The following is a 57,285-nucleotide window of genomic DNA, read 5'->3' on the forward strand; positions in this document are numbered from 1 at the left end:
ATCTTTGCTAAATTCGCTGTTCATATTCGCCTGAGCGGTCTTCAGAGCGTCTTCGTCTATGTCCATCAGTACGATATTAGCGCCTTCTTTGGCGAGACGTTTTGCTGTCGCAAGGCCAATACCGCCCGCTGCACCAGTCACCAAAGCGATATGACCCGCTAAGGATTTGGGTTTTGGCATACGTTGCAGTTTGGCTTCTTCTAATAGCCAGTATTCAATGTCGAAGGCTTCTTGTTCTGGCAAGCCAACGTATTCGCTCACACTGTCTGCGCCGCGCATCACATTAATGGCATTAACGTAGAACTCGCCTGCAATACGAGCTGTGGCTTTGTCTTTGGCGAAAGACAACATGCCAACGCCAGGGATCAAGTAAATGACGGGATTTGGATCGCGCATTGCTGGGCTGTTATCGCGTTTGCAGCGGTTGTAGTAACCCGCGTAATCTTCACGGTAGTCAGCAAGACTCTGGTCTAGTGACTCGATCACTTCATCAAGGTTGTCAGTTTCTGGATTGTAATTGACCACAAATGGACGAATTTTTGTGCGTAAGAAATGGTCTGGGCAAGAGGTGCCAAGCTTGGCAAGACGGTCTAAGTCTTTCGAATTGACGAACTGTAAAACTTCGTCGGAGGCATTAAAGTGACCGATTTGACGTTGTTTTTCGCTGGTTTTGCCACGAATCAATGGCATTAAGCTAGACACCACTTGTTGGCGTTTTTCATCAGGCAAGGTTTTAAATAACTCGCCACCAAAGGCCGCTTTGCCTGCGCTTTGTTGTTCCAGCCATGTTTGCGCTTTGTTAATAATGTTCAGTGAGTTGAGGTAACAATCTTTGTTGCCATTTGACCAAGTAAATAGGCCATGGCTTTCTAGTACAACGCCTTTTAGGTGTGGGTTTTCGGTTGCGATTTTGTGTAAATCCATGCCTAACTGAAAACCTGGACGACGCCATGGAAGCCAGCCAATTTCACCGTTAAAAATTTCTTCTGTGAGTTGTTTGCTGTTTTTGCTTGCCGCAATAGCAATCACGGCGTCTGGGTGAAGGTGATCCAGATGAAGGTAAGGTAAATACGCATGAAGCGGCGTATCGATACTGGCGGCGCGGGAGTTTAGGTTGTAAGTACAATGCGGAAGGTAAGCGACCATCTCATCTTCAAACTCAAGTCCGCGATAAAGCGGCAAAAGCTGATTCAGTTTGTCTATATATAGAGTGGAAAAGCCATCCAATCCCATGGAGCCAATATCGCCGCCAGAACCTTTTACCCATAATACGGTGGTCTTTTCTCCAGTAAGAGGGTCGTCCATTTGCAGCTTTGCTGAGGTATTACCGCCACCATAATTGGTCACGCGCATGTCAGAACCGAGCAAGTTTGATCGATATTGCAATAATTCGGGTTCAGTCAGAAGGGACGCATCAGCATCGTTCCAAAGATTGGGTAGTAAGTTAGTAGACATCTTTTAACCTCAAGTTCCGTCTTTTTAATGGCCTAAAGCGTTGTTTTATGGCTATTAATCAAAGACTTTAAATTTATTTTTGTTATGCACAATCAGCGGGTTAGAATGATCGATAACCTTCATATTAGAATAAAAATAATCATTTTCAAGCATTTTTTATCTTTTTATGTATATTTTGATCGATAGTGCTTGATAATGATTGAAAATAAATTATATTGATTATCGAGGATTTAATCGATGCACGAAATTGAAAGGCATAGAGTGATCTTGTCTGAAGTTGAAGCTCGACCGATTGTGACGGTAGCGCACCTAGCCGACGTGCTAGGCGCTTCAGAAGCAACGGTTCGAAGAGATATCAGCTTTTTAGACAAGCAAAAGAAACTACGTCGGGTGCGAGGAGGGGCGGAAGCCATTAATCCTCCTTCTGATGTGAGTTTATTGGGAAGGCCTTACTCGGTTAGTCAAACGATTAACATGGACATAAAACGTTGTATTGCGAAAGCGGCGGTGGATTTATTATCGGACAATATGTCAATAATGATCAGCGGCGGCACAACGACAGCGGCTATGTCTGAGTTTATGCGTGGCTTAAAGCTGCAAGTGCTGACCAATTCGTTTTCCATTGCTGATCAATTGATTAAAAAGAGCAAGTGCAGCGTGACCGTGCCGAGTGGCAAAATCCATCGGGAACAGAATATTATTTTGAGTCCGTTTCCAGATGATATTTCTAACCACACGTACGCGGATGTTCTTTTTATCGGTGCATATGGCATTAATTCTCATGGAGTGATGGAGACAGATCCACAAATCGTACAAGCGGTAATGAAATTGATAAATCGAGCAGATCAGCGGGTGCTTTTGGTTGATAGTACAAAGTTTCAAAACCGATCAAGTATGATCATTTGTCCTCTTTCACAGATAGATATCGTCATCACGGACGATGGAATAGATAACAAGAGTAAAGAAGTGATCGAATCGGCAGGCTGTCGTTTGATCATAGTAGAAAAACAAAAACAATAAACCGCGTCTCGGATACGACAACTTCTTGTTGTGTGACGATGAGCGCGCTCTTGGAGATAATTATGAAAAACAAACTCATCACGGCATGTGTGTTGGCTTCTGCAACTTTATTTGCTTCTGGTACGTATGCAGCGGATCAGGTTCGAGTGGCGTTGTTAGTGAAGGCGTTAGGTATTGGCTTTTTCGAAGCGGCGTACCGCGGTGCAGAAGAAGCCAAGAAAGAGTTAGGCGATGTGGAGGTTATTTACACTGGGCCAACTTCGACCACAGCGGAAGGCCAGATTGAAATCATCAACTCACTGATCGCGCAGCGTGTTGATGCGATTGCCGTGTCTGCAAACGATGCGGATGCCTTGGTTCCTTCCTTGAAAAAAGCTCAACAGCGTGGCATTAAAGTCATCTCTTGGGATTCAGGCGTAGGCAAAGAGGGACGCCAAATTCACTTAAATCCTTCCAGTAATAGCCTAATTGGCGAAATGAACGTACAGCTTGCGGCTGACGCCATTAAAGCCAAAGGCAAAAAGTCCGGTACTTTTGCCATCCTGAGCGCAACGCCAACCTCGACCAACCAAAATATTTGGATTGGTGAGATGAAAAAATCTCTCAGTAAATTCCCTAACTTAAAACTTGTTGATACTGTTTACGGTGATGACTTAGCGGATAAGAGTTTCCGTGAAGCAACAGCCTTGATCAAAAATCACCCAGATCTAGATGTCATCGTGGCACCAACTACCGTTGGTATTTTGGCCGCAGCGCAAGCTGTTAGCGACATGGGCTTAACGGGCAAAGTCTATGTGACAGGTTTGGGCCTACCTTCTGAATTAGCAGGTCATGTGCACAGTGGTGCCATTCATAGCTTTGCTATTTGGAACCCAATCGATCTTGGTTATTCAGCAACCATGCTGGCGTACAACCTTGTAAAAGGCAAAGGTACGAAAACCGAGATTCCAATGGGTCGTATGGGTACGCTTGAAGTAGACCAAAATGGCGACGGCGCAATGGCGAAGCCCTTTATCTACGATGCTTCAAACGTTGATGAATTCTCTTCTATTTTCTAGTCGCTATTAACCCTCTATCAGCCTCCCTTTGTGTCTTTAAAGGGGGGCTAGGATGGGGGGACTCGTTCAATAATTTCATAATGAACCAATAACAATAAGAGCTGCCGTTATGAACAATGCAATTTTTAGTTTAAAAAAGGTGAGTAAGGTTTTTCCAGGCGTGAAAGCGTTGGATGGTGTCGACCTTCATCTTTATCCTGGCCAAGTGACTGCTTTGGTCGGTGAAAACGGTGCAGGTAAATCGACGCTGGTAAAAACCATGACTGGCATTTATCAGCCGGATGGTGGGGAAATTATTTTTAACGGCAAGCCTGTGCAGTTTCATTCCCCTCACGATTCTCATGCTTTAGGCATCACTGCGATTCATCAGGAAACCGTTTTGTTTGATGATTTGACGGTGGCAGAGAATATTTTTTTGGGCAATTACCCGATGAAAAAGGGCCCTATGACCAAACATTTCTCCATTGATTGGCCTGCGATGGAGACGAGGTCACAAGAAATTCTGTCGTCAATTAATGCCCACATGGACCCGAATCAAATTTTACGCGAGCTAAGTATTGGCCAAAAACACATGGTCGGTATCGCTCGCGCTTTGTCAGTTGACGCCAAAGTGGTGATTTTGGATGAGCCAACAGCGGCCTTGTCTCATCATGAAATTCACGAGCTCTATGAGCTGGTAAATACCTTAAAAAGCCAAGGTAAGGCGATTCTTTTTATAACCCACAAATTTGATGAGATTTTTACCTTGGCGGATCGCTATACCGTATTCCGTGATGGTTCTTTTGTGGGGGAAGGTTTTATCAAAGACACCAATGAAGCGCAGTTAGTGGAAATGATGGTAGCGCGCAGCATCGAAGCTACTTATCCGAAAAAAGACGTAGAAATTGGCGAGACACTATTAGAAGTGAGTAACTTATGTCACACAACGGAATTTGCTGATATCAGTTTTAGTTTGAAAAAAGGCGAAATCCTTGGCGTTTATGGTTTGGTAGGTTCGGGCCGAACGGAAGTGATGCAAGCTTTGTTCGGCACCACAGATCATGTAACTGGCTCTGTCAAAATGAATGGTAAAGAAGTGATTATTCACTCACCCAAAGAGGCCATTGATAACGGCATTGTGTATGTGCCAGAAGAACGTCAGAAACAAGGCATAGTGCTTGAATTGCCCATTTATCAGAACGTTAGCTTGCCGCAGATGAAACGTTTAGCGAAGCACGGGCAAATCGACCAAGAAGGCGAAATGGCACTGGCTCGCCAATATTGTGAGCGCTTGCAAGTGAAAGCGTCTTGTTGGGATGAGAAGGTGATGAACCTATCGGGTGGTAATCAGCAAAAAGTCGTTATCGCCAAATGGCTCGCCACTAATCCGAAAGTGATTATTTTGGACGAGCCGACTAAGGGCATCGATATAGGGTCGAAAGCGGCGGTGCATGAGTTTATGTCTGAGCTGGTGGATTCTGGCTTGTCTGTGATCATGGTGTCGTCAGAGTTACCGGAAATTCTTGGCATGTCAGACCGTATTTTGGTGATGAACGAAGGCTTAATTGTCGGCGAATTATCACGTGCTGATGCGACGCCTGAGAAGGTGGTTTCGCTTGCGACGGGAGGCAGTGTGACATGTTAAAACGTTTAATTTACTCCCGTGAAGGCGTGCTCAGCATTATTGTTTTGGTGATGTTTTTCGGCGTGGGGGCGATCAGTCCAGACTTTATTAGCTTGTCTAACAGCATCAGTATTTTTAACGACACTTCAATTCTGATCATGCTAGCTCTGGGACAGATGTTGGTGATTCTAACCCGTTGCATTGATTTGTCTGTAGCGGCCAATGTGGCTTTTACTGGCATGTTTGTGGCCATGGTGAATCAATATTTTCCAGAACTTCCTATGGCATTACTGATATTTTTATCCTTGTTTATTGGTGCCTTGCTAGGGGCGATTAATGGCTTATTTGTTTGGCTATTAAAAGAGCCTTCTATTGTTATTACCCTTGGTACCATGAGCATTTATCGTGGCGCGACCTTTTTGTTATCGGACGGCGCCTGGGTGAACTCTCACCAAATGAGTGAGTCTTTTATAGGTTTACCCCGCTATGAAATTTTATCCATGCCCGTACTTGGCTGGATGGCCGTCGCTGCCATTATCTTATTTTTCTGGGCGATGAAGTTCAGTGTATGGGGACGTAATTTCTATTCTGCCGGCGGCAATCCAATGGCCGCATTTTACTCAGGTGTAAACGTGGGTAAGGTGCAATTTTATGCTTTTTTAGTGTCGGGTACCTTGTCTGGATTATGTGGGTATTTGTGGGTCTCGCGCTTTGCAGTTGCCTATGTGGACGTAGCCAATGGCTTTGAACTGCAAGTAATCGCAGCCTGCGTAATCGGCGGTGTGAGTATCGTGGGCGGTTTGGGTACCGTGGTGGGTTGTGTGATTGGCGCCTTGTTTATCGGCGTGGTGAATAACGCCTTGCCAATTATTGGTGTCTCACCGTTTTGGCAAATGGCGATTTCAGGTTTGGTCATTATTATCGCCGTTATTGCCAATGCAACATCAGGCAAAGATAAAGCACGGATTATTTTGCGTAATCCCAATGCAAATGACGAAATACGAGCTAATTAGAGGCGCATATGGATACAACAATAAAAAAATCAGCAACGCCGGATTCAATGTTTACCAGCAAACTACAGGGTTTGCTACGCTGGGAAAGCTTTTTGGTCTTGATCGTCTTTTTAGTTTGCGTGATGAATTCTTATTTATCCCCTTACTTTTTAGATCCTTGGAATTTATCTGACGCGACCTTTAACTTTACCGAAAAAGCCTTAATCGCATTGCCAATGGCAATGCTTATTATCGCCAAAGAAATTGATATTTCTGTGGCGGCGATTATTTCGCTTTCCAGTACCTTGATGGGCTTGGTGGCTCAAATGGGCGCGCCGGTTTATGCGGTGGCGTTTGTCGGGATTTTGGTTGGAGCGGCTTGTGGTCTGTTTAATGGTGTCTTGGTGACGCGTTTCAAAATCCCCTCCATTGTGGTGACAATCGGTACCATGAGTTTATTTCGTGGTATCAGCTATATCCTGTTGGGAGATCAAGTTGTTCGTGATTACCCAGATGGCTTTGAGTTTTTTGGGCAAGGTTATGTTTATTGGGTGTTTTCGTTTGAGTTGGTGTTGTTTGCCTTCTTTGCTTTGGTGTTTTATTGGTTGCTGCATCGCACTACGTTTGGCCGTTACACCTATGCCATTGGTAATAACCCGACGGCATCTTACTACTCAGGGATCAAGGTAGATAAACATCGCTTGATCCTGTTTACCTTGGTTGGTGTTGCGTCGATACTGTTAACCTCTCGTTTAGGCAGTACGCGTCCAAGTATCGCCATGGGTTGGGAGCTCAGCATTATTACCATGGTGGTATTAGGCGGCGTGAGCATTCTTGGCGGCAGTGGCACCATTGCTGGCGTGGTGTTGGCGGTGATTCTAATGGGCTTGGTCACCTTTGGTATGGGGTTGTTGAATATTCCAGGCATCGTCATGACAATTATCGTTGGCGTGATGTTGATTACGGTCGTGAGTTTACCGGTACTGATTACTCTATACAAAAACAAAAAGGCAAAAGCGTTATGAGATATGCCTCAGTGATGTATTTACACAAAGGCTGTGAAGAAGAATACAAAAAACGTCATGATGAACTTTGGCCAGAATTGGCGGAGCATCTTAAGCAACATGGCATCCGTAATTATTATATTCACTTGGATGCTAATGAGAGTGATCGAAACGAAAACCGATTGTATGCCACTTTCGACGCAGACGATCTGGATTCACAAGCCTTAGCAGATCATCCTGTGATGCAGCGTTGGTGGGAATACATGGCGGACATTATGGAAACCAAAACACCATCGTTTGAACCTGTCGCCGATGCGTTGCAAGAAGTGTTTCGTTTTAATGTGTTGCAGCCTGATAAAACGCGCGTGGTGGCGGTTTTAGATATCGGCAAAACCAATATTAAAATTTGCTTGATGGATGGGCAAACTGGCGCGTTATTGCATATTGAAAAACGCGTTAATGGTGTCGTTGACGCGCCGCCATACCCTCACGTGGATGTGGATTCAATATGGCAATGGATCAAAGATACGTTGGCCGATTTAGCCCAGCGCTACTTTATTGCCAGCATTGCGATTACGACACATGGGGCAACCATTGCCTGTATGAAGGGCGACCAACTTGCCTTGCCGGTTCTGGATTATGAATATGATGGTGTGTCTGAGTTAAAAGAAGAATACGACGCTGCACGCCCAGATTTTAGTGAGTCTTTTAGTCCGAGATTGCCCCAAGGCTTGAACTTAGGTGCGCAATTGTTCTGGCAGCAAAAACGCTTTGCAGATGAGTTTGCAACAGTCGATTCATTACTTTTGTATCCGCAATATTGGGGCTATAAACTCAGTGGAAATAAAGCCGCTGAAGTCACCTCGTTAGGTTGTCATACCGATCTGTGGAATCCGACCAGCTGTCAGTTTTCTACTTTTTGTGAACAACAAAAGTGGGCGGAGCGTTTTCCAGAAGTGATGGAAACCGGCGCGAAACTGGGCACTATTTTGCCAGACTTAGCCAAAGAAACGGGCTTGCCAGCGAGTTGCGTTATCTTCAACGGTATACATGATTCCAACGCTTCGTTGGTGCCTTATATCGGGCAACCGATGGAAAAGCTCACTGTCGTGTCTAGCGGTACTTGGACGGTCATCGCCACCATTAACGGTAAGCTGGATTCGCTACAAGAAGACAAAGACATGCTCGCCAATGTGGACGCTCTCGGGCGTGCTACACCGACGATTCGCTTTATGGGCGGGCGTGAGTGGGAGCAGCTGCGCAGTGACAGCAAAGCGACCTTGAGCGATGTGAACTTCATTTTAGAAAACGGTATTTTGGCCATTCCTGCCTTTGCCAAAGGTGGCGGGCCGTTTGCCCATTGTGAAGGGCGCATTATTGATCGTGGCATTGAATTAACGCCCGCTCAGCAGTCAGCTTTGGCCGATGTGTATGTGGCTTTGATGACGGATTATTGTTTAGACCTGATGGACAGCAGCGACACCGTGATTGTCGAAGGCGCGTTTAGCAATAACATCAACTTCCTTACCTTATTGGCCTGCATGCGTAGCCAAAATGAAATCTACGCTTCCCGCGATGTTACCGGCACCTCCGGCGGTGCAGCCTTGCTGTCTAACAAAAGCCTAAAGCTAAAAGGCCGCCTTAGCCTTGCCCTGTGCGACGTAAAAATAAAGCCACTGCTTAACCTTTATCGTCAGCAATGGCGGGACTTAGTGGGGGAGTTGTAGTTTCGACTTTAGCTAAAACAAGTCACAGACTAAGAGCAGACTCAGCTTTAACAAAAACCACCAACAACGCCTCATTTCGACACTGGCGCGAATATGTTATGAGGCGTTGTTGGTGGTTTTCTGTTGCTTTGCAGATGAAAAAATCACACCAAACGAATTTCTAGTTTTAATCACTGTTAAGGGGCATGCTTGTAATACAAAGTTGATCAGACGAAGCCATTAACTGATCTCCGATGAGAGACACAAAAGGAAATTGAGCATACTCAAGGTTTCTAGCAGTAATCTCTAGTGTTATTTTTGTATCTATTAGCTCTAGTTGATTCGCTTGTGCAGGAAATGTCCCCTCACCTTTTTTAGTGATTAGAAATGCCATAGGAAAAAAGTGTAAGCAGTCAACGACAGTGCTGTGGCCTTTGTTGCGAAAAGCCACATATCTAGCACTAATATGACGACGATAAGGGTAATACCAATAGTAAATATCATAGTTATCAATTAGTGCTGAATCGCTTCCTAATACAAAATCTCTCAATTTTTGGTCGGGAGCTTTATCATTAAGCGGGTTTTCACATAATTTAGATGTCGTTGCTGATAACACATGGCCAACCATTGCTCTAAGGAATTTTCTAGCATCTAGTTCAATAGATATAGAGTTAGAGTAAGCAAAAGGTTTTTTGATGTGTTCTATCACTTTTTGGTGAAGTAATTTATAAACCCTTGAAACCTCTTCATCATTAACACCACCCACGTGCTCGCCATTGCATTTACCGCATAGAGTAAGAAACGTACTCCCTCCTTTACCAATCACTCCTTTAATTTTTTTATCAGATTTTGATGCATAAACCTCTGACATTAGTTTTTGCTCAGTCTTTGTTAGTTGAATTGCAGCTTTGGGCGGAACATGATCTTTAGTTAATTTTCCATATATACCGCAGATTTGACAGTAGCCGAGCCATGACTTGCTTATACCCTCAATTCTCTTGCTAATGCTCCCCATTTTCTGTTTCCTTAGATTAAAATATTAAAAATTATACTACTTAAGTTGATAGGTAATGAGCTATGAATTAGTTGAATTTGCTCTAATAAATAGACTGAAATTTAGTACTGCTGACAGCACCTTTTAACTGGTGCTAAAAAACTGTTTATTTTAAATATGTGGTGATGCAAATGAAATTTTCCGAAGATGTGGTGCCTCTTTCAGATCTCAAGATAAATCCTGGGAAAGTGGTTAGCAGGACGCAAGAAACACACAGGCCTATCTTGTTAACAAGCCGAGGTCGTGGTGTTGCCGTTGTTCAGAGCTTAGAAGAGTATGAAAAAGCCGCAGAAGAACTTGGTTTTCTTCGTGCTGTCTATCAAGGTTTGGAAGAAGCTCGTGATGGTAATACGGTTTCACTTGAGGGCGCGAAGAAAAGTTTAGGGATTTAGGTGTTATCAGTACAAATTGACTCCTCCCTAACCCTCCCCTTGGAAGACATAAGGGGAGGAGACTGCTCTTTTTAAAACGGAAAGCTAAGACCTAAACCGCAAGTTCTCTTTTGTTAGTTGATCAATTGATGTTTTGCCCATGAGTTTCATATCGCGTTCGAGTTCGGCTTTCATGAGCCCTAGTGCGCGTTCTACGCCAGGTTGTCCAGCGGCGGCGAGTGGGTATAAGTACATGCGGCCGATGCCGACGGCTTTGGCGCCGAGGGATAAGGCTTTGAGCACGTGAGTGCCGCGCTGTACGCCACTGTCAAAAATCACATCTATTTCGTCGCCCACTTCATCAACGATTTCCGCTAGTTGATCGAAAGAGCTGCGGGAGCCATCAAGTTGGCGACCACCATGGTTGGAAATGACCACGCCAGTGCAGCCGATTTCCACCGCTTTGCGGGCGTCTTCTCGGCTCATGATGCCTTTTAAACAGAACTGTCCGTCCCAGAATTTCACCATTTCCGCCACGTCGTCCCAGTTCATCGATGGGTCGAGCATGTTGGTAAAATAGTCGCCAATGGAGGTGGCGCCAGACCCCATGTCGACGTGCTCTTCAAGCTGCGGCAGACGAAATTTTTCGTGGGTCACATAGTTAATGCCCCACATGGGTTTGAGAACAAATTGCAGCATGCCTTTTAGGTTTAATTTAAAAGGAATGGCGAATCCTGTGCGAAGGTCGCGTTCTCGGTTGCCGCCAGTAATGGAATCGACCGTTAACATCATGACTTGCACGCCTGCATCTTTGGCTCGTTGCATCATGGCGCGATTCAGTTCGCGGTCTTTATGAAAGTAAAATTGATAGACCTGAGGTGTGGTGGTTTGCTTGGCAATTTCTTCCATGCTCACCGTTCCAAGGGACGACACGCCAAACATGGTGCCGTACTTTTCGGCGGCATTGGCAACAGCTCTTTCACCGTCGTGATGAAATAATCGTTGTAAGGCAGTCGGCGAACAGTAGATTGGCAGGGCGAGTTTTTGTCCCATGACGGTAACGGACAAATCTACGTCTTTTACGCCAGTCAGGACGCTGGGCACTAGGTCACAAGTTTCAAATGCGGCCGTGTTGCGGCGGTAAGTTGTCTCGTCGTCGGCACCACCATCAATGTAATTGAAGATCGGGCTTGGTAGGCGTTTCTTGGCTAGGGTGCGAAAGTCTTGGAAGTTATGGCAGTCTTTGAGACGCATGGATTCAGCTCCTTTTATTTTTTATTAACTATAGACTGTGTTCTATTTATAATAAATACGACATAAACTAATAAACTCTTTCTTAAAACGTCTTAATAAAAAAGGGGCACGACATTGAACGCAGCCGATTTAACGCTTTTCGTGAACGTTGCCGATGCGGGTTCGTTTAATAAAGCAGCGCAGCAAGCGGGTCTATCGACGCCAGCGTTGAGCAAACGCATCAGCAAGCTGGAACAAGACCTAGGTGCGCAGCTAATTCATCGTACTACGAGACGACTCAGTCTGACCGAAGCGGGGGAGAGCTTATACGTTCACGCCAAAAATATTGAAGGCCAAGTGAGCGATGCCATTGCTTCGGTGTCGGCGTTTAGCCAAGGGGTAACGGGCACAATAAAAATGTCCGTGCCGACGATATCTGGCGAGTTGCTATTGGCCGAAGCCGTAGCGGAGTTTTGTCAGAAATACCCCAATATCAACGTGGATATGCGTCTTGAAAATGATTTTGTCGATCTTGTCGGAGAAGGGCTGGATCTGGCGATTCGCACGGGCAAGTTGGAAGATTCAAGCCTAATTGCCAAGCCTTTGATTCAATCAAATTGGGTGGTGTGTTGCTCGCCAAGTTATATCGAGCGATATGGTGAAGTTACCAATTTAGAATCCTTGAAGGACCATAATTGTTTGGCTTATACCTACCAAGCCCAAGGGTCCTTTGATTGGCGTTTTACCAAGCAAGGTGTTGGCAAAAAAACAGTGGAGGAAAGCGTACGTATCAGCGGTAGCTTTGCCACGAATAACGCCCAAGCTTTACGCAAAGCCGCTTTGGCAGGCTTCGGCATTGTTTATGTGCCGCGCTGTTGTGTGTATGAAGATTTGCTGCAAGGTAAGCTCATCGTCATCTTGACGGATTATCAACCGCGCCGACTGGGGGTTTACGCCATTTATCCGTTTACTAAATACCTGCCTGAAAAGTTGAGGCTATTGATAGAGCACGTCAAACAAGCCTATCAGGATAAGAAAGCGTATTTCTAGTAATAGCAGGTGATGGAAGTTGCTTTCCATTTATCTGTTTTGTCCTTATTCTTAATTTTTTAGTGGTTTTATGATGGGAGCGCTTATGTCTGGTCAAGGTTCAGGCGGCAATGTAATTGCTGCACTTTGTAATGTTTTTATTCCTGGATTAGGTCAATTGGTCCAAGGCCGAATCTTTATGGCATTGTTCTTTTTTGTGGCAACTGCTGTGAGTTATGCCTTGGGCGCGACCGTTATTTTATTTTTCATGTGGTTGATTGGAGCGGTATTTCATCTCTGGTCTATCATTGATGCTGCGCGTTTTTCTCGATTTCGTTCGGTTTTATAATGTGGGTTTTGTGGCGGGAAAAATGTATTGTATAAAAGGGAGCCAAGTTGAAATAGGCTCCTTTTTTATAGTTGTCGTACAGCTTTAGAATTGTTTTTTAAGTAGGCGGTCTAGCGAGAAATGAGCCCCGCCGAACGCTGCAATTAACAATGCGCCAGCAGTCCAGAAGATAGAAGCCAGTTCTGCTTTTAGTTGTACAGAAGAAAGAAACGCGCCACCGCCATCAGCCAAACGTTTTATACCATTTTGTGTGAAGAAGTCACTTCCAGCGTTTAGTGCGTCTATACCAGCTTGAGTTAATAAAGCGTCGCCATAAGGGTGAGCAGCATGGAACCATAACGTAATGGCCAACATAACCGCGTTCGCGATTGCGATTGGTCGGGTGATTAATCCCACGGCAATGAACATACCACCAAAGAACTGCATGCCAGCTAACATGGGTGACCAAAGCCAACCGGGATAAAAGCCTAGGTTTTCCACAAAGCCCACTTGAGCAAAAGGAGCAATGATTTTTGGCCAGCCTTCCACAACCAGCATGCCGCCGATAATAATGCGGAACAGCGCCCAGCCAAATGGTTGAGCGAAGGCATTATAGAAGCTGCTCATAAATGGCAAATAAAGATGATCTTTTTCGTTTTTAAATACCGGTAAGTTAGACATTTTATCCCCCTCGACTATAGTGGTTTCCATAAGTGAAAGAGTAGCATTAGTCATTTTTATGGCTGCTGACTTGGGTCAAGTTATTGTTCTTAGAAGGAGAAATAGAGTAGGTATGGGGCTGTAGATAGCCAAAAGGCTATCTACTTAACAAATGTTGATTGGCGCAGTTCTGCGAGATATCACCATTGAGAGCGTTGATTAAATTGTCGACTGCACAAGTAATCATAGCAAGGCGTGTTTCTGCCGTTGCTGAGCCGATGTGCGGAAACAAGACTGCATTGTCGAGTTTACAAAGCGGTGAGTCACCAGGTAGTGGCTCGACTTCAAAGACGTCTAAACCCGCCGCGCGAATAGTGCCATTGTTTAAGGCGTCGACAAGAGCCGCTTCGTCAATCACTTTGCCACGGGAACCATTAATGAAAATGGCGCTTTTCTTCATCATGGCGAATTCTTTTGCACCAATCAAACGTTCGGTTTCCGCGGTTAGCGGCGTCATCACACAGACGAAGTCGGATGTTTTCAGCAGTTCTTCCATCTCCATATAGGTGGCATTTAAGTCTTGTTCGGCGTCTAGTTTGCGGCTTCGGTTGCTGTACTGAATCTTCATATCAAAACCAAAATGTCCGCGTTTGGCAATGGCATAACCAATGCGGCCCATACCAATAATGCCAAGGGTTTTACCGTGCACATCGGTACCGTAAAGTGCTTCGCCTATGTTACTAGTCCAGCGACCTTCTCGCACCATGTTCGATAGTTCAACAGCGCGTCTAGCTGTGCACATTATTAGAGTAAACATGGTGTCGGCGGTAGTTTCGTTTAGTACGCCTGGTGTATGCATTAAGGGAATGCCACGTTCGGTGAGATAATTTAAATCATAAAGATCTGTGCCGACGGAAATTGTTGATGCGGCTTTTAGCTTGGGTGCAAGGCTCAATAGCTCTGAGCTCATTTTGGTGCTGGTGCCAATTAAGCCTTCCGCGTCAGCAAGAGCGGCGATAAAAGCAGCTTTGTTATCTTCATTGATGCCATTAAAGAAGATGACATTAAATTGATCATCGAGTCGCTGGCGCTCTGCTGCTGGAATGTCTCGGTATAAAATGACTTTTTTCTTCATTTTATGACTCCTGTTCTAACTGTCTTAGTATGGCTCTAGTTGGCAAGCCTTCGCTGTCGCCACGAACTTGCACAGTTAAAGAGCCTAGCAGATTGCCCCGGCGAGCGGCTTGTTCCATTGCTTTTCCTTCAAGCAACGCAGATATCACGCCAACGGCAAAGCTATCTCCCGCACCAACCGTATCGACCACTTTTGCTACAGGAAAGCCAGCGACGGTGCCAGATTCACCATTACTGGTTTTAAAGTATGCGCCTTTGCTACCGAGTTTGACGATAACCGTTTTGACGCCATGCTGGAGATAAAAGTCTGCAATCACTTCAGGTTGGTCGCTACCCGCGAGGATTTTGCCTTCTTCTATGCCTGGTAGAACGATGTCACTGGCAAAGGCAAACTCATTAATAGTGGCGACCATGGTCGCTTGATCAGGCCATAGGGAAGGGCGCAAGTTGGTATCAAATGAAACGCTGCAGCCTTGTTTTTTGGCGAGTTCTAACGCGTGTTTCGCTGCGTCTCGCATCGATACTGATACGGCTGCAGAGATGCCAGTAAGATGCAAATGTGCGCCCGCTTTGAATAAGGTATTGTCGATATCTGTCGTGCTCAATGTTGAAGCCGCAGAGTTGCGACGGAAGTACTCGACCTTAGGATCGCTGCCATCGGTGACATTGGATTTCAGCATAAAGCCAGTGGCGTGATTGGCGCTTTCAGAAATCCAGTCCGTACGAATGTTTTCTTTGCTGATCGCTTGGCGAATAAATTGACCAAAACTGTCTTTACCGACTTTGCTAATGTAGCTGGCTTCAAAACCTAAACGTGCCATACCAATAGCAACGTTAACTTCCGCCCCAGCTAAAGAGCGATGGAATTCTTCTATGTCAGCAAGTTGGCCAGGTGTGTTGGCCACAAACATGGCCATGGCTTCACCAAGAGTGACAAAAGAGTGTGTTTGATTGTTTTGCATGTAGATTGCCCCTGAGGTTTTTTGTGTTTATGGAGGTCAAATAGTATTCGATGAAAGTATCATGGAATCGGTTCCATAGATAGGGTTTGTCAATCGCTTTTCAATGATTTTGTGGTGTTTTTTTGTTCAGTCTGAATTAGGTTGAGTGACGAATAACGAGTTCAGCTTTGAGCTTGATGTGCTGAGGTGGCTCGTTGTTGCCTTGGACTCGAGCAAGCAATCGCTCGCAAGCCGTTTGGCCTATGAGTTGAGTGGGTTGGCGCATGACAGTTATGCCGCCTTCGAACAGTTGCGCCCATTCAGGATCGTCTATGCTGATTAAACCAATTTGCGTGCCGATGCGAATGTCTAGCTGCTTCAAGGCTTTCGCTGTACTCATCATGGCGACACCATTGGTAGTGAATATGGCTTTTTTGCGATTTGGGTGAGCGGCGATGAAGTCTGTAATGACCTTGACTAATAAGCTGACGCTCATCTTTTCGATTTCAATGACATCGCAGGTTATGTTGTCGTTTTCTTTGGCGAAAGCTTGAATGGCGTCGACCCTTGCTTGGCGAGGATCAATTGCGATAGATTCGGTAACCACTAAAATAGATTCATAAGTTTGGGCTTGTAGGTGTTCGCAAGCCTCTTTTGCTGCGGCTTCGTTGTCGAGTCCGATCGTATCGAAGCCGAGGGAAGTATTGATCCTATCAACCAATACCAAAGGACAGGAAATGCGCTTTAAGTTGCTGACTTGTTTTTGTGCCATGCCAGCCGTGTTGACGATGATGCCATCGACTCGGTGGGCTTCGAGCAAGGATAAATAGCGATCTTGCAGCTCTTTTTCATTATCTGTATTACATACCATCAGCATGTAGCCTTCACGGCGACAAACGTGCTCTATTCCTTGTAACACATCGATAGAATAAGGGTTGGTCACATCCGCGAGTAATAATCCGATCAGTTTTGAGTGTCCAGCTCTGAGCATGCGAGCCGAATGGTTAGGACGAAAATCAAGATGAGCAATGGCTTGCGCGATTTTTTCTCGCAACTCTTCTGATAATTTGTCTTGTTCCCCGTTAAGGTAACGTGAAACACTGGTCTTACCCACTTTGGCGTATTTTGCCACATCTGAAATGGTGGTGAAGCTTTTGTTATTTTTCTTCAGCAATGTGTTGTCTCAATGGCTAGATTAACGGAAAGAACATCCATACGCGCAAATAAAGAGGTAGGCGTTTTTCCGTACTGTAAACTATGATCCTAGCAAGGTGCAATTGTGTTGAGTCGATCAAATATTCGATTTTTCTCTGTCTTTTACTTTTTTACATTCACAGGCATATCTTTTTGATAGCAGGAGTTTTATGAAAATTTTCAGCTGCCAGCAATGTGGACAGACGGTGTTATTTGAGAACACCCACTGTGAGCAATGTTCGTCGTCGTTGGGTTTTTTGCCTGATCAGTTGGTGATTAGCGCGTTAAAGTCGATTGATAATGCTTGGTACGCGATGGCCGATAAATCCATCCCTGCAAAACGCTGGTATTACTGTGAGAACCATCAGCATCAAGTCTGTAACTGGTTGGTAGAAGAGGGTGGCAGTACGTTTTGTATGGCCTGTGAATTGAACCGTCATATTCCGAATTTAGAGAAAATAGAAGAACGTCAGGCGTGGCAACAATTGGAGTTTGCTAAGCATCGTTTGGTGTATTCTTTGTTACGCCTTGGCTTGCCTTTAGTGAGTAAAAAAACAGAGCCAGAAGACGGTTTATCCTTTGATTTTATTTCTGAAAATAATGTGGTGCCAGAAGATGTGAGCGCCATGACAGGCCATGCTTCTGGACAGGTAACTATTAACGCTGCTGAGGGCAATTCGGTCGACCGTGAGCAAATGCGCGAAGACATGAAAGAGTCTTATCGAACCGTTATAGGTCATTTTCGCCATGAAATTGGTCATTATTATTGGGATCAGCTGGTTTTTGATGATGAACAGGTTTTAGCCGATTTTAGGGCTCTTTTTGGCGATGATCGTGCCAGTTACGCCGATGCGTTAGAGGCTCATTACAAAACGCCAAACCCAGATTGGCAGCAGTCTTTCGTGAGTGTATATGCGTCTTCACATGCTTGGGAAGACTGGGCAGAAACATGGGCGCATTATCTGCATATTGTCGATACCTTGGAAATGGCCAGTGATCTTGGTTTGAGTCTTCAACCCGTTGGTTCAAATCGACAAAACCTTGCAGTGATGGTGAACATCGACCCTTATCGACACGATAATTTTGACGAGATTCTCGCGCAATATGTGCCGTTAACCTTTGCTGTGAACAATTTGAATCGTGGCATGGGGCAACCGGATTTATATCCTTTTGTTTTGGTTCCAGCAGTGCGGGATAAGCTGGCTTTTATTCATCGTTTATTGATGGCTTATCAAGCTGAATAACGAGTAATTAAAGTAAAACTGTCTGATATGTGGCTGGTGGATTGCCAGCAGCTGTGTATTTTAACGACTAATTCATGGCGACAAATAAGGCGATCCGTTATCATGCTCTGCAATGGGAGCATGATAACCTCAGCTCCTGATCTTTAATCCTTTAGGATCCCAATGAAAAAGACCTTTAAGTTATCTCACCCAACCATCAAATACCCACGCCTAATCGAAGCAACGAAAAACGAAGTTAAAAAATATCTAAAAAGAGAGCGCAATAAAAAATTGCCAGAATACGCTGACTTTTGGGGATTTGATTGTCGCTTTGGTCAAACCGAAGCCTTGGCTGAAGAGATTCATGTTGCTCAAATCAATGAAAAAATCAGCTTTGCTGAAAGCCAAGAATGGACTGAGTTCTATCTTGAAATTCTAGCCACGCCAGCACAACGTACAAAACGTGATAATGCTGACGAGCAAGACGAAAATGAAGATCTAGAAAGCGAAGAGCACGACGATGAGCTATAAGCTAAGCTCGCGACTAGATTGCAGACACTAAAAAACGCCAGATCAAGACACTTTGATCTGGCGTTTTTGTTTTCAGCCTAGTGCTTTGTTTATTGTTCGCAACTAAGTAAAAATCTTAACTCATTTCAAGATCTTGTTTCCTTTTTCCTGACTCTTTAATCACTTGTTCGCGTTTTCTGTGGCCTTATCATTAAGAGATCGCAGGCCCCTTTTTTTTCATTTGCCTGCAGACTATTATTTCGTTGGAGACAAGAGCATGAGTAACGACGCAAACGGTTTAATTGATAGTTTGTTTGAGCGTATTAATATTGCTGAGAAAAACACAGGTGAGCGAGACAAAGAAGCAGAAGCGCAGATTAACAAACACCTTGTTGCGAATCCAGCTGCGCCTTATTACATGGCGCAAACGATTATCATGCAAGAAGCTGCGTTAAAGCAGTTAAATGCTCGGGTTGAAGAGTTAGAGCGCGGAGCGTCGGAAAAGCCTAGTTCTGGCGGTTTCTTGTCTGGGCTATTTGGTGGCGAGCAGACTTCTTCCCAAGATTCCGCTCAGCAAGGTTCAGGTTGGGGGAGAAGCAATGGTTCTCAAAAAAGCTTTGGTCAATCAAGTAATCAACAGGCAAGGAATCAGGCTGACAGTCAATCGCAAAGTGTTGGTCGAGGTCGCTCTGGTGCTGGTAGTTTTTTAGGTGGTGCCTTGCAAACCGCCGCTGGTGTGGCTGGAGGCATGGTCGTTGGCAATATGTTAATGAACATGTTTAGCCATCATTCACAAACTGAAATGGTCGATATTATCAATGAAACGCCAGCTGCTTCTGATCTTGGAGCAGCGACAGAGGCAGACCAAAGCGGTTTTGGTCAGACAGGCTTTGATCAATCCGGTGAGAGTTTAGATCCTAATCGTGGCTTTGGTCAGGCGGGTTTTGATCAAGCCAATATGGATCAAAGTGATATTGATGCTGGTGGAGTGGATCAAGGTGCCTTTGATCAGGGAGGTTTTGACGATTTTGGTAGCGATGATTTTATTTAGTGGCTGTTGATATATTATATTGACCTCTCGGAGGTTGATTTCTAGCCGCTCGCGGTGTAAAGGCTATTGATCTTTGATTAATCAAGATGCCTCTCTTCGCGTAGCGAATTTGAACCTAAACGAAAAGCCTTAATTTATTTAAGCTCTAATAGTGATAAGAGAGTATCAACTATTAACCAGGCGGTTTTTTTTATATCTTCTAAGCGGCATAGCAGATTGACCTATGCTTAAAGTACTTTTTAATCCTACTATCGAATTTCCGCCGACATAGACAGTGACCTAGCAGAAAAGAAAATAAGAACAATGCAAAACTATTATCAAAACTTTGAAACTATTTGGGGGACCATGCAAGTTGAGGTAGAAAAAAGTCGCATTCGAGTTTTTTTGATAGGGGCTGTTCACCTTCTCTGAAAACAAACGACTGCACTCCCAAAGAGGGAGCAGATCCTAATGGCTGGGTTGTCAAAGCCCCCGGCTCAATTAGAGATGTCACCGTGCTTTTCGATGGCTAAGGTGAATCCTCCCCCACACCTTTCCCTGGTTCGCCATATGATGAACGTTCTGTATAGGTAGAGCCTCCCCATTTGGGTTATAAAATCACCCTAATTGATACAGAAGATCGAACGGCTAGCGTAGGTAGAAATATTGGTGATCTAACCCGAATACAGGGGGATTGGCGCAATTACATAGGTGAAGATGAGACAGGAAAGTCCATGTATCGTTTCTTTCACATTGATGAGCCAATTGAAACCACATCGGTAAAAGAAAAAATTCAAATCATGCGCAAGGGATTGGCTCATAAGGCACTCAGCCTCCACTTATGTAGAAGTCGATAAAGAGGGGTATTTCAAAATCTACTATCGGTTAACTTGCGTCAACGACACAGAGCTATGCCACTACAGCGACAGCCTTAAGATAAGTCGAGCATCTCCTCTCGTCATCCGATCCTCTGATTATGACCTCGATATTTTACTGTTCGAAGGCAAAACCGAAGAGCTGGATGCCCCTTTCGAAAACAAGAGCGACATTTAGATGCACTGTCGGATTTTTTATGTGTATAAGTCTGGTTATTGCGTTGATATCTTGTGCTGGTATGACGGTTTCTGGGGGGAGTTTGTTGTGGTGCGGCTTGAGTTGAGGGCTGATAATATTGGTGGCTTTGGGTGTGTTGTGGCTAATTAAGAGGTTGTTGTGCTGATTTTGGGTGTCTATTTTTATGAGGATTGTAAAGATGGAGGTGTGTGTGGGAGTGATTGTCTTGTGGATAAAGTTGTTAATAAGGTGGTGTTTTGTCTGTGGTAAAACGGATGGGCGAGCTGGATATTGTAAGACGATTTTTATACTGCAGGATGTAAGATATTGAATCTTAAATAGAAACTGCTAATGGTGGAGGGAGGTGGATTCGAACCACCGAAACTTTCGTGGCAGATTTACAATCTGCTCCCTTTGGCCACTCGGGAACCCCTCCACAGCAGCGCGACGTATAGTATACATCGCGCTTTATGATGTAAACAGTTTTTTAAGATTTATTTAGTAGTTTTTCTAACTTTGCTTTCATACGCTCTTCAGGAGATAGGTTATCGTAAATATCTTCTTGTTTAGGGGCGCTTTGAGCAGGTTTAGGTTGCTTAGGTTTTGAATTTGTTCTGTTCTTTGGTTTGTTGCTGCGAGTTGGCTGGGCAGGTCTTTCTTTTGCAGGTCTGCTTGTCGTCGCTGTTTTAGCTTTAGTTGGAATCATAGATTCAGGTAGAGCTGGTTCGTTGTTTACAGCAATGCCTTCTAGGTCAATTCGTGGCTGGCCTGATAATAAGCATTTCTTATATCTGTCTGAACGTGTGTAAGCTGCTAGGGCGCGTTTTTGCTTGCTGGCGTTGAAGTCATCGTCCAGCACCATGTCTTTGTCTATGCCGACTTTTAGAGGCTTAGGCTGATTCCAGTCAAACGCTTTGGGGTAACGGTCTTCAAGCATTTTTATTAGACGGCGATTGTTTTTCTGATTTTTTTGGCGCTTTCTTTGTTCCGGCGTCAACGTCGCTGTCTCTATGGTGCTGTCGCTTGCTTCTTGTACGCTAATGTCGGTATCGACTAGTTTGTCGTCTTCTTGCAAGCCGTTAAGCTCAGGTTGTTGTGTGGTCATGTAATCAATCTGTTCTGTTGTCGTGGTTGTGGTGCTGCTTTCAGCATGCTCGTGCAATAAGTCAAAATTTAGTTGATATTCAACTGCGTCTGATTTGATTGCTTGCTTCGGGGCAGATATGTCATTTAAAAGATCAAGAGAGTCTTCAATGTAAAGCTGCAATTGATCTTCAGTTGAGCGATCTGCCATGTGTTGCAATAGATCCATTGAAGCACTGTATTCAATGGAAGAGTCGTTCCTTTCCTTTAAATTTTGTATTTCCTCGTTGGCGTTTTTTAGCTGCTGCGTTAGCCAGTTAATCCTTGCTTCGAGTTTAGCAATAAGTTGTTCCATAAAACACAAGGCTCAATTTTTTATTGGAGTCAGCGGAATACTGGGTGTATTGCTTGTGCCAATCATTTCTTTTCGCTGATCCTCATTTGGCAGGATGACGGCGATGTTGTTGCCGTTTTGCCACCAAACATAAGTCGTCGATATTAATAAACTAGCGACGAGAATAGGTAATAGTTTCATCTTTCTTAGAAAGTAAGTCCGGCACCAATCATGACGTGTTTGTCATAGATGTCGTTGCTACTGTTTAAAATTTTAATAAATACATCTAGGCGTGATGTATTTGATGTGGCAATTCGAAAACCTGCTTCAGGGTAGTAAACCGTATCCTCAAGGAATGAAACGCCCCCCCCAATGAAAGACCACATTGGGATGCCTGGGAATATTTGAAATGCAGGAGTGGCGCTGTAAAAGCGAGAGCCTATAGTGACAGAGCTTTCGAACTTCTCACCGAGTACAAATGAAAAACCACCATGGAAGGAGATATTTTCCGGCAGTGTATATTCCATTTCTGTGTTGAGTATAGATGTTATGTTGGTATGCCCGGTGTCGCTATTTGGGCGAGCGGCTGTCGATTCGAAGGTTACTAGACTCGCAATTTGATCTTGAGCAGATGCATGAGCACTAACTAGGACTAAAGCTGCAAGTAGGAGTGATTTCATTGTTTATCGTCCATTTGATTTAATCTATTCAGCATCTGGGAAAGTGATGACTCCCAATTAGACTGCTGTTCTTTTGTTTGGTTTAGTGTGTTTTCAATTTCGCTTTTTTCTTCACTTAGCTCATAGTTTTGCATTTCTAACTCTGAAATGCGCTTACGTAGTGAGTTAATTTCGTCTACGGCTTCGTTGATGCGTTGTTCTAAGTGGTGTAGTAGTTCGTTATTCATTGGATCTGTCCTAAAAAAATAAAAATCGCCGTTAATGTGCGGGCGTCATTCTGTAAAAATTACCAAGCAATTACAACATCTTGTTGTTGTACATTTAGTATGTGTGAATCAACAACAAGTTCCCCAACGGAGAAGTTGGGTTGAACTTGCTTGATTGTAACACTGATATTCGCATTATTCAGCTGAGTTTGGGCGGATTGAAGTTGGTTGAATACTTCGTAGCGCCGATATACATTGAATTTATCGCCTTGTTTAACTCCAGCTAAAGATCCAGCTGATATGTGTATTCTGTTGCCTTCTGTACGAAAAATATTGGCTATAAATGGCTGGCAACGTAGTTGTTCACTGGTGTCTAGTGCGCTTTCTTTTAGGGCTTGTTGAACGACTTTTCCGTAATGCACTGTCCAGAACTTTGCGCTACCAAAGCCTATTCTTGAGTGATCAGACACATCCCAGTTACCTACTTCGTTGTATCTGTGTTCGAATAGTAAGGCGCCGCTAAATCCATCATAAATATAGATATCGACCACAAAGTTTCTTTCTTTATCGATATTTTCATCTAATAAGTCTTTTGCGTTCTTGTTATCTGGCTGCCTTAAGTATAGTTCTCCAATATCTCTGATAACGCCACTAATAATATACTGGACACCAAGCTGTTCGCTTATGCGTGTGACGTTAGTGAGAGAGCCGTCATAGTTTGTGGAAGAAGGTGCATTTATTAGATCTGGGTAGATGGCTATGTTGGTAGCGGTTAGGGCTCTTAAGTAACCTTGTTTGTTTATTTCGTCAGCGAGATCTTTTGGTAACTCTCTGGATATGTTGCTGAGCTCTCCGAGTCTGGCTTGCTGAGGAACTTGTAGTTCAAATCCTGTTACGCCGACGGTTTTTTTGTAATAGCTTGTTGGGCCTGTGCTGCATTGTGAATCTGGGGTTACCTCAACACGTGCAATCACTGTCAGGAAGTCTCCGTTTTGTTCTTCGGAAATAATTCGGGCTTGCTGTACCCGGCCAGAGCTGCGGATTTCCAGATTTGATTCTAATTCGCCATTATAAAGCTCGTCTTTAACATTAACCCGAGAACTAGACTCAAGCACCGCTTGTTTAATTGCTTGTTGAGTCGCTCGGTAACGGGCATCTGCGATGTCGTTGTCATAAATAATTGCTTCACCTTTTGCATCGACACTTTTTGCGAAAGCAGTACAGCATAAGGAAAGGCTCAGCGTAAAAGCGAGTAATCGAATCAATAGAGACATTATTTATTCAATGCTATAGAAGTTAGTTGTTGGGGTAGAACTTTGGACATTAACCGCTCGATAGCCTGGCTGGATTTTGCAGTTTGGATCGTTTTGAGGACTGTTAGAACTTACACATTGGCGAAAATTCTCTTGTAGCGCCATTTCAACAACGGTTTCGAAAGTGCCATCTTCGTGCTCACGTTGAGAAACGACTTTCGCACCGACAAGGTAGGCATCAACATAGGTTCTTAATTCATCATTTTGTAGAACCATGTTGCTTAATGAGCTGGAGCCGTCAATTTTCAAGCCATAGACACGCTCTGACAAGTTTCGATAAGCATCTAGCATGGAGCTACGTAGAGTCATTATGCGTGCTTGAGATTTCGTGTAACGCTTATTTGTTACCATTGCAGCATAACCTGTAGCAGTTACTACAATTGGTTCTTGTTTGATGACCGCAATAGAATTGTTGGCATTTAAAGCGCCATTTTGTACGTACCCGTTTGATGAGCTATCTCCTACTTTATTTCCATTGCAAGGAGCAACAGTGGTACATGGTTCGCTTGTGGCGCTTTGTTGGTTGAGGTTTTGGCAGCCAGCAAGGGTTATTGCACCTAAGGCAATTAAAAAAATTCGAAACGATAGTGTCATGGTGTAGCCCTTTCTATGGAAGTCTTTGCCTTGATATCCTGCATTGAGAAAACATTTTTATATGATGTGAATTCAATTTAGCGATTCAACGCTGCAGGTATAAAAATGAATAGTTTGTTTAAAAAATCCTTTTATTTTTCAACATGCCTAATCTTATGGACAAAATGTAAACCATTTTGCTCTATATCGTCCATGTTTGAGGGCTTAAAAAAGCGCTTTTTCTTCGTTTTTGGTAGTAAAACTGTTCTTTTGGTGCGTTTTTTCGAATTTGCTCGGTTATTTTACGTCTCATATGTTTTTTCTAGAAGAGACTTTACAGTTTTTATTGGATTGATGGCGTTGTTTTTGAGATGCTTTGACCTGTCTTTTTATACAGTATTTCTTTGGGTGTTATGTTGCAGAATCGTAAGATTATTCATATCGATGCTGATTGTTTTTACGCGGCGATAGAAATGCGCGACGATCCAAGTCTGCGCGATATCCCTATTGCAATTGGCGGCCCTGAAAGTGGTCGGAGTGTGTTATCGACCGCTAACTATGCGGCTCGTGTTTTCGGTGTGCGTTCTGCGATGCCGACGTCTGTCGCAAAGCGGCTATGTCCAGCCTTGTTGGTGCTCCCCGGGAATATGAATAAATACCGAATTGCCTCAGAGCAAATGCATTCTATTTTTCGTGATTTTACCGATATTATTGAGCCGTTATCATTAGATGAGGCGTATCTCGATGTAACAGATTCAACGGATTTTCAAGGTAGTGCGACACGCATAGCGGAAGAGATACGCTTACGAATATTGAACGAAGTTGGTATTACAGTATCCGCTGGTGTAGCGACAAATAAATTTATTGCAAAAGTGGCAAGTGATTGGGATAAGCCTGATGGTTTAACGGTGGTTACACCAGAAAAACAGTTTGAGTTCGTTTCTGATGTTCCTGTTAAGTTTATTTCTGGAATCGGTCGTGTGGCGCAAGAAAAACTAGCGACGTTAGGGGTTTTTAAGTGTTCTGACCTGCAGGCTTTGGACTTTTCAGTTTTACAGAAAAGCTTTGGTAGCATGGCGTTTCGTTTGTCGCAGTTTGCCCTTGGTATTGATGAGCGACCTGTGACGGTATCTCGGGAAAGAAAAAGCATTTCTGTGGAGCATACTTTTTCGAAAGATTTGCTTGATCTTAATGCGTGTCAGGCCGTTTTACCTCTTTTGCTGGTCGATTTGAAAAAACGGATGACGGGAAGGAACTTCGAATCTCAACTCAGTAAATATTATCTTAAGGTGAAATTTGACGACTTTAAGCAAACAACGGTAGAGCAGCCAATCAAGGCTAAGTTGTCAGATGATGTGTTTTCGCAACTATTGCAGCAAGCGTATTCTCGGTCTCGCCGTCCGGTTCGTTTAATCGGTGTGGGTTATCGCTTATCTCCCCCTGAACCTCACCAATTGAACTTGCCTTTTGTTTAATAATGTAAATTCCAATCAATTTTGTGGCTTCTTACTATACTGAAGAATGAATAATTCGGAGGTGCTCATTATGTTGAAACAGCAGAGTAAGTTTGATTATACAAAACTAAGTATGCCTGATCCCTTGTCGCATCGGTTGCGGTTTGAAGTGGAGCAAACATTGAGCTGTTTGTATGCTGATGCTTCTTTGATTGATCAAATGGATGGATTATACCTACCGTTTTCTAGCTGGCTAAGTCAAAAGGCCCATGCAGGAAAGGGGCCTTTGGTTGTCGGGGTTGGTGGCGCACAAGGGTGTGGAAAGACCACCTTTTGCACCGTTATTAGTCGCATATTAAGCAAAGGGTTCGATTTAAACTGTATTGTGATCAGTTTGGATGATTTATACAGTACTCGGCAAGATCGTATGAAATTTTCCAATCAGACTACGCCAATGTTTGCAGTGCGTGGTGTGCCTGGAACGCATGATGTTAGTTTTGCTCTCTCACTGTTTGAACGATTGAAAAATCTTAAAGATGGGGAAGTGATGAAATTTCCTCGTTTTGATAAGTCGATTGATGACCGAAAAGCGGTGCATTTGTGGCAAGAGGTTCAGGGGCCAGTTGATGTTGTTCTGTTTGAAGGTTGGTGTGTGGGTGCGCCACCTATGGTTGAAGGAATGGATCAGCCATTGAATAAGCTTGAAGCTGAAATGGATGGCGATGGAGTGTGGCGTAATAAGGTGAATCAACTTTTAAAAGACGATTATAAGGCGTTATTTTCGCAAATTGATTTAATGGCTTGGATGCAGGCGCCAAACTACGATGTTGTCTACCACTGGCGCAACAAACAAGAACGAGTTTTGGAAAATCACCTTCATGATATTCATGGTGTTCTACTTGATACCATCGATTTGAAGGTTATGTCTTCAGAAGAGTTGAAGCAGTTTATGCAATATTACGAGCGATTAACTCGGCATATGTTGGCTGTGATGCCAAATAAAGCAGATGTGTTAATGAAATTAAATGAAAAGCAAGACGTAATGGAAATGCGCTTTCCAGTTGAGCACTAAATTTCAACGTCAAAAGCCACTTTATAAGAGACAGTAGTGAGCTCTACTTGTCGAGTGGGAAACGTCAATATGATAGGCTATAGCGAATTGCGATAGCCTATTTTTTTGGAGTGTTAAAAATGACTAAATTATTGCCCTCTGTTTTAGTGGAAACGAACGAGCAGCCTGATGCTGCTATCATTTGGTTGCATGGTTTAGGATCAGATGGTCATGATTTTGAGTCTTTGGTTCCTGCCTTGTCTTTATTGCCTACGTTAAAAGTACGTTTTGTTTTTCCTCATGCTCCACGTCGTCCTGTTACAGTCAATGGCGGTATGGAAATGCGTGCTTGGTATGATATCTATGAGATGACGCTAGAGCGTAAAGTCGATATGGAAAATATCGAAGAATCATGTCTGCAAGTTGAGCAATTAATTCAAGATCAAATTGATAAAGGCATTGCTTCAGACCGAATTATTTTGGCGGGTTTTTCACAGGGTGGGGTGATCGCATACCACACAGCGTTACGTACTAAGCATGTGTTGGCGGGGATTCTTGAGCTATCAACCTATTTGGTTAATGGAGACGATGTGCCTGAAGCGGACGATTGTCCTAATGGGCGAACTCCGATTCTTATTCATCATGGTTCGCAAGATCCAGTGGTTGCGCCAGTGTTGGCGACTCAAGCGCGGGATCTTTTGGTTTCTAAGGGCTATTCTGTCGCTTATCAATCTTATGAAATGCCTCATTCCGTATGTCCTGAGCAGGTGCAGGACATTTCTCACTGGATAAATGCTCGATTGGCGTAGCTGATTTTGTAAGTTTTCTCGTTTTATTTAAGGAACTTTTGTGTCTGAAAACTATGAAGAATGGCTGGGATTTGCGAAAGCTCTAGCGATGAAGGCTGGCGAGATGATCGTTGAATCAAGAAAGAATTCAACCTTCGTGCGTGATTATAAAATGGATCATGAGTTGGTGACTACAACTGATATAGCGGTTGATCAGTATATTTGTAGTCGTATTCTTGAACATTATCCTTCGCACTGTATTTTGTCAGAAGAGTCTTCGCCGCATCTAGATCTTAGTGGTATTGGTGATGAGGTTCCGGTTTGGGTAATTGATCCGATTGACGGTACGGTGAATTTCGCACATGGCCATCATCACGTTGCGGTTTCTATTGGTCTTTATATTGGTGATCAGCGAATTTTAGGCGTGGTAAATGCGCCGTTTTTAGAAGAGTGTTTTTGGGCGCTGAAAGGTTCGGGAGCCTTTTGTAATGATAAACTTTTAACTGTTTCAGGTGCTCAAAAGTTAAGAGATGCTCTGGTTGCAACTGGGTTCCCTTATCAAAAAACGGCACTAGCGCCTATCATTGATAGAGTATCGCGTATTTTACACCATTGCCAAGATGTTCGTCGTAATGGTTCTGCAGCATTGGATTTATGCTGGGTGGCTGCTGGTCGTTTGGATGCCTATTTTGAAAGTGTGAAGCCTTGGGATATGGCGGCAGGCGCTTTAATAGCGGAAGAGGCTGGAGCCAAGGTGTGATATTATTTATCTAATACATCAAATTTGCCTGAGGTGGTTAATGGAGAGGGGCTTTTGGTGTCGACGCCTCAATTATATGCCGACATTTTGGCTCTTGTTGATATTGATTTGTAACGTGTTTATTTTTGGTTGATTGGGTTTTTTTATGTCTTTTACTGCATTTATGATTGTGTTGCTCTGTTGTGTCGGTGTGATTGCCGTTTCTCTTTGGTTTATTCGTCATCAGCTAAAATTGAATAAAGCGCGAGAAGAGAAAATTCGTGCTGGAGAAGATCGTTTTCTTGAAGAGCGCCAAAAAAGGATTGATAGTATTCGAGTGCTTTTGAAAACAGTGGGGACAGAAGAGCTAAATTGGATAGAGGCCAGCATTCGAATAAAGCATTTGTTGGATCAATTGAGCGAAGATTTATCTGAGCACGAAGATATTTCGGCTTTTTATATTATTACTGAAAAAACTCAGCATATTCCAACTCATGAGCAATGGGGTGACTTGCCTAAGCCTGCGAAAATGAAGTTTCGACTCGAAATGGATAGCTACGAAGTGGAGCATGCTGAGCATTTGCAGCGTGCTAGATCCTCGTTAATGGCTTATGACTTTAAATAATGTTGTTTCAGCTGCTAGTTTCTATCTGTTTTTTGTTTTTACTGTTAGTTTTACTGGTGTTGTTTTTTATTCGTCATCAATCAAAAGTACCCTATTATAGGTTGACGCAAGATCAATGTGTGACTTTGCTTCAAAACGCAATTCAAGGTGTTCTACCTGAATATGAGTGGCATGCTTTTATCGGTATGACCGCTAGAGATGACGATGCGCTTGATGAGCTAAGAGAGCGGTGTTTATTGATTGATGAGTTTGGAGTAAAGGGGACGCAATTCGTAAATGGTCGGGCTTGTATCACTTTTAATAAAAAAGGTGTTTCTCAGCTGGAATTGTTGTTGGATGAGTGGCAGCATAAATCAAAGTATTTAGTCTGATTTTATTTTAAAACGGAAAAGCATAGGTTTAAGTATGAATGAAATAGAGGCGTTGTTTGATCAGGGTGCTGAGTTGATGCCTTGGTTGGTTGATAGTGTAATCAATTTGGTCATTGGTCTTGTTGTGTTCTTTGTAGGTAAATTTATTGCTTCCAAAGTTTCTCAATGGTGTGAAAAGCGAATGCTGAAAGCCTCCGTTGATCAGGCAGTTGCTGGTTTTGCATCTAGCATCTTGTATGCCTTGATGTTTGCTGGTGTGGCTTTGATGGCATTGGGGCAAATAGGCGTAGAGACAACGTCCTTTATTGCTATCCTTGGTGCTGCTGGCTTAGCTGTCGGTCTTGCATTACAGGGTTCCTTGTCTAATTTTGCGTCTGGTGTGTTAATTATAATATTGCGTCCATTCCGCTCTGGTGATTTTATTGATGCTGGCGGCCAAATGGGTACGGTTAACCGTATTGAACTATTTCATACTTATCTTAAAACGCCAGACAATCGTGTCATCATCGTACCAAACTCTTCTGTGATGAATGGTTCTATTGTCAACTTTTCTCGCGAATCGACTCGTCGTTTAGACCTTGTTATTGGTATTAGTTACGATGCTGATATTCGCTTGGCAAAACAAATCATGGAAGAGATTGTGAATGCCGATGAACGCATTTTGAAAGATCCAGCTTGTTTGATTGCGGTTTCTGAATTAGCTGACAGCTCAGTAAATTTCTTCTTGCGTCCTTGGGTAGCATCGGGTGATTACTGGACGGTGCGAGCGGACCTTTTGGAAAAAATCAAATACACCTTTGATGAGCGTGGTGTGGGTATTCCATATCCTCAAATGGATGTTCATGTACATAAGCAAGAGTCGTAAGCTTACATAGCTTTAACTTCTTGTCGCTGTAATATGTGAAATGCCGCCAAATAATAGTTGGCGGCATTTTTGTTTTTACTATCTTTCGTTTTTTAATAATTAAAAAAGGCTGCTAATAATGAGTCGATATCGTCCTCCTTCGCCACCAAAGTCCGCTTATATTACTTATGAAGGTGCGCAAGCTTTGTTGGCTGAGCTTAAATATTTGTGGAAAGAAAAGCGTCCAGCTGTGACTGAAACCGTTCGAGAAGCTGCGGCCCAAGGAGATCGTTCGGAGAATGCGGAATATATATATGGTAAAAAACAGCTTCGTGAGATAGATCGTCGCGTGCGTTATTTGGAAAAACGTTTGGATGTTTGTACTGTGGTGGATCGTCTTCCTGCAGATAAAACGAGAGTCTTTTTTGGGGCTTGGGTGACGCTAGAAGATGAGGTGGGAAATGCTAAAGAGTACCGCATTGTTGGTCCAGATGAGCTAGATCATAATCCGAATTATATTAGCATCGACTCTCCTGTTGCTCGGGCTTTACTCAAGAAGCAAGAGGGCGATGAAGTGGTTATTCGCCTTGCTGGCGGAGAGAAAAACTACTTAATTGATGCTGTCGAATATCGTCAAGTAGTTGCATGATTATTCACTACGGCATGGCGCAGTGGCAACATCCAGCTTGGGTAAATTGGCTTTATCCTGCTTCATTGCCAAGTGCTGAACGAGTTGGGAGGTACTCCCAAGTATTTTCTACGGTCGAGGTGGGGAGTACTTTCTATACCAAGGTGGACGATGCCCAGTTGATGCGCTGGTATGAATCTGTTACCGAGGGCTTCAAATTTAGTTTTAAAGCACCGCAAACCGTTACTCATCGTTTGATAGAACGCCCTTGGCGTGACGTTCAGCAAGACTGGCTGGCTTTCATGCTTTCTTTGCAACCGTTACAGGCTAAGCTTGGCCCAACCATGTTGCAGTTCCCTGCGATATGTGACGAGCGTGCTCTAGATACGATTCTAGCTCTATGTGATATGTGGACGCTATCTACGCCTTTGTCTGTTGAAGTACGTAATCTTGCCTATTTTGATAAGTCCCTCACTGAACGCCAATTTTTATCCGCTTTGTCTGAGCGTAATGTGAATCGTGTGGTGATGGATTCTAGACCAGTTTTTTCTACTGAAGCGTATTGCGAAAGTCTGGTTGATGCCCAAAAGAAAAAGCCAAGAGTGCCTTGCCATCCTGTAGTGACATCGAATCATCCAGTCGTGCGTTTTATTGGTCATCCTGATTTACCACGTAATGAGGTATGGCTAGACCAGTGGGCGGCGAAACTGTCGCAATGGCTATCAGAAGGGCTGACACCGAGTGTGTTTGTGCATTCGTCGGATAATATCGCTGCGCCAACCTTAGCGGCGCAATTGGATGAAAAGGTGTGCGCGCTAATGCCTGATTATCAGCGTGCTTTGGTTTTGCCGCAAAGTCAGGAGCAAGCCAGTCTTTGGTAAAAGATTCTCAATTAAGGTTGCATGTTTTCTAGATGAAATTGTTAGGGGAGATGATGTACTCATTCGTTTTTTATGTTCCAGAATCACATTTAGAATCTGTTAAGCAGGCTGTATTTTCGGCAGGTGCAGGTTCGATGGGAAACTATGACTCTTGTTGTTGGCAAGTGAAAGGGCAGGGGCAGTTTAGGCCTGTGACAGGAGCGACGCCATTTCTTGGTAAGGTAGATGAGCTAGAATTTATTGATGAATATCGGGTGGAAATGGTGCTGAGTGAGGAGGTAAAAGCGAGTGTTTTGGCCGCTTTGTTGTTGGCGCACCCCTATGAAGAGGTGGCCTACCACTTTATTCCGATACAGTGTTGAAATGAATGGTGTCTTCGTGGAAGCCGTATTGACCTTTTTTATGGTCTTCGATGAAGAACTCGATAGTCTTGGTTACGCTACTAAAAGCCAGCTCATCCCAAGGAATTTCATCAAAATCAAATAACGCGACCTCAGAGCTTTCTTCTGTGGCATGAAAATCATCTTTTTCTAATTCAGCGATATAGAAAAGGTGAACTTGATTGATTCTAGGGATGCTGATCATGCTGAAAGCTTGTTTGCATATGGCAGTTGATCCGCTTTCTTCTAATGTTTCCCTTAAAGCGCCTTCGCTTGTGGTTTCTTGGTTTTCCATAAACCCTGCAGGCAAGGTCCAGAAGCCTAAGCGTGGCTCAATGTTCCTTCTGCACAATAAGATTTTGCCGTCATAAAGCGGAATGGTGCCAGTAATCAATCTAGGATTATCGTAATCGATAAAGTCGCAACTTGGACAAACCGCACGTAGCCTGTTATCCCCAGCAGGGATGGTCATATTAACGGCGTGACCGCATTGCGGGCAGTATCTCATGTGTACATCCTTAACGTGTTTACTTGAGCTTAGCGTTTTAGCTGAAGCTTGGCGTATTTGACAACTTTATCTTCAATTTCTTGAATTTCAATCATGTAATGACCGACCCATAAGCTAATTGGGTGTTCAGGGATGAACTCCAATGTTTCGATGATAAGACCGTTTAGGGTTTTTGGTCCGTCTGTCGGTAGATGCCAATCAAGTGTTTTGTTGATTTCTCGAATGTGTGTCGAGCCTTCAATTCTGAAAGAGCCATCATCAAGAGTTTGGATTTCTTCTTCTTCGTCTTGGGTTGGCGGAGTGAATTCGCCAACGATTTCTTCAAGCACGTCTTCTAAAGCGGCGATACCTTGTACATCGCCATATTCATCGACCACGATCCCCATTTGCTGATGATCTTTTTGGAAGTTCAGCAATACTGTGTTTAGGGAGGTGCTTTCTGGAATGAAATAAGGTTCAACGGTTGCTTTTAATAGCGCTGCTTTGGATGGTGTAGGGTCGCGAAGAAATACCGCTGCATGGCGTGCGTGCAGTATGCCGATGACTTTGTTTATTTCGCCATTGTAAACCGGCATGCGAGTGTGTCTGCTTTGGCAAATTTGCTCAATGATCTCTTCTATGGAGTCTTCAATATCGATACCAACAACCTCATTGCGAGGAATCATGATGTCTTCAACAGAGACTTTTTCCAAATCAAGAATCGAAATTAGCATTTCTTGGTGGGCTGCAGGGATCAAACCGCTCGCTTCATTTACCACGGTTCTTAGCTCTTCCGAGTCAAGCGTGTCATGATTTTTCTGTGAAGCATGTACGCCGATTAAGCGTAATAATCCATTAGATAAACCATTTACCAGCCACACAAGCGGATAGAGTACTTTTAACAGAATGGCAAGAATCCAAGATGCAGGGAAAGCAATTTTCTCTGGATGTATCGCGGCCAATGTTTTTGGTGTCACTTCTGCAAAAATCAGCACAATCATAGTGAGTGCAGCGGTTGCGATAGCAACGCCAGCGTCTCCCCATAAACGAACAGCAATAATCGTAGTTATCGCTGAAGCAAGGATATTAACAAAGTTGTTTCCGATTAGGATAACGCCGATAAGTCGATCAGGACGTTCTAAAAGAGTGTTTACTTTGATTGCAGATCGATTCTTGTTTTTAACAAGGTGTTTGAGTCGATATTTGTTGATCGACAACATCCCTGTTTCGGAACTCGAAAAGAAAGCAGAAAGCAAAATAAGACAAAAAAGTATTCCACCAAGAACACCTAAGGGTACTTCGTTCAAAAAGGGATCGCCTCAATTATTTAGATAAATGGATTATTGGTTCTTAAGATCGGACTGTCAAACATACTTTACGTCATTAATAATTAATGGCGTAAAATTTGTAGTGCTATTTGGCTGCCAAAGTAGCCTAGCATTAGCAAGAAAAAACCGCTCAACGTCAATTTTACCGCCAGTTGTCCACGCCAACCTGCTATATGTCTACCAAGTAATAACCCTGCAAACACAAACCAAGAAGCAATTGTGAAAAATGTTTTGTGAACTAGGTGCTGGGCAAACATGTCTTCAATGAAATAAAAACCCGTTGCTATGGTGATAGTTAACAAAATGAAAGCGGCCCAGATAAACTCAAACATCAAGCGTTCTAGAACTTGTAGTGGCGGTACTCTCAGTAGTTGTTTCAGTTTGTGGTTTTTAAGCTGATATTCTTGCATAGCAAGCAAAATACCAACGCCGCAGGCAGCCGTGAATAAGCTATAAGCAACAGAGGCAATAAGAATATGAGCACTGGTGCCCCAAGAGTTACTGTGCAGTTGGGTTAGGTTCCACGGCTCGATGGCGTTTAATGCAATAATAATTGCGCCAAGAGGGAATGCGGCCCCGAGCAATAGCGATAAATCTTTGTCGCGGTTGCTGAACCAAAGTAGGCTGTTGCCAATTAAGGCAATGAGCAGTCCTATGGTTAGAAAGTTAAAGCCGTCTCTATTCAGTAATACTTGTGTGAGAGAGAAGGTGTGTATGGCAATCGTAATTGCCCCAATAAATTGGGTAGAGCGATTTTCTGGACGTAGGTAATACGCTGTGCCAGCAATCAAACAAGCGATACAAGCAAGCCAAAGCGATAATTGAGTCATGAAACTAAAGGTTCCGCAGGGTAAAGGTATAGGGTGAAAATCATTTATCCGTTATAATAGAGGCAATTTCACCTTGGATAAACTGAAACCGTAGGTTTTTTCCATTTAGAGCCAAAATTTGAGGGCAATATGTTCGACAATTTATCGAATCGCTTAACTTCCTCGCTTGATCGTATCCGAGGTCGAGCTAAATTAACTGAAGACAACATACAAGAAGTGTTGCGTGAAGTGCGTATGGCGCTTCTTGAAGCTGACGTGGCTTTGCCTGTTGTCAAAGATTTTATTGCCGCTGTTAAAGAGCGTGCGATAGGGACTGAAGTGTCAAAAAGTTTGAGTCCTGGTCAAGTCTTCCTGAAAATTGTTAAGCAGGAACTTGAAAATGTCATGGGGCAAGCGAACGATGGTCTTAACCTTCGTGCAGCTCGTCCGGCGGTTATTTTATTAGCTGGTTTGCAAGGTGCTGGTAAAACCACATCGGCCGCTAAACTAGCGAAATACCTAAAAGAGCGTGAGAAGAAATCGGTATCGGTTGTTAGTGCAGACGTTTATCGTCCTGCGGCTATTAAACAGCTTGAAACATTGGCGGGAGAGGTGGGTGTTGATTTCATCCCAAGTGACTTGTCACAAAAGCCGATTGATATTGTTAATAACGCTATCGATTACGCCAAAAAAGCTCATAAAGATGTCTTGATTGTCGATACGGCTGGCCGTTTGTCGATTGATGAAGACATGATGGCAGAGATTAAAGCTCTGCACGCGGCGGTTAATCCAATTGAAACCTTGTTCGTTGTGGATGCCATGACAGGGCAAGATGCGGCGAATACAGCAAAAGCCTTTGGTGATGTGTTACCACTTACTGGGGTGATCCTTACCAAAACAGATGGTGATGCCCGCGGTGGTGCGGCCTTATCTGTTCGTCATATCACAGGCAAGCCGATTAAGTTCTTAGGCGTGGGTGAGAAAACCGATGCGCTAGAACCTTTCCATCCTGATCGTTTGGCGTCTCGTATTCTTGGTATGGGCGATATGCTTTCTTTAATAGAGGAAGCAGAGCAGAAGATCGACAAAGAAAAGGCCGAAAAACTTGCTGGTAAGCTGAAAAAAGGTAAAGGCTTCGACTTAGAAGACTTTAAAGAGCAGCTTCAGCAAATGAAAAACATGGGCGGCATGAGTTCCATGCTGGATAAGCTTCCAGGCATGGGCGGACAGCTAGGTAATATCCAAGATAAAGTGAATGACAAAATGTTTGTTCAGATGGAAGCCTTGATTAATTCCATGACGCCAGCAGAACGTCATAATCCTGATGTTATTAATGGCTCTCGTAAAAAACGTATCTCAACTGGTGCGGGTTTACAAATTCAAGATTTGAATCGTCTTCTAAAGCAGCATAAACAAATGCAGAAGATGATGAAGAAGATGACCGCCAAAGGCGGAATGAAGAAAATGATGCGCGGTTTGGGTGGAATGATGCCGGGTGGTGGCATGCCTGGCGGCGGAAATTTCCCTAAGTTTTAAGCATATTTTCTTGTTTTTACTAACGGCAGTTAAAAAACTGCCGTTTTTAATGTCTGGGTGAGTAATTCGCCCTTTTGTTTTTCTAGTTAATCGACTAGAATATGCCGCCTTCTTGTTGTATGAGTCAAAAATTCGACTCGGCAAGGGGTGTTTCGTTAAGCAATAAGGAACCAATCATATGGTAACTATTCGTCTTTCTCGTGGTGGCTCTAAAAAGCGCCCATTCTATCATTTGAACGTGGCTGATAGCCGTCGTGCACGTGATGGTCGTTATATCGAGCGTTTGGGTTTCTTTAACCCTGTTGCTCGTGGTCAAGAAGAACGTCTACGCATCGATCTAGATCGCGTAAACCATTGGGTTAGCCAAGGCGCTCAACTTTCTGACCGTGCTGCGCAGCTTATAAAAGATGCTAGCAAAAACGCTTAATACTGAGGTAATGCTATGTCTGAGTTAAAACAAGCGGCCGCTCCTGAGCAAGCCCTTGTGGTTGGACGCATTACATCGGTATATGGTGTTAAAGGGTGGGTGAAGTTATATTCGCACACCGACCCAATGCAAGGAATCTTTGATTACAAGCATTGGTGGTTGAAAACTCCTAGCGGGTGGAAAATCGTTGAATTAAGCCAAGGCCGTCTGCAAGGACGAGGTTTGGTGGCATCGGTAAAAGGTTACACCGACAGAGATCAAGTAAAAGATATCTGTGGTATGGACGTTTATATAGATGCAGCAGAACTACCAGATTTGGAAGAAGGTGATTATTACTGGAGCCAACTGGAAGGACTGAGGGTTATTACCAAAGAGGGTGTCCTCTTAGGGAAGGTTTCTCAACTTATGGAAACTGGTGCGAATGATGTGATTGTTGTCCGCGCGTGTGAAGGTAGCTTTGATCGTGAAGAGCGATTGATTCCTTATGCTCCAGGAACTTATGTTTTAAACATCGATTTAGAACAGCAGGAAATGGTAGTTGACTGGGATCCAGAATTTTAAACAGATAAGCTGAGGTCACAACGTGAAGGTTAGCGTTATATCGCTCTTTCCGGAGATGTTTCAGGCCATTACCCAATATGGAGTAACAGGCAGAGCCATTAAGTCTGGGTTGGTTGAGGTGGATTTTTTTAATCCCCGCGACTTTACACATGACAGACATAAGACTGTAGATGATCGACCTTATGGTGGTGGTCCAGGGATGCTGATGAAAGTGCAGCCTCTCAAAGATGCTATTGCGAGTGCTAAGTTATCGGTACCCAATGCAAAAGTTATTTATCTATCCCCTCAAGGGCGTACGCTAACGCAAGAAGGCGTGCAACAGCTTGCTAAACAAGCAGAATTTATTCTGGTAGCAGGCCGTTATGAAGGCGTTGATGAGCGTTTAATTCAATCTGAGATTGATGAAGAATGGTCAATTGGCGACTTTGTCCTAAGCGGTGGTGAGTTGCCGGCAATGGTGCTCATGGATGCTGTATTTCGTATGGTTCCAGGAGTATTAGGAAAACAGGTATCTGCGGATGAAGATTCATTCTCTGATGGTTTGTTGGACTGCCCGCATTATACTCGCCCAGAAGTACTAAATGGTGAACCTGTGCCATCGGTGCTGCTTAGTGGCAACCACGAGGAGATTAGACGCTGGCGTTTAAAGCAAAAGCTCGCAAGAACTTTTCAGCGCCGGCCAGACCTTCTGCAGAACCTTGAGTTGGACAAGGAACAGCAGTTGCTGTTAGAAGAGTTTATTCGCGAAACTGAAGATTCAACCTCGGCAGAGTAGGAATTGCGAGCTTATCAGAAAGAAGAACCTTCATGCTGATAAGAAACCATATCATTAGGAGTCACATCCATGAGTAATAAAACTAAACTGATTCAGCAGATAGAAGCTGAACAAATGACAAAAGAAGTCCCAGCCTTCGGTCCTGGTGACACTATTGTTGTTCAAGTTAAAGTTAAAGAAGGTTCACGCGAGCGTCTACAGGCCTATGAAGGCATTGTAATCTCTAAGCGTAACCGTGGTCTTAACTCAGCATTTACCGTTCGTAAAATCTCTAGCGGTATCGGTGTTGAGCGTGCTTTCCAAACGTACAGCCCTTTGGTTGAAAGCATCGAAGTTAAACGCCGCGGTGACGTGCGTCAAGCTAAGATCTACTACCTACGCGAGCGTTCTGGTAAATCTGCACGTATCAAAGAAAAATTGGCTAAACGTTAATTTTTTCTTATTAAAAAAAGGCGACGCGAGTCGCCTTTTTTTATGGAACTAACCCCCTATCGTATGGCCTAATAGAGACTATTTACATGTCTTTGAGGTTCTCCATGAAGCGTTTTTTCTGTTCCCTGTCTCGCTCTTCTGCAATAACTGTGTTGCTTTCTCTTTCCTGCGCAGTATTTGCTGATCAATCTGCTGTTTTATCCGCGGTTCAAATGGCGTTGCCTCAATATGAAGTCGAAAGTGCCGAACTACATGAAGGTGCAGGATTATATGTTGTTGTCTTGAAGAACGGCCCCACATTACATGTAACGCAAGATGGTAAATATTTTGTCGCAGGTGATCTTTATCGAATCGATAAAAATGCCATTGAGAATGAAACAGAAAAAGCAAAACTAGCCAAAATTGAAACGCTTCCTGAATCACAAATGATCGTCTATAAAGCGAAAGACGAGAAAGCGCATATCACCGTGTTTACCGATGTCGATTGCGGTTACTGTCGAATGCTCCATAAAGAGGTGCCAAAGCTTAACGAAGCAGGCGTGACCGTTCGTTACTTAGCTTATCCAAGAGCGGGCATTGGTTCAGAAGCGTATACAAAGATGGTGAGCATTTGGTGTTCTGCTGATCCTAAAGAGTGGCTAACTCAAGCAAAACTAGGTGCAGAAATTCCTGAAAACAAATGTGTTAACCCCGTCGCAGATCAGTATAAACTAGGGAACGAAGTGGGAGTGCGTGGTACGCCAAGTATCGTGCTAGGTAACGGTGAGTTTTTACCAGGGTATTTACCAGCAGCTGAGTTGGTTAAACACCTTGGGTTATAGTCTTATCGCGAAATATTCCACTAAACATGAGTCTTCTTCAGCCTTTTCTACGTTGGGTTTGAATAATACTGGCGTTATAATGAATCAACCTGTTACTTGGCCTTTATTTTAAAAAGGGCTAAGTAAACTATAAAAATTAAATTATCTCTGTGGGGTATTGTTTTGAAACCGGTAAAAGTCGGAATTTGTGGACTGGGGACAGTGGGGTCCGGTAGTTTTAACATTCTTCGTAATAATGCGGAAGAGATTACACGACGTGTGGGTCGCAGTATTGTTATTGAGCAAATAGGTGCCCGTCGTGATAATGACGCTTGTGATACCACCGGTATTAATGTTACCCGTGATATTTTTGATGTGGTTAATAATCCAGAGATTGATATTGTTCTTGAGCTGATTGGCGGAACTTCCGTTGCGAAAGAGCTGGTTCTTACGGCTATAGAAAATGGCAAGCATGTTGTTACGGCAAACAAAGCACTTATTGCTGAACACGGCAATGAAATTTTTGCCAAGGCTCAAGAAAAAGGCGTCATCGTGGCGTTTGAAGCGGCGGTTGCTGGCGGCATTCCGATTATCAAACAGCTACGTGAAGGTTTGTCTGCCAACCGTATTGAGTGGTTAGCTGGCATTATTAACGGCACGGGCAATTTTATTTTGACTGAAATGAGTCAGAAAGGCCGTGAGTTTGAGGATGTGTTAGCGGAAGCGCAAGCGCTTGGGTATGCCGAAGCGGATCCAACCTTTGATATCGAAGGTATTGATGCCGCACATAAGCTGACGATTCTTGCATCCATTGCATTTGGTATTCCTCTGCAATTTGAAAAAACCTACACCGAAGGTATTAGCCGTATTACCTCTGAAGATGTGGCTTTTGCTGATGATCTTGGTTATGCCATCAAGCACTTGGGGATTGCTCGTCGATCCAAAATGGGGATTGAATTGCGAGTTCATCCTACCTTGATTTCTCACAAACAGCTTTTGGCCAATGTTAATGGTGTGATGAACGCTATTATGGTTCAGGGTGATGTTGTCGGTCCGACGTTGACTTACGGAGCTGGCGCTGGTGCATTGCCAACAGGGTCTTCTGTTATCGCTGATGTGATTGATGTTGCTCGTACTCTAACGGCAGATCCAACGAATCGAGTGCCTCATTTGGCATTCCAAGCAGACTCTTTATCTCACGTGCAAATTTTACCGGTAGAAGAGATTGAGTGTGGTTTTTTCCTCAACATGACAATTAAAGATCGTGCTGGGGTTCTTGCGAATATCACACAAATTTTATCGACTAACGACATTAGCATAGAGTCTCTTATCCAGCGTGAGCGCGAAGGCAGCGAATTAGTGCCATTGGTCGTGATGACTCATGATGTGAAAGAGAAAAATATGAATGCTGCCATTGCGGCGATTGAAGCCTTGCCGGATGTTGCTGGAACAGTGCAGCGAATCCGTGTTGAAAACTTGGCGTAAGAGAGAACAAATATGAAATACATTTCTACTCGTGGTAAAGCGCCAGCGCTTTCTTTTGGTGATGTGTTATTGGCTGGTTTGGCAAATGATGGTGGCTTGTATGTGCCAGAAACTTTGCCTCATTACAGTAAAGAAGAGATCGCATCTTGGGCAAATTTAAGTTACCAAGAGCTGGCTTTTAAAGTGATGTGGCCTTTTGTGGAAGGTGACATTCCTGCCGATGCTTTTAAAACGATGATTAATGACGCTTACGCGAGCTTTAATCATAGTGCTATTGCGCCCATGGTTCAGATTGGTAATAACGAATGGATCCTTGAGTTATTCCGTGGTCCAACCTTGGCGTTTAAAGATTTTGCCTTACAGTTGCTTGGTCGTTTGATGGATTATGTTCTGTCTGAACGTCAAGAGAAACTGGTTATCCTTGGTGCCACATCAGGTGATACCGGTTCTGCTGCCATTGAAGGTTGCCGTCATTCAGAACATCTTAATATTTTCATCTTGCATCCATTCCAGCGTGTATCTGAAGTACAGCGCCGTCAAATGACCACGGTTATCGACGACAATGTGTTTAACATCGCAGTGAAAGGTAATTTTGATGATTGCCAAGGTATGGTGAAGTCCAGCTTTGCTGATCAATCTTTCTTGAAAGGCGCTAAGTTAGGGGCGGTTAACTCGATTAACTGGGCGCGCATCATGGCTCAGATCGTTTACTATTTTTCTTCAGCTTTGTCGGTTGGCGCGCCGCATCGTAAGGTGTCGTTCTCTGTACCAACGGGTAACTTTGGTGATATCTTTGCGGGTTATTTGGCGAAGAAAATGGGCTTACCAATTGATCAGCTTGTGGTAGCTACCAACCAGAACGATATTTTGCACCGGGTGATTGCAGAAAACGACATGAGCCGTCAGTCTTTGAATGTAACCTTGTCTCCTAGTATGGATATCATGGTTTCAAGCAACTTCGAGCGTTTATTGTTTGATGCTCATGGTCGCGATGGTGCGGCAATTGATGATTTGATGGCGCGCTTTAATAAAGGCGACGTATCATTAAATGATCAAGCTTGGTCTTTTGTAAAAGAGAACTTTGACAGCTACAAAGTCGATGATAAGAAAACCTGCGAAGTGATCGCTGATGTGTTCGCTAAAACACAATATCTTCTTGATCCGCATACAGCGATTGGTCTTGAAGCGGCTCGTCATTGCTGGAAAGACCAGTCTGTACCAATGATTACCCTGGCAACAGCTCACCCAGTGAAGTTCCCTGAAGCTGTCGAAAAAGCTGGCTGCGAAACACCAATGTTGCCTGAGCACATGAAAGATCTTTTCGAGCGTGAAGAATCTTATACTGTACTAGATAATAGCCTGAGCGATGTTCAGGCTTTTGTTGCTGAAAAAATTTAGTTTAATTAGAGATAGCTCTAGATAAATTAGCAATGCTAATAACGGCCAATCAAAGATTGGCCGTTTCTTTTTCCCCTCATACTTTTGTGCCTTTCATATGAATATCATATTACTCGATCCTAAAAATACACTTGGTGATGGCCTATATGGGCTGACTCTGCGCCAACAAACCCACATTTCAAAAGTAATTAAAGCTCAGCAAGGGGATGTTCTGCGAGTGGGTGTGTTAAATGGAAAGATAGGAGAGGGTATTTATGAACCTCCTAGTGACAATCAGCTTGGATACATTCATTCGCTAAATCTTTCTGCGCTGCCGCCCGAGCCTTTGCCTATGATATTGGTGATGGCTTTGCCAAGACCAAATATGCTGAAGCGAACTTTGCAAAATATCACTGCAATGGGAGTGAAGGAGTTATACCTTATTCACTCTGCCAAGGTGGAAAAAAGCTACTGGCAAAGTCCTGTTCTGCAAACCGAATCTATTCATCAATGTTTGTTGGAAGGGTTAGAGCAAGCGAAGGATACCGTGATGCCAAAGTGGTCTTTGATTCCTCGGTTTCGTCCTTTTGTTGAAGATCAATTGCCAGATATTTTGAAAGGTAAAGTAGGTTTACTTGCGCATCCTTATTTAGCCAAACGCTGTCCGATAGATATTCAACAAGCTTGTGTTTTGGCGCTTGGGCCAGAGGGTGGTTGGAATGAATTTGAAGTGAGTAAATGGCATGAAGCGGGTATGGAATCGGTACATTTAGGTGATCGAATTCTGAAAGTAGAAACCGTAGTGCCTGTTTTGTTGTCGCGTTTGTATCCATCCTAAAGTGCTTAGTACATGAATTGTTGTAATTTGTAGACCCTGTAACAGATTCTGTGTAACTACCATTTAGTTAAGGTGCTTTTCGAGTCGCTCCTCGAACTCAATAATAAATCGACTCATCGCTTGGCGCCAGTTTTGAATGGGCATTGTCCATTTTTTACTGGCCTCTCTAATGGCAAGATAAACCATTTTCCTCGCAGAATCGTCGCTTGGGAAGACTTTACGTTTTTTAATGGCTCTACGGATGACACTGTTCAGTGATTCAATAGCGTTCGTTGTGTAGATCGCTTTGCGGATATCGTCAGGGTAACTAAACAGTGTATTAAGATTATGCCAGTGATTGCGCCACGATTTGGTGATTTGCGGGTATTGATCGTCCCAGACGCCTGCGAAACGATCTAACTCCAACAAGGCTTCTTCTTCCGTTGCAGAGCGGTAAACTTGCTTTAAGTCCGCCGTCACCGCTTTGTAGTCTTTCCATGATACATACTTCAATGAGTTGCGTACCATATGCACGATACACAGTTGAATGCTGGTTTGTGGGAAAACGGCATTGATGGCTTCTGGGAAGCCTTTTAGACCATCAACACAAGCGATGAGAATATCTTCTACACCACGCTGCTGAAGCTCAGTGAGGACGTTTAGCCAGAACTTAGCCCCTTCGTTCTCAGCAATCCACATGCCCATGAGTTCTTTATGACCGTCGGTGTTGATACCGAGTGCCAAGAAAATCGATTTATTGATAACACGCTTATCTTGGCGGATTTTCAACACAATACAATCAAGATACACAATGGGATAGATGGCATCCAAGGGGCGTGCTTGCCATTCAGTTACTTGCTCGATCACCGCGTTGGTAACACGTGATACCAGTGTCGGAGATATCTCAGCACCGTACCATTCATCGAAGGCATTGACGATGTCTCGGGTGCTCATACCTTGCGCGTAGAGCCATAGGATTTTATCGTCCATGGAAGTAAAGCGGGATTGGTGCTTTTTGACCAGCTTTGGTTCAAAAGAACCTTCGCGGTCACGAGGCGTATCCAGTTCAAACTCACCATCTTCCGTCTTAATACGCTTACTGTTCTTACCATTACGACTGTTGGTTGACGAGGATTTTTGATGTCTCTCGTAACCCAGATGCTCATCCATCTCTGCATTCAAGGCCGCCTCAACGGTAATCTTCTTCAGCATTTGGCTAAATTCGTTAAGATCCTCAGGCGTTTTAATGCCTTTGGCGGCTTCTTTTGCGAAGGCTTCCAGTTCTTTTTGGTTCATTTGCATCTACCTATTCTTAATTCTCTATAGAATATGTTGTGATAGGTAGTTACACAAAATTAGTTACAGTCTCGTGCCATCTTTTTTATCAGCTGCAAGTTCACTGTTGTCACCTTTAACTTGGGCAGCAACTTGAACTTCAAAACCATTCATGGAAGGAGAGAAATAGGCAATAGTATCACCTTCAGTAGTATTACCAGCTTTTGAAGGCTCAAGGACTTCAAATTGATTAATACCATCTTGAATCGCATTGTTGTAGATAGTATCAAAAGAACCAACCTGAACTTTACCGAAGTTACCTTTCAAACCAACGTAAGCCTGATCTAGATTAACACGACCAGAATTAGGTCCGTCTTTCTTTTGGTCAGCTTCGATTTCTACTTCATACTTGAAGAAAGCAGTAACGCTATCGCTAACTGTAGTCTCACCTTTCAAGCCAATAGTTGAACCATTGTCTTCAAAGTTGCTACCTTTGTTATTTGCGTTATCATTGGTGTAAGCATATTGGATGTTACCGTAAACATCTGCAGTAGAACCTTCAGCTGCAAAAGTTGGCACAGAAGCAAGTGCTGCAGTTGAAACAGCAATAGCAATAATCGATTTTTTCATTCTCGTTTCCCTTTTAAATGTATTTACGCTTTTCTTGTAGGCGCTTGATGTGTGCAAGCAACAGACAGTTAATCTAAAGATTTCACAGAAATAGACAACCATGCGCAAGCTAATTGCACTAAGTATTCACTATGCGTTCTTTTTTCTTGAAATATATCACTCAAAAAGGAAGATAATAACAGAGAGGAAATTTAAAAATTTATTAAAAACAATAGCTTAAAAAAAATCACCCAACTTAAATGTGCACAAATGTGACATTTTCATACCTTTGTTTGAAAATATATTGTCAAGTAAGCTTATCGAGTAAAAAAACATACTAATTGGATGAAGCAAGAAGGGAGAGAAACAGCAGCAAGAGGGCTACAAACAACCCTCTTAAAGCAAAAAATTCAATTACCACATCAAGTCATCAGGAATTTGAAAGTCCGCGTACGGATCATCTTCAATGCTTTCAATTCGGTTATTGCAAACAAGAATATAAGATGCATCACGCTCATTAATCTTAACTGCAACAGGCTCTGGGATCAGTTCATATTGCTCCTCAAGTTTAACAATCGCCAAACGACCACGACTCAGATCATCATGCATAGACTGACTAACATACAACTGCTTCACTTTTTTATTATCAGTGAAGTGATAAGCAATATCCCCATCTTGTTTTCGAATTCGATTTTGTTCAATCATCTGTCGAATCTGTCCATGTACTGCTTTTTGCTCAGCAAGCTTCTGACGCTCCATATTCAAGACTCGATCTTTCTCAGCCTTCTCCACCCTTTGACGTTTCAACTCTTCTTGGCGACCATCGTCTCCAGACACTACAGCCTTGCCTTTTTTCACTTTCTGCTTCAGCTGTAAAGATTCAGCTTTTAGTTTCTTAACTTTCTTTTTATCAACAAGCCCAACACCCAACAATTGTTCTTGTAAAGACTTCGTAGCCATTGGAATCCCCTTACCACCTACAAATATTTATATATTTGGTTCAACTTAGAAAATTAGAGTTTCGCTATAAATCACAGCGTACAAAAACAAAAAAAGCGACTTTAGAAGTCGCTTTTTAGCATTCGCACTGCTGAGAGTATCCTCAGCAACGTTACATTATAGAGGTGTAACGTTTTGAGCTTCAGGGCCTTTTTTGCCTTGAGCTACTTGGAATTCAACTTTTTGGCCTTCAGCCAAAGTTTTGAAACCAGAAGTGTTGATTGCAGAGAAATGAACAAAAACATCAGTACCTTGATCCTGAGTGATGAAACCGAAACCTTTAGTTTCGTTGAAAAATTTTACTGTACCAGTTACTAAGTCAGACATGTCTGTTTATCCTGTAGGTTAAGTTAATTTATACGAAGATGTAAATCATCTACGTTATAGTGCTAAAAAAACTCGGTATTACTTATGACTTAACAGGACCGAACATACATGACGTAATATTCGCAACTCTGGACATAAATATTGCCAACTCTTTTAAACGAAATTGATTGTAGTCCGCTTTGAGTCACGGGGTCAATCATGTTCTACATAAATTTAGCAAGATAAGCTAAATAAAAACATATGCACATGTTCGTTAGACCTCTATCCCCATGTATTTTAAGAATTTTTTATGGTTTTAATCGAAAAATAAATTTCAAATAAAATACTAAAAAACTGTAGTTTTAATTTTTTTTTTGTAAGATAAGCTCTATTAAATTAGTATCAACAACTTAAAGATGACCTATTCTTGACTCCTAGATAGATAAAAAAACCAATTCTTAAACACTATAGAGGCCATCTATTTATTGGGTTAACAAGTAAACGAAACACCTCATTGAAACAAAACTTAAGAATCACCTAACGAGCAATACTCAAAACTAGATTATCGAAAGTATAAGCTGCATCATCAGCCAAGAAGCCTGAGACACTGCAGTGATAAGCAAACTTCACCCTACGAATTCGCAAAACAGGCAATTAGCGAGACACAGATCTGGGTGTTATTTGTAAATAAAATCGTACTTTATTTCAAAAAATATTTACGACATTTCGTTTTCCGCTCTTAAAAAGCCCTAAGAGTGCAAACCAAACATTGCTAAACTAGTGATAACGCTATCAAAAATTTCACAGAAAATTAAACACACCTACTGAAAGTGTAGAATAATAAAAGTTGAAATAAATATAAAATAGGCGTTTATGATGAAATTGAGGCATTATAAAAAGATATGAGTAATTAACAGAAAACTCTAAATGGTTTTCCGCTGCATCCATGCAGCATCATTCATCCTGATAGGAGACAGAGCCTCCATCCTGGAGGTGTTGGCAAATCCCTTTGCCCTCTGTCTAAGAAATAATTTAGCGAAGATGGGCAGAAGATGCAAGAAAAAATCGACTCAATTTGAGTCATTAGATAAAACCTTGTTAAAAAGCCTATCTAGGTAATTATCTTATATGCTTATCTCTCATTATTGATAACAGCATAACACTTGCTTATCCCCTTGCGAGACACATGTGAGCCTTTGAAAAAGAGCCCTGCACGTGGGAGAGGCTGCTTGATGACTCTAAACGAAAAAACCCCGCCCTGCTTCGCAGGACGAGGTTCTTTTCATTTTAAAGCTTGACGACGACCTACTCTCACATGGGATCTCCCACACTACCATCGGCGATGGCGCTTTTCACTTCTGAGTTCGGGATGGGATCAGGTGGTTCAACGCCTCTATGATCGTCAAGCAATTCGTTTTGCGTTTTGTTCTGGCTGGACTGTGTCAGTCTTACCAAAACACGCGAATACGTGCTTGGATCTTTAACAATTCTTTTTTGAAATAACGTGTATCAAGTATTAAACCGGATCGTATTATGTGTCTTTTTAACGTTTTACGACCTCCATGGATGGAGGAAGTGCTGGGATTGTCAGGAACAATCTCCAGTAAAACCACTTTGGTGTTATATGGTCAAGCCTCACGAGCAATTAGTATTGGTTAGCTCAATGCCTCACAGCACTTACACACCCAACCTATCAACGTCCTAGTCTCGAACGGCTCTTTAGGGAACTTAAGTTCCAGTGAGATCTTATCTTAAGGGAGGCTTCCCGCTTAGATGCTTTCAGCGGTTATCCCGTCCGAACATAGCTACCCGGCAATGCCACTGGCGTGACAACCGGAACACCAGAGGTTCGTCCACTCCGGTCCTCTCGTACTAGGAGCAGCTCCTCTCAAATCTCAAACGTCCACGGCAGATAGGGACCGAACTGTCTCACGACGTTCTAAACCCAGCTCGCGTACCACTTTAAATGGCGAACAGCCATACCCTTGGGACCGGCTTCAGCCCCAGGATGTGATGAGCCGACATCGAGGTGCCAAACACCGCCGTCGATGTGAACTCTTGGGCGGTATCAGCCTGTTATCCCCGGAGTACCTTTTATCCGTTGAGCGATGGCCCTTCCATACAGAACCACCGGATCACTAAGACCTACTTTCGTACCTGCTCGACGTGTCTGTCTCGCAGTTAAGCGTGCTTTTGCCTTTACACTCTATGCATGATTTCCGACCATGCTGAGCACACCTTCGTGCTCCTCCGTTACTCTTTGGGAGGAGACCGCCCCAGTCAAACTACCCACCACACAGTGTCCTCGATCCCGATTAGGGACCTGAGTTAGAACCTCAAACATACCAGGGTGGTATTTCAAGAGTGGCTCCACGCAAACTAGCGTCTGCGCTTCAAAGCCTCCCACCTATCCTACACAAGTAGGTTCAAAGTTCACTGTGAAGCTATAGTAAAGGTTCACGGGGTCTTTCCGTCTAGCCGCGGATACACAGCATCTTCACTGCGATTTCAATTTCACTGAGTCTCGGGTGGAGACAGTGTGGCCATCGTTACGCCATTCGTGCAGGTCGGAACTTACCCGACAAGGAATTTCGCTACCTTAGGACCGTTATAGTTACGGCCGCCGTTTACTTGGGCTTCGATCAAGAGCTTCGCTTGCGCTAACCCCATCAATTAACCTTCAAGCACCGGGCAGGCGTCACACCCTATACGTCCACTTTCGTGTTTGCAGAGTGCTGTGTTTTTAATAAACAGTCGCAGCCACCTGGTATCTTCGACCGACTAGTGCTTACGGAGCAAGTCCTTCACACCGGCCGGCGTACCTTCTCCCGAAGTTACGGTACCATTTTGCCTAGTTCCTTCACCCGAGTTCTCTCAAGCGCCTTGGTATTCTCTACCTGACCACCTGTGTCGGTTTGGGGTACGGTCAATGTATATCTGAAGCTTAGAAGTTTTTCCTGGAAGCATGGCATCAACCACTTCACCCAAAAGAGGGTTCGTCATCAGTTCTCGGCATTCTCTCTTAAAGAGTGACCCGGATTTGCCTAAGTCACTTGCCTACCGCCTTAAACACAGACAACCATCGCTGTGCTGGCCTAGCCTTCTCCGTCTCTCCATCGCAATATACATCGGTACAGGAATATTAACCTGTTTCCCATCGACTACGCATTTCTGCCTCGCCTTAGGGGCCGACTCACCCTGCCCTGATTAACATGGGACAGGAAACCTTGGTCTTCCGGCGGGGGAGTTTTTCACTTCCCTTATCGTTACTCATGTCAACATTCGCACTTCTGATACCTCCAGCCTGCCTTACAGCTTGACCTTCAACGGCTTACAGAACGCTCCTCTACCATGCCTAATAAATTAAGCATCCGTAGCTTCGGTGTACAGTTTGAGCCCCGTTATATCTTCCGCGCAGGCCGACTCGACTAGTGAGCTATTACGCTTTCTTTAAAGGATGGCTGCTTCTAAGCCAACCTCCTAGCTGTCTAAGCCTTCCCACATCGTTTCCCACTTAACTGGTACTTTGGGACCTTAGCTGACGGTCTGGGTTGTTTCCCTTTCCACGACGGACGTTAGCACCCGCCGTGTGTCTCCCGTAATTGCACTCATTGGTATTCGGAGTTTGCATGGGGTTGGTAAGTCGGGATGACCCCCTAGCCCAAACAGTGCTCTACCCCCAATGGTGAGATACGAGGCGCTACCTAAATAGCTTTCGAGGAGAACCAGCTATCTCCGAGCTTGATTAGCCTTTCACTCCTATCCACAAGTCATCCCCAGCCTTTTCAACGGATGTGGGTTCGGTCCTCCAGTTGATGTTACTCAACCTTCAACCTGCTCATGGATAGATCGCCCGGTTTCGGGTCTATTCCCAGCAACTAAACGCCCTATTAAGACTCGGTTTCCCTACGGCTCCACTACATGCTTAACCTTGCTACTGAAAATAAGTCGTTGACCCATTATACAAAAGGTACGCAGTCACGGAACAAGTCCGCTCCCACTGCTTGTACGTACACGGTTTCAGGATCTATTTCACTCCCCTCACAGGGGTTCTTTTCGCCTTTCCCTCACGGTACTGGTTCACTATCGGTCAGTCAGGAGTATTTAGCCTTGGAGGATGGTCCCCCCATATTCAGACAGGATAACACGTGTCCCGTCCTACTCGTTTTCATGATTAGGGTGTTTTCGTATACGGGGCTATCACCCTCTATCGCGGCACTTTCCAGAGCCTTCTACTAACACCAAAACCACTTAAGGGCTAATCCCCTTTCGCTCGCCGCTACTTAGGGAATCTCGGTTGATTTCTTTTCCTCCGGGTACTTAGATGTTTCAGTTCCCCGGGTTCGCCTCCACACAGCTATGTATTCACTGTGGGATACTCTACAAGTAGAGTGGGTTTCCCCATTCGGACATGTTCGGATCAAAGCCTGTTTATCGACTCCCCGAACCTTTTCGCAGATTACCACGTCCTTCATCGCCTCTGACTGCCAAGGCATCCACCGTGCACGCTTGGTCACTTGACCATATAACCCAAAATAGTTTCCACTCAAAAGAGTGTAATATTAAGAATCACATACCAAAGGGCTTTTGTACCCCTCTGGATTTACGATAATAGAAGTCACTAAGCTGTTATCCTTAAAGAATAAGAGCAAGTAAACTTCCACCGGTTTAACGCTTGATTCATCGTTATTTCAAAATTGGAATTGTTAAAGAGCAAGTTTAGTGCAAAGCACTAAGTCAGAGACTAAACACATCACTTACGTGATTCATTGTTTAGTGTCTTGCTTAAAGCTTTGTCGCTAAGCTTTCTAAAGTAGATAGTTACTGTATTTAAACAGTTATCAGATAATTTGTGTGAACGCTCACCAGAGGTTTCTATCGTTTAAGGAGGTGATCCAGCCCCAGGTTCCCCTAGGGCTACCTTGTTACGACTTCACCCCAGTCATTGACCACTCCGTGGTAACCGCCATCCCCGAAGGGTTAAGCTAGCTACTTCTGGAGCAATCAACTCCCATGGTGTGACGGGCGGTGTGTACAAGGCCCGGGAACGTATTCACCGTGGCATTCTGATCCACGATTACTAGCGATTCCGACTTCATGGAGTCGAGTTGCAGACTCCAATCCGGACTACGACGTACTTTGTGGGATTCGCTCACTATCGCTAGCTTGCAGCCCTCTGTATACGCCATTGTAGCACGTGTGTAGCCCTACTCGTAAGGGCCATGATGACTTGACGTCGTCCCCACCTTCCTCCGGTTTGTCACCGGCAGTCTCCTTAAAGTTCCCACCCGAAGTGCTGGCAAATAAGGATAAGGGTTGCGCTCGTTACGGGACTTAACCCAACATTTCACAACACGAGCTGACGACAGCCATGCAGCACCTGTCTCAGTGTTCCCGAAGGCACTCCAAAATCTCTTCTGGATTCACTGGATGTCAAGAGTAGGTAAGGTTCTTCGCGTTGCGTCGAATTAAACCACATGCTCCACCGCTTGTGCGGGCCCCCGTCAATTCATTTGAGTTTTAACCTTGCGGCCGTACTCCCCAGGCGGTCTACTTATTGCGTTAGCTGCGCCACTAAGTCATTACAACCCAACGGCTAGTAGACATCGTTTACGGCGTGGACTACCAGGGTATCTAATCCTGTTTGCTCCCCACGCTTTCGCACCTCAGTGTCAGTATTAGTCCAGGGTGTCGCCTTCGCCACTGATGTTCCTTCCTATATCTACGCATTTCACCGCTACACAGGAAATTCCACACCCCTCTACCATACTCTAGCCTGCCAGTATCGGGTGCCATTCCAAGGTTGAGCCCTGGGATTTCACATCCGACTTAACAAACCACCTACGCGCGCTTTACGCCCAGTAATTCCGATTAACGCTTGCACCCTCTGTATTACCGCGGCTGCTGGCACAGAGTTAGCCGGTGCTTCTTCTGGGGCTAACGTCAAAATAACTAGGTATTAACTAGTTACCCTTCCTCACCCCTGAAAGTGCTTTACAACCCTAAGGCCTTCTTCACACACGCGGCATGGCTGGATCAGGCTTGCGCCCATTGTCCAATATTCCCCACTGCTGCCTCCCGTAGGAGTCTGGGCCGTGTCTCAGTCCCAGTGTGACTGGCCATCCTCTCAGACCAGTTAAAGATCGTCGCCTTGGTAGGCCTTTACCCTACCAACTAGCTAATCTTACGCAGGCTCATCTAATAGCGGAAGGTCCTAAGATCCCCTCCTTTCCCCCTTAGGGCGTATGCGGTATTAGCATGCGTTTCCACATGTTGTCCCCCTCTACTAGGCAGATTCCTACGCGTTACTCACCCGTCCGCCGCTCGTCAGCAGGAGCAAGCTCCCCTGTTACCGCTCGACTTGCATGTGTTAAGCCTGCCGCCAGCGTTCAATCTGAGCCATGATCAAACTCTTCAGTTTAATTTTTAAACTCATACTTAAAAGTATGAGTTTGCCTGCTCAAAATCTATTACACTAACAATAACTTAATCATTTCATCACCCCGAAAGATAACAAAACAACATAAAGCGAATTGACGTGTTAGACGTTTCGCAAGACTTCAATTTTTTTGATCATCTCGAATCAGTCAAAAACCAATCCGGACAATCTTCTGAAGCCTCCAGCGAGCGCCCACACAAATTATCTGATTATCTATTTTAAAGAGCGTCTGATACTTCGTTCAACGTTCCTACCTAAGTAAGTCGCAAACTCTTGTTTGCTTCGTTGTCCGTGTCAGTGGAGGCGTATAATACAGCCTAGAAGTTTTAGCGCAAGCCCTTTTTTTGAAATTCTTTTAATTAATTTAAATTTCATTCCACAAGGCCTAGATAAACAAAAAGACACCGAAGTGTCTTTTTGTAAAGGTAGCGCTAAATACTAACCACCAACATAACTTAGCATTACCCCTGCAGCTACAGCAGAACCGATAACACCCGCGACATTTGGACCCATCGCATGCATTAACAAGAAGTTTTGCTTGTTCGCTTCAAGCCCCACTTTATTTGCTACACGTGCAGCCATAGGCACAGCTGATACACCAGCAGCACCAATCAGTGGATTAATAGCTTCTTTAGAAAACCTGTTCATCAACTTCGCCATCAAGACACCAGCGGCTGTACCGATAGAGAATGCAATCAAGCCTAAGCTCAAAATACCTAGCGTTTCTAAATTCAAAAAAGCCTCTGAGCTCAACTTAGAACCAACGCCCAAGCCCAAGAAAATCGTGACAATGTTAATCAACGCATTTTGAGCGGTATCACTTAAACGATCCACAACACCACATTCACGCATCAGATTACCAAAACAGAACATCCCAAGCAGAGGAGCAGCTGATGGCAAAAACATGGCAACCAAAATCGTTACAACAATCGGAAAGACAATTTTTTCTTTCTTGGTAACAGGCCTAAGTTGCTCCATTTTAATAGAGCGTTCTTCTTTAGTAGTTAGCGCTCGCATGATCGGCGGCTGAATAAGCGGCACTAACGCCATATAAGAATACGCAGCGACGGCAATCGCACCCAATAGATCAGGTGCCAATCGACTAGCAACAAAAATAGCTGTTGGTCCATCAGCACCACCAATAATACCAATTGCTGCGGCATCAGCTAATGAGAAGTCCATAATGCCAGACGCACTCAATAGAACGGCACCAATTACAGTAGCAAAGATACCAAACTGCGCAGCAGCCCCAAGAAGCAAGGTTTTTGGATTGGCAAGCATAGGGCCAAAATCCGTCATCGCCCCAACACCCATAAAGATAATCAACGGAAACAATCCCGTCTCAATACCACCATGATAAATATAGTATTGAAGACCACCCGGAGAAACCATGTGACCCGTCGCATCATAAACTGGCGCCGCCATAAAACCCGCACCAGGAATATTGACAAGAACCGCCCCAATACCAATAGGTAAAAGTAGAAGCGGCTCAAAACCTTTTTTGATTGCCAGATAAACCAGCAACAACCCCACACAGATCATCAAAAACTGGCCAAGTTCCAGTTGATAAATCCCTGTATCGTGATAAAGATTTAATAATTTGTTTTCCATTTTCGATGAGTTCCCTTAACTACAAAGTAAGAAGCGACTGACCAACTTGCACGGAGTCACCTTCTTTTACGTTAATGGAACCAACGACGCCGGACTTAGGAGCAGATATTTCTGTCTCCATCTTCATCGCCTCGAGAATCATCACTGTATCACCCTCCTCAACTTGCTGGCCTGGAGACACAAGCACCTTGAAGATATTACCCGACAACGGAGAAGGAACATCTTCGCCAGATGGCGCAGCAGCAGATGACGCCGCCTGAGCTGGAGGATTTTGAACATTAGCAACAGGCTGAATGTTACTAACATCACCCCCTTCCGATACTTGTACAACAAAACTCTGCCCAGATACAGAAACCGTGTAAACACTCGCCTCACCAGATGAAGCACTCGTTGCCGCGGGTTTACTCTCAACAACATCATTAACTGTCGGCACAGGCTCAAACGCACTCGCGTCGCCACGATTCTGTAAGAATTTAAGACCTATTTGAGGAAATAAGGCATAAGTTAAAACATCGTCAATCTGATCATCAGACAGCTGGATATTTTTTTCTTTTGAAAGGCCAATCAACTCTTCCGTCAACTTATCCATTTCAGGTGACAATAAGTCTGCTGGTCGACAAGTAATCGCCTCTGCCCCATCTAGAACACGGGCCTGCAACTCTTTATTGAATTCAGCAGGAGCCGCACCATACTCACCTTTCAAGATACCCGCCGTTTCTTTTGAAATAGACTTATATCGTTCGCCAGTCAGGACGTTCAAAACCGCCTGAGTACCAACAATTTGAGAAGTAGGTGTAACAAGCGGAATCAAACCCAAGTCTTCGCGGACTTTAGGGATTTCTTTTAGCACTTCGTCAAACTTATCCGCCGCACCTTGCTCTTTAAGCTGACTTTCCATATTGGTCAACATGCCACCAGGCACTTGAGCTATCAAAATACGAGAATCCGTACCACGAAGAGAGCCTTCGAATTTCGCATATTTCTTTCTCACTTCGCGGAAATAAGCAGCAATCTCTTCTAATAACGCTAAATCTAAGCCAGTATCTCTATCTGTACCCTGCAACGCAGCAACCACAGACTCTGTCGCACTATGACCGTACGTCATCGACATAGAAGAAATAGCTGTATCGACACGATCAATTCCAGCCTCAACGGCTTTCAAAATCGTCATATCAGACAAACCAGATGTCGCGTGCGCATGCAACTGAACCTCTAGTTGAGTCTGCGCTTTCAACAAACTAACCAACTCAAAGGCATCGTATGGCGTCAGAATGCCAGACATATCCTTAATAGCGATAGAGTCTGCACCCATATCTTCTAAAGTCTTGGCATAGTCAACCCAATTCTTAGTGGTATGAACTCTACTCTTGGTATAAGAAATCGTCCCTTGGGCATGCTTACCTTGTTGCTTAACCGCTTTAATCGCCGTTTCCAAATTGCGAGGATCATTCATCGCATCAAAGATTCGAAAAACATCGACACCATTAAAGGCAGCACGCTCAACAAACTTATTCACAACATCATCGGCATAATGACGGTAACCAAGTAAATTCTGCCCACGCAACAACATCTGCTGAGGTGTTTTAGGCATCACTTTTTTCAATTCACGAATACGCTCCCAAGGATCTTCTCCAATATAGCGAATACAAGAATCGAAGGTCGCACCACCCCAAGACTCAAGCGACCAAAAGCCAACTTGATCAAGTTTTTCTGCGATTGGAAGCATATCGTCAATTCGCATACGCGTTGCCAACAAGGATTGGTGAGCATCACGCAAAACGACATCAGTAATGCCAAGAGGTTGCTTTGTTGTTGTCATGTTTCAGCCTCAAAGAAATTAGAAAGATTAGTATTAGGAAATTAAGTGTTCTTATTGTTTCTGTGCTGATGAACGGCAGCCGTAATGACTGCCGTCATTTGCGCATCCACGCCAGAAGAAGAAAGATTTTTAGAAGCAGGCTTTGACGCTACGACAATAGGTGCTTCAGGAAATAAATAATTAAGTAGTCGCGACATATAACCTGTTGCAAAAATCAATACCACCAGAAACAGGAATACGAACCCCATTCCTAACACCATCAATCCCACACCGTCTTCTAGCAACCCATTCATAGCATCGTTACCTTTTTCTCGCCTTGTTTGTACAGATCTAATGTGGTCAGATGCACACTCAAGAACACTGTTTATTTTTGATAGTTAGTTTTTTACCACAAACCAGAACAGTTTCATATTTTTTTTGCATAACAGTTAGACTTATTTCGTGAACAATTCCCTAAAAACAACCACCAACCCAAAGACCTCAACTGATAACAATAGCATTGTACTGGCCGTTGCACCGATGGAAGGTGTCATGGATCACACAATGAGAGCACTGCTGTCGAAAATTGGCGGCATGGACTATCTAGTTACGGAATTCATCCGAGTCACTCAGTACCCAATCCCTACAACAACATTCAAACGCCTTGCCCCAGAAAACACCAATAAAGCAAGAACCATACACAATCACCCAGTCCACACTCAGCTCTTAGGCAGCAATGCAGAACTTATGGCGGAAAGCGCTTTAAATGCTATTGAAGCCGGAGCTACTCACATCGATGTCAATTTCGGCTGCCCAGCAAAACGTGTCAATGGTCACGGTGGCGGATCCGTTTTATTGCAAACCCC

The 57,285-nt window shown here is 43.8% G+C and carries 54 protein-coding genes, 1 tRNA gene, 3 rRNA genes and 2 pseudogenes (2 of these 60 running past the window's edge); 33 read left to right on the forward strand and 27 right to left on the reverse strand.

The features are described from left to right. Positions 1-1,455, reverse strand: a pseudogene (locus ACO05V_RS06740) (bifunctional rhamnulose-1-phosphate aldolase/short-chain dehydrogenase); it reaches 635 nt to the left of the window's first position. A 237-nt stretch (positions 1,456-1,692) separates the two neighbouring features. On the opposite strand from ACO05V_RS06740, the gene ACO05V_RS06745 reads away from it, so the two are divergent. The 6 genes from ACO05V_RS06745 (at position 1,693) to ACO05V_RS06770 (ending at position 8,859) form a co-directional block, all read left to right on the forward strand. After that, a complete protein-coding gene (locus ACO05V_RS06745) occupies positions 1,693-2,475 on the forward strand; it encodes a DeoR/GlpR family DNA-binding transcription regulator (RefSeq protein ID WP_421848765.1) in 783 nt (260 codons plus the stop codon). A gap of 62 nt (positions 2,476-2,537) precedes the next feature. Continuing rightward, positions 2,538-3,533: a rhamnose ABC transporter substrate-binding protein gene (rhaS, locus tag ACO05V_RS06750; RefSeq protein WP_169459279.1), complete on the forward strand. Its 996-nt coding sequence runs from the start codon at positions 2,538-2,540 to the stop codon at positions 3,531-3,533. Positions 3,534-3,642: 109 nt separating this feature from the next. Further along, the gene (locus ACO05V_RS06755; protein ID WP_421848768.1) at positions 3,643-5,157 is read left to right on the forward strand and encodes a sugar ABC transporter ATP-binding protein; all 1,515 of its coding nucleotides are present in this window, start codon (positions 3,643-3,645) and stop codon (positions 5,155-5,157) included. Next, the gene (locus ACO05V_RS06760) at positions 5,151-6,149 is read left to right on the forward strand and encodes an ABC transporter permease (protein WP_421848771.1); all 999 of its coding nucleotides are present in this window, start codon (positions 5,151-5,153) and stop codon (positions 6,147-6,149) included. The genes ACO05V_RS06755 and ACO05V_RS06760 overlap by 7 nt, the downstream gene beginning before the upstream one ends. Positions 6,150-6,157: 8 nt before the next feature. Then, a complete protein-coding gene (locus ACO05V_RS06765) occupies positions 6,158-7,153 on the forward strand; it encodes an ABC transporter permease (RefSeq protein ID WP_421848774.1) in 996 nt (331 codons plus the stop codon). Then, the gene (locus ACO05V_RS06770) at positions 7,150-8,859 is read left to right on the forward strand and encodes an L-rhamnose mutarotase (RefSeq protein WP_421848777.1); all 1,710 of its coding nucleotides are present in this window, start codon (positions 7,150-7,152) and stop codon (positions 8,857-8,859) included. The genes ACO05V_RS06765 and ACO05V_RS06770 overlap by 4 nt, the downstream gene beginning before the upstream one ends. Positions 8,860-9,025: 166 nt before the next feature. Here ACO05V_RS06770 and ACO05V_RS06775 read toward each other — a convergent pair whose 3' ends face one another. Further along, positions 9,026-9,853 carry a hypothetical protein gene (locus ACO05V_RS06775; RefSeq protein WP_421848779.1) on the reverse strand — a complete coding sequence of 276 codons (828 nt, stop codon included), beginning with the start codon at positions 9,851-9,853 and terminating at the stop codon, positions 9,026-9,028. 170 nt (positions 9,854-10,023) lie between these two features. On the opposite strand from ACO05V_RS06775, the gene ACO05V_RS06780 reads away from it, so the two are divergent. After that, on the forward strand, positions 10,024-10,284 hold the full coding sequence (locus ACO05V_RS06780) for a type II toxin-antitoxin system Phd/YefM family antitoxin (protein ID WP_421848781.1): 261 nt from the start codon (positions 10,024-10,026) through the stop codon (positions 10,282-10,284). Positions 10,285-10,368: 84 nt separating this feature from the next. On the opposite strand, the gene ACO05V_RS06785 is transcribed toward ACO05V_RS06780, so the two are convergent. Further along, positions 10,369-11,517: an alpha-hydroxy acid oxidase gene (locus tag ACO05V_RS06785; RefSeq protein ID WP_421848784.1), complete on the reverse strand. Its 1,149-nt coding sequence runs from the start codon at positions 11,515-11,517 to the stop codon at positions 10,369-10,371. Positions 11,518-11,631: 114 nt separating this feature from the next. Between ACO05V_RS06785 and ACO05V_RS06790 the strand changes: the two genes are divergently transcribed. Both ACO05V_RS06790 and ACO05V_RS06795 read left to right on the forward strand, forming a co-directional pair. Continuing rightward, complete coding sequence (locus tag ACO05V_RS06790; protein WP_421848787.1) at positions 11,632-12,546, forward strand: LysR family transcriptional regulator; 915 nt, start codon at positions 11,632-11,634, stop codon at positions 12,544-12,546. 85 nt (positions 12,547-12,631) lie between these two features. Beyond that, entirely contained in the window at positions 12,632-12,874 is a 243-nt protein-coding gene (locus tag ACO05V_RS06795; protein WP_421848791.1) for a hypothetical protein, read from the forward strand. Between the two features lie 84 nt (positions 12,875-12,958). Here the strand turns inward: ACO05V_RS06795 and ACO05V_RS06800 are convergent, their stop codons facing one another. The 4 genes from ACO05V_RS06800 to ACO05V_RS06815 all read right to left on the reverse strand — a co-directional run bounded on the left by ACO05V_RS06800 (position 12,959) and on the right by ACO05V_RS06815 (position 16,762). Further along, positions 12,959-13,534 (reverse strand): DoxX family protein, encoded by a 576-nt coding sequence (locus ACO05V_RS06800; protein WP_421848794.1) that lies wholly within the window; start codon positions 13,532-13,534, stop codon positions 12,959-12,961. A gap of 136 nt (positions 13,535-13,670) precedes the next feature. Beyond that, complete coding sequence (locus ACO05V_RS06805; RefSeq protein ID WP_421848797.1) at positions 13,671-14,648, reverse strand: 2-hydroxyacid dehydrogenase; 978 nt, start codon at positions 14,646-14,648, stop codon at positions 13,671-13,673. Between the two features lies 1 nt (position 14,649). After that, a complete protein-coding gene (locus ACO05V_RS06810) occupies positions 14,650-15,609 on the reverse strand; it encodes a sugar kinase (RefSeq protein WP_421848800.1) in 960 nt (319 codons plus the stop codon). A 136-nt stretch (positions 15,610-15,745) separates the two neighbouring features. Next, positions 15,746-16,762, reverse strand: coding sequence for a LacI family DNA-binding transcriptional regulator (locus tag ACO05V_RS06815; RefSeq protein ID WP_421848803.1), 1,017 nt, complete (start codon positions 16,760-16,762; stop codon positions 15,746-15,748). A gap of 190 nt (positions 16,763-16,952) precedes the next feature. Between ACO05V_RS06815 and ACO05V_RS06820 the strand changes: the two genes are divergently transcribed. From ACO05V_RS06820 to ACO05V_RS06835, 4 genes and pseudogenes are all read left to right on the forward strand, one after another. Continuing rightward, positions 16,953-18,026, forward strand: coding sequence for a zinc-binding metallopeptidase family protein (locus ACO05V_RS06820; protein ID WP_421848807.1), 1,074 nt, complete (start codon positions 16,953-16,955; stop codon positions 18,024-18,026). 162 nt (positions 18,027-18,188) lie between these two features. After that, complete coding sequence (locus tag ACO05V_RS06825) at positions 18,189-18,536, forward strand: DUF6172 family protein (protein WP_421848810.1); 348 nt, start codon at positions 18,189-18,191, stop codon at positions 18,534-18,536. A 256-nt stretch (positions 18,537-18,792) separates the two neighbouring features. Then, positions 18,793-19,566 carry a DUF2076 domain-containing protein gene (locus ACO05V_RS06830; protein WP_421848813.1) on the forward strand — a complete coding sequence of 258 codons (774 nt, stop codon included), beginning with the start codon at positions 18,793-18,795 and terminating at the stop codon, positions 19,564-19,566. Between the two features lie 243 nt (positions 19,567-19,809). Next, a pseudogene (locus ACO05V_RS06835) lies at positions 19,810-20,078 on the forward strand (hypothetical protein); the annotation flags it as partial. Positions 20,079-20,950: 872 nt separating this feature from the next. Here ACO05V_RS06835 and ACO05V_RS06840 read toward each other — a convergent pair. The 7 genes from ACO05V_RS06840 to ACO05V_RS06870 all read right to left on the reverse strand — a co-directional run bounded on the left by ACO05V_RS06840 (position 20,951) and on the right by ACO05V_RS06870 (position 24,808). Then, positions 20,951-21,034 (reverse strand) — tRNA-Tyr (locus ACO05V_RS06840). Between the two features lie 51 nt (positions 21,035-21,085). Next, positions 21,086-22,036: a ProQ/FINO family protein gene (locus ACO05V_RS06845; protein WP_421848816.1), complete on the reverse strand. Its 951-nt coding sequence runs from the start codon at positions 22,034-22,036 to the stop codon at positions 21,086-21,088. A 12-nt stretch (positions 22,037-22,048) separates the two neighbouring features. Then, a complete protein-coding gene (locus ACO05V_RS06850; RefSeq protein ID WP_421848819.1) occupies positions 22,049-22,216 on the reverse strand; it encodes a hypothetical protein in 168 nt (55 codons plus the stop codon). A gap of 5 nt (positions 22,217-22,221) precedes the next feature. Then, positions 22,222-22,695 carry a hypothetical protein gene (locus ACO05V_RS06855; RefSeq protein WP_421848822.1) on the reverse strand — a complete coding sequence of 158 codons (474 nt, stop codon included), beginning with the start codon at positions 22,693-22,695 and terminating at the stop codon, positions 22,222-22,224. Beyond that, a complete protein-coding gene (locus ACO05V_RS06860) occupies positions 22,692-22,922 on the reverse strand; it encodes a cell division protein ZapB (RefSeq protein ID WP_421848825.1) in 231 nt (76 codons plus the stop codon). The genes ACO05V_RS06855 and ACO05V_RS06860 overlap by 4 nt, the downstream gene beginning before the upstream one ends. A 59-nt stretch (positions 22,923-22,981) precedes the next feature. Further along, positions 22,982-24,175: a flagellar assembly protein T N-terminal domain-containing protein gene (locus tag ACO05V_RS06865; protein ID WP_421848827.1), complete on the reverse strand. Its 1,194-nt coding sequence runs from the start codon at positions 24,173-24,175 to the stop codon at positions 22,982-22,984. A 3-nt stretch (positions 24,176-24,178) separates the two neighbouring features. Beyond that, positions 24,179-24,808 carry an LPP20 family lipoprotein gene (locus ACO05V_RS06870; RefSeq protein ID WP_421848829.1) on the reverse strand — a complete coding sequence of 210 codons (630 nt, stop codon included), beginning with the start codon at positions 24,806-24,808 and terminating at the stop codon, positions 24,179-24,181. A gap of 392 nt (positions 24,809-25,200) precedes the next feature. On the opposite strand from ACO05V_RS06870, the gene dinB reads away from it, so the two are divergent. The 10 genes from dinB (at position 25,201) to ACO05V_RS06920 (ending at position 32,530) form a co-directional block, all read left to right on the forward strand. After that, positions 25,201-26,262 (forward strand): DNA polymerase IV, encoded by a 1,062-nt coding sequence (dinB, locus tag ACO05V_RS06875; RefSeq protein ID WP_421848831.1) that lies wholly within the window; start codon positions 25,201-25,203, stop codon positions 26,260-26,262. 70 nt (positions 26,263-26,332) lie between these two features. Further along, the gene (locus ACO05V_RS06880; RefSeq protein WP_421848834.1) at positions 26,333-27,313 is read left to right on the forward strand and encodes a hypothetical protein; all 981 of its coding nucleotides are present in this window, start codon (positions 26,333-26,335) and stop codon (positions 27,311-27,313) included. Between the two features lie 119 nt (positions 27,314-27,432). Further along, complete coding sequence (locus tag ACO05V_RS06885; RefSeq protein WP_421848837.1) at positions 27,433-28,101, forward strand: alpha/beta hydrolase; 669 nt, start codon at positions 27,433-27,435, stop codon at positions 28,099-28,101. A gap of 40 nt (positions 28,102-28,141) precedes the next feature. Next, positions 28,142-28,840 carry an inositol monophosphatase family protein gene (locus ACO05V_RS06890; RefSeq protein ID WP_421848840.1) on the forward strand — a complete coding sequence of 233 codons (699 nt, stop codon included), beginning with the start codon at positions 28,142-28,144 and terminating at the stop codon, positions 28,838-28,840. Positions 28,841-28,985: 145 nt separating this feature from the next. Next, positions 28,986-29,444: a DUF2489 domain-containing protein gene (locus ACO05V_RS06895; protein ID WP_421848843.1), complete on the forward strand. Its 459-nt coding sequence runs from the start codon at positions 28,986-28,988 to the stop codon at positions 29,442-29,444. A gap of 119 nt (positions 29,445-29,563) precedes the next feature. After that, positions 29,564-29,815, forward strand: coding sequence for a hypothetical protein (locus ACO05V_RS06900; RefSeq protein WP_421848846.1), 252 nt, complete (start codon positions 29,564-29,566; stop codon positions 29,813-29,815). A 34-nt stretch (positions 29,816-29,849) separates the two neighbouring features. Further along, on the forward strand, positions 29,850-30,680 hold the full coding sequence (locus tag ACO05V_RS06905; RefSeq protein WP_421848849.1) for a mechanosensitive ion channel family protein: 831 nt from the start codon (positions 29,850-29,852) through the stop codon (positions 30,678-30,680). A 118-nt stretch (positions 30,681-30,798) separates the two neighbouring features. Next, positions 30,799-31,308, forward strand: a complete 510-nt coding sequence (greB, locus tag ACO05V_RS06910; RefSeq protein ID WP_421848852.1) for a transcription elongation factor GreB — start codon at positions 30,799-30,801, stop codon at positions 31,306-31,308. Next, a complete protein-coding gene (locus tag ACO05V_RS06915) occupies positions 31,305-32,168 on the forward strand; it encodes a DUF72 domain-containing protein (protein WP_421848855.1) in 864 nt (287 codons plus the stop codon). Before greB ends, ACO05V_RS06915 begins: the two co-directional genes overlap by 4 nt. A gap of 53 nt (positions 32,169-32,221) precedes the next feature. Then, on the forward strand, positions 32,222-32,530 hold the full coding sequence (locus tag ACO05V_RS06920; RefSeq protein ID WP_421848858.1) for an NGG1p interacting factor NIF3: 309 nt from the start codon (positions 32,222-32,224) through the stop codon (positions 32,528-32,530). Here the strand turns inward: ACO05V_RS06920 and ACO05V_RS06925 are convergent. From ACO05V_RS06925 to ACO05V_RS06935, 3 genes are all read right to left on the reverse strand, one after another. After that, positions 32,511-33,056: an NUDIX hydrolase gene (locus ACO05V_RS06925; protein ID WP_421848861.1), complete on the reverse strand. Its 546-nt coding sequence runs from the start codon at positions 33,054-33,056 to the stop codon at positions 32,511-32,513. The two genes, ACO05V_RS06920 and ACO05V_RS06925, sit on opposite strands and share 20 nt — an antisense overlap. Positions 33,057-33,085: 29 nt before the next feature. After that, the gene (locus ACO05V_RS06930) at positions 33,086-34,342 is read right to left on the reverse strand and encodes an HlyC/CorC family transporter (protein ID WP_421848863.1); all 1,257 of its coding nucleotides are present in this window, start codon (positions 34,340-34,342) and stop codon (positions 33,086-33,088) included. An 83-nt stretch (positions 34,343-34,425) separates the two neighbouring features. Further along, entirely contained in the window at positions 34,426-35,193 is a 768-nt protein-coding gene (locus ACO05V_RS06935; protein ID WP_421848866.1) for a cytochrome C assembly family protein, read from the reverse strand. A gap of 129 nt (positions 35,194-35,322) precedes the next feature. On the opposite strand from ACO05V_RS06935, the gene ffh reads away from it, so the two are divergent. From ffh to ACO05V_RS06980, 9 genes are all read left to right on the forward strand, one after another. Then, a complete protein-coding gene (ffh, locus tag ACO05V_RS06940) occupies positions 35,323-36,708 on the forward strand; it encodes a signal recognition particle protein (protein WP_421848868.1) in 1,386 nt (461 codons plus the stop codon). Positions 36,709-36,886: 178 nt separating this feature from the next. Beyond that, positions 36,887-37,135, forward strand: a complete 249-nt coding sequence (gene rpsP, locus ACO05V_RS06945; RefSeq protein WP_168825557.1) for a 30S ribosomal protein S16 — start codon at positions 36,887-36,889, stop codon at positions 37,133-37,135. A gap of 15 nt (positions 37,136-37,150) precedes the next feature. After that, positions 37,151-37,696: a ribosome maturation factor RimM gene (gene rimM, locus ACO05V_RS06950; protein WP_113917778.1), complete on the forward strand. Its 546-nt coding sequence runs from the start codon at positions 37,151-37,153 to the stop codon at positions 37,694-37,696. Positions 37,697-37,718: 22 nt separating this feature from the next. Further along, positions 37,719-38,471, forward strand: coding sequence for a tRNA (guanosine(37)-N1)-methyltransferase TrmD (trmD, locus tag ACO05V_RS06955; protein WP_421848871.1), 753 nt, complete (start codon positions 37,719-37,721; stop codon positions 38,469-38,471). A 69-nt stretch (positions 38,472-38,540) separates the two neighbouring features. Beyond that, positions 38,541-38,903: a 50S ribosomal protein L19 gene (rplS, locus tag ACO05V_RS06960; protein ID WP_012071433.1), complete on the forward strand. Its 363-nt coding sequence runs from the start codon at positions 38,541-38,543 to the stop codon at positions 38,901-38,903. 104 nt (positions 38,904-39,007) lie between these two features. Further along, on the forward strand, positions 39,008-39,724 hold the full coding sequence (locus ACO05V_RS06965; RefSeq protein ID WP_421848874.1) for a thioredoxin fold domain-containing protein: 717 nt from the start codon (positions 39,008-39,010) through the stop codon (positions 39,722-39,724). A 162-nt stretch (positions 39,725-39,886) separates the two neighbouring features. Continuing rightward, entirely contained in the window at positions 39,887-41,188 is a 1,302-nt protein-coding gene (locus tag ACO05V_RS06970) for a homoserine dehydrogenase (RefSeq protein ID WP_421848877.1), read from the forward strand. 12 nt (positions 41,189-41,200) lie between these two features. Further along, positions 41,201-42,586: a threonine synthase gene (gene thrC / locus ACO05V_RS06975; protein WP_421848880.1), complete on the forward strand. Its 1,386-nt coding sequence runs from the start codon at positions 41,201-41,203 to the stop codon at positions 42,584-42,586. A gap of 97 nt (positions 42,587-42,683) precedes the next feature. Further along, complete coding sequence (locus tag ACO05V_RS06980; protein ID WP_421848883.1) at positions 42,684-43,403, forward strand: 16S rRNA (uracil(1498)-N(3))-methyltransferase; 720 nt, start codon at positions 42,684-42,686, stop codon at positions 43,401-43,403. 63 nt (positions 43,404-43,466) lie between these two features. Here the strand turns inward: ACO05V_RS06980 and ACO05V_RS06985 are convergent, their stop codons facing one another. From ACO05V_RS06985 to ACO05V_RS07030, 10 genes are all read right to left on the reverse strand, one after another. Beyond that, complete coding sequence (locus ACO05V_RS06985; RefSeq protein WP_338269659.1) at positions 43,467-44,678, reverse strand: IS256 family transposase; 1,212 nt, start codon at positions 44,676-44,678, stop codon at positions 43,467-43,469. Positions 44,679-44,741: 63 nt separating this feature from the next. Further along, the gene (locus ACO05V_RS06990) at positions 44,742-45,287 is read right to left on the reverse strand and encodes a porin (protein ID WP_421848886.1); all 546 of its coding nucleotides are present in this window, start codon (positions 45,285-45,287) and stop codon (positions 44,742-44,744) included. A 393-nt stretch (positions 45,288-45,680) separates the two neighbouring features. Continuing rightward, the gene (locus tag ACO05V_RS06995; protein ID WP_421848890.1) at positions 45,681-46,226 is read right to left on the reverse strand and encodes a DUF2058 domain-containing protein; all 546 of its coding nucleotides are present in this window, start codon (positions 46,224-46,226) and stop codon (positions 45,681-45,683) included. 156 nt (positions 46,227-46,382) lie between these two features. Next, entirely contained in the window at positions 46,383-46,592 is a 210-nt protein-coding gene (locus tag ACO05V_RS07000) for a cold-shock protein (protein WP_421848893.1), read from the reverse strand. 1,271 nt (positions 46,593-47,863) lie between these two features. Further along, positions 47,864-47,978 (reverse strand): 5S ribosomal RNA (gene rrf / locus ACO05V_RS07005). A gap of 217 nt (positions 47,979-48,195) precedes the next feature. Further along, positions 48,196-51,094: ribosomal RNA gene (locus ACO05V_RS07010) — 23S ribosomal RNA — on the reverse strand. 360 nt (positions 51,095-51,454) lie between these two features. Continuing rightward, a 16S ribosomal RNA gene (locus ACO05V_RS07015) occupies positions 51,455-52,992 on the reverse strand. Together the 16S, 23S and 5S rRNA genes form the textbook arrangement of a ribosomal RNA operon. Positions 52,993-53,448: 456 nt before the next feature. Further along, positions 53,449-54,621, reverse strand: coding sequence for a sodium ion-translocating decarboxylase subunit beta (locus ACO05V_RS07020; protein ID WP_421848896.1), 1,173 nt, complete (start codon positions 54,619-54,621; stop codon positions 53,449-53,451). Between the two features lie 19 nt (positions 54,622-54,640). After that, positions 54,641-56,440 (reverse strand): sodium-extruding oxaloacetate decarboxylase subunit alpha, encoded by a 1,800-nt coding sequence (oadA, locus tag ACO05V_RS07025; protein WP_421848899.1) that lies wholly within the window; start codon positions 56,438-56,440, stop codon positions 54,641-54,643. Between the two features lie 41 nt (positions 56,441-56,481). Further along, complete coding sequence (locus ACO05V_RS07030; protein WP_421848902.1) at positions 56,482-56,733, reverse strand: OadG family protein; 252 nt, start codon at positions 56,731-56,733, stop codon at positions 56,482-56,484. A 226-nt stretch (positions 56,734-56,959) separates the two neighbouring features. Here ACO05V_RS07030 and ACO05V_RS07035 point away from each other — a divergent pair, with 226 nt between their 5' ends. Further along, on the forward strand, positions 56,960-57,285 hold the start of the coding sequence (locus ACO05V_RS07035; RefSeq protein ID WP_421856897.1) for a tRNA dihydrouridine synthase. 610 nt of this gene lie beyond the right edge of the window; the window shows 326 of its 936 coding nt (coding positions 1-326); the start codon lies at positions 56,960-56,962; its stop codon lies off the right edge, out of view.

Source organism: Marinomonas sp. (assembly GCF_965225885.1).
Taxonomy (GTDB): domain Bacteria; phylum Pseudomonadota; class Gammaproteobacteria; order Pseudomonadales; family Marinomonadaceae; genus Marinomonas.

What these genes read in the sequence shown, in the direction of transcription:
- ACO05V_RS06770 (WP_421848777.1), top strand. Translation starts at nt 7,150, where the DNA reads ATGAGATATGCCTCAGTGATGTATTTACACAAAGGCTGTGAAGAAGAA.
- ACO05V_RS06795 (WP_421848791.1), top strand. Translation starts at nt 12,632, where the DNA reads ATGTCTGGTCAAGGTTCAGGCGGCAATGTAATTGCTGCACTTTGTAAT.
- ACO05V_RS06865 (WP_421848827.1), bottom strand. Translation starts at nt 24,175, where the DNA reads ATGTCTCTATTGATTCGATTACTCGCTTTTACGCTGAGCCTTTCCTTA.
- ACO05V_RS06755 (WP_421848768.1), top strand. Translation starts at nt 3,643, where the DNA reads ATGAACAATGCAATTTTTAGTTTAAAAAAGGTGAGTAAGGTTTTTCCA.
- ACO05V_RS06830 (WP_421848813.1), top strand. Translation starts at nt 18,793, where the DNA reads ATGAGTAACGACGCAAACGGTTTAATTGATAGTTTGTTTGAGCGTATT.
- ACO05V_RS07000 (WP_421848893.1), bottom strand. Translation starts at nt 46,592, where the DNA reads ATGTCTGACTTAGTAACTGGTACAGTAAAATTTTTCAACGAAACTAAA.
- ACO05V_RS06915 (WP_421848855.1), top strand. Translation starts at nt 31,305, where the DNA reads ATGATTATTCACTACGGCATGGCGCAGTGGCAACATCCAGCTTGGGTA.
- ACO05V_RS06980 (WP_421848883.1), top strand. Translation starts at nt 42,684, where the DNA reads ATGAATATCATATTACTCGATCCTAAAAATACACTTGGTGATGGCCTA.
- ACO05V_RS06780 (WP_421848781.1), top strand. Translation starts at nt 10,024, where the DNA reads ATGAAATTTTCCGAAGATGTGGTGCCTCTTTCAGATCTCAAGATAAAT.
- ACO05V_RS06785 (WP_421848784.1), bottom strand. Translation starts at nt 11,517, where the DNA reads ATGCGTCTCAAAGACTGCCATAACTTCCAAGACTTTCGCACCCTAGCC.
- ACO05V_RS06965 (WP_421848874.1), top strand. Translation starts at nt 39,008, where the DNA reads ATGAAGCGTTTTTTCTGTTCCCTGTCTCGCTCTTCTGCAATAACTGTG.
- ACO05V_RS06990 (WP_421848886.1), bottom strand. Translation starts at nt 45,287, where the DNA reads ATGAAAAAATCGATTATTGCTATTGCTGTTTCAACTGCAGCACTTGCT.
- ACO05V_RS07030 (WP_421848902.1), bottom strand. Translation starts at nt 56,733, where the DNA reads ATGAATGGGTTGCTAGAAGACGGTGTGGGATTGATGGTGTTAGGAATG.
- ACO05V_RS06920 (WP_421848858.1), top strand. Translation starts at nt 32,222, where the DNA reads ATGTACTCATTCGTTTTTTATGTTCCAGAATCACATTTAGAATCTGTT.
- ACO05V_RS06825 (WP_421848810.1), top strand. Translation starts at nt 18,189, where the DNA reads ATGAAAAAGACCTTTAAGTTATCTCACCCAACCATCAAATACCCACGC.
- ACO05V_RS06905 (WP_421848849.1), top strand. Translation starts at nt 29,850, where the DNA reads ATGAATGAAATAGAGGCGTTGTTTGATCAGGGTGCTGAGTTGATGCCT.
- ffh (WP_421848868.1), top strand. Translation starts at nt 35,323, where the DNA reads ATGTTCGACAATTTATCGAATCGCTTAACTTCCTCGCTTGATCGTATC.
- ACO05V_RS06925 (WP_421848861.1), bottom strand. Translation starts at nt 33,056, where the DNA reads ATGAGATACTGCCCGCAATGCGGTCACGCCGTTAATATGACCATCCCT.
- rhaS (WP_169459279.1), top strand. Translation starts at nt 2,538, where the DNA reads ATGAAAAACAAACTCATCACGGCATGTGTGTTGGCTTCTGCAACTTTA.
- ACO05V_RS06855 (WP_421848822.1), bottom strand. Translation starts at nt 22,695, where the DNA reads ATGAAATCACTCCTACTTGCAGCTTTAGTCCTAGTTAGTGCTCATGCA.
- thrC (WP_421848880.1), top strand. Translation starts at nt 41,201, where the DNA reads ATGAAATACATTTCTACTCGTGGTAAAGCGCCAGCGCTTTCTTTTGGT.
- ACO05V_RS06895 (WP_421848843.1), top strand. Translation starts at nt 28,986, where the DNA reads ATGTCTTTTACTGCATTTATGATTGTGTTGCTCTGTTGTGTCGGTGTG.
- ACO05V_RS06745 (WP_421848765.1), top strand. Translation starts at nt 1,693, where the DNA reads ATGCACGAAATTGAAAGGCATAGAGTGATCTTGTCTGAAGTTGAAGCT.
- rplS (WP_012071433.1), top strand. Translation starts at nt 38,541, where the DNA reads ATGAGTAATAAAACTAAACTGATTCAGCAGATAGAAGCTGAACAAATG.
- ACO05V_RS06765 (WP_421848774.1), top strand. Translation starts at nt 6,158, where the DNA reads ATGGATACAACAATAAAAAAATCAGCAACGCCGGATTCAATGTTTACC.
- ACO05V_RS06800 (WP_421848794.1), bottom strand. Translation starts at nt 13,534, where the DNA reads ATGTCTAACTTACCGGTATTTAAAAACGAAAAAGATCATCTTTATTTG.
- ACO05V_RS06995 (WP_421848890.1), bottom strand. Translation starts at nt 46,226, where the DNA reads ATGGCTACGAAGTCTTTACAAGAACAATTGTTGGGTGTTGGGCTTGTT.
- ACO05V_RS06760 (WP_421848771.1), top strand. Translation starts at nt 5,151, where the DNA reads ATGTTAAAACGTTTAATTTACTCCCGTGAAGGCGTGCTCAGCATTATT.
- ACO05V_RS06805 (WP_421848797.1), bottom strand. Translation starts at nt 14,648, where the DNA reads ATGAAGAAAAAAGTCATTTTATACCGAGACATTCCAGCAGCAGAGCGC.
- dinB (WP_421848831.1), top strand. Translation starts at nt 25,201, where the DNA reads ATGTTGCAGAATCGTAAGATTATTCATATCGATGCTGATTGTTTTTAC.
- ACO05V_RS06845 (WP_421848816.1), bottom strand. Translation starts at nt 22,036, where the DNA reads ATGGAACAACTTATTGCTAAACTCGAAGCAAGGATTAACTGGCTAACG.
- greB (WP_421848852.1), top strand. Translation starts at nt 30,799, where the DNA reads ATGAGTCGATATCGTCCTCCTTCGCCACCAAAGTCCGCTTATATTACT.
- ACO05V_RS06850 (WP_421848819.1), bottom strand. Translation starts at nt 22,216, where the DNA reads ATGAAACTATTACCTATTCTCGTCGCTAGTTTATTAATATCGACGACT.
- ACO05V_RS06810 (WP_421848800.1), bottom strand. Translation starts at nt 15,609, where the DNA reads ATGCAAAACAATCAAACACACTCTTTTGTCACTCTTGGTGAAGCCATG.
- ACO05V_RS06860 (WP_421848825.1), bottom strand. Translation starts at nt 22,922, where the DNA reads ATGAATAACGAACTACTACACCACTTAGAACAACGCATCAACGAAGCC.
- ACO05V_RS07020 (WP_421848896.1), bottom strand. Translation starts at nt 54,621, where the DNA reads ATGGAAAACAAATTATTAAATCTTTATCACGATACAGGGATTTATCAA.
- rimM (WP_113917778.1), top strand. Translation starts at nt 37,151, where the DNA reads ATGTCTGAGTTAAAACAAGCGGCCGCTCCTGAGCAAGCCCTTGTGGTT.
- oadA (WP_421848899.1), bottom strand. Translation starts at nt 56,440, where the DNA reads ATGACAACAACAAAGCAACCTCTTGGCATTACTGATGTCGTTTTGCGT.
- ACO05V_RS06880 (WP_421848834.1), top strand. Translation starts at nt 26,333, where the DNA reads ATGTTGAAACAGCAGAGTAAGTTTGATTATACAAAACTAAGTATGCCT.
- ACO05V_RS06870 (WP_421848829.1), bottom strand. Translation starts at nt 24,808, where the DNA reads ATGACACTATCGTTTCGAATTTTTTTAATTGCCTTAGGTGCAATAACC.
- ACO05V_RS06820 (WP_421848807.1), top strand. Translation starts at nt 16,953, where the DNA reads ATGAAAATTTTCAGCTGCCAGCAATGTGGACAGACGGTGTTATTTGAG.
- ACO05V_RS06885 (WP_421848837.1), top strand. Translation starts at nt 27,433, where the DNA reads ATGACTAAATTATTGCCCTCTGTTTTAGTGGAAACGAACGAGCAGCCT.
- ACO05V_RS06775 (WP_421848779.1), bottom strand. Translation starts at nt 9,853, where the DNA reads ATGGGGAGCATTAGCAAGAGAATTGAGGGTATAAGCAAGTCATGGCTC.
- rpsP (WP_168825557.1), top strand. Translation starts at nt 36,887, where the DNA reads ATGGTAACTATTCGTCTTTCTCGTGGTGGCTCTAAAAAGCGCCCATTC.
- ACO05V_RS06985 (WP_338269659.1), bottom strand. Translation starts at nt 44,678, where the DNA reads ATGAACCAAAAAGAACTGGAAGCCTTCGCAAAAGAAGCCGCCAAAGGC.
- ACO05V_RS06935 (WP_421848866.1), bottom strand. Translation starts at nt 35,193, where the DNA reads ATGACTCAATTATCGCTTTGGCTTGCTTGTATCGCTTGTTTGATTGCT.